General features: G+C 55.0%; 34 protein-coding genes, 1 tRNA gene and 3 rRNA genes (2 of these 38 cut by a window edge). 12 read left to right on the top strand and 26 right to left on the bottom strand.

Annotation, left to right across the window (positions count from 1 at the left end; translation table 11 throughout):
• Window positions 1-423, top strand: partial view of a hypothetical protein gene (locus AC1AY0_RS07835; protein ID WP_476524823.1) — the 3' end only. The gene continues 684 nt to the left of window position 1, outside the view; only the last 423 of its 1,107 coding nucleotides appear in the window; the start codon falls outside the window, past its left edge; the stop codon is at window positions 421-423.
• Window positions 424-1,449: 1,026 nt separating this feature from the next.
• Here the strand turns inward: AC1AY0_RS07835 and metG are convergent.
• Window positions 1,450-3,324, bottom strand: coding sequence for a methionine--tRNA ligase (metG, locus tag AC1AY0_RS07830; RefSeq protein ID WP_476524853.1), 1,875 nt, complete (start codon window positions 3,322-3,324; stop codon window positions 1,450-1,452).
• 189 nt (window positions 3,325-3,513) lie between these two features.
• Between metG and AC1AY0_RS07825 the strand changes: the two genes are divergently transcribed.
• Window positions 3,514-4,197, top strand: coding sequence for a hypothetical protein (locus tag AC1AY0_RS07825; RefSeq protein ID WP_476524854.1), 684 nt, complete (start codon window positions 3,514-3,516; stop codon window positions 4,195-4,197).
• On the top strand, window positions 4,194-4,544 hold the full coding sequence (locus tag AC1AY0_RS07820) for a variant leucine-rich repeat-containing protein (RefSeq protein ID WP_476524855.1): 351 nt from the start codon (window positions 4,194-4,196) through the stop codon (window positions 4,542-4,544). The genes AC1AY0_RS07825 and AC1AY0_RS07820 overlap by 4 nt, the downstream gene beginning before the upstream one ends.
• 13 nt (window positions 4,545-4,557) lie before the next feature.
• Here AC1AY0_RS07820 and rsmI read toward each other — a convergent pair whose 3' ends face one another.
• From rsmI to AC1AY0_RS07805, 3 genes are all read right to left on the bottom strand, one after another.
• On the bottom strand, window positions 4,558-5,607 hold the full coding sequence (gene rsmI, locus AC1AY0_RS07815) for a 16S rRNA (cytidine(1402)-2'-O)-methyltransferase (protein WP_476524856.1): 1,050 nt from the start codon (window positions 5,605-5,607) through the stop codon (window positions 4,558-4,560).
• A gap of 107 nt (window positions 5,608-5,714) precedes the next feature.
• A tRNA-Ala gene (locus AC1AY0_RS07810) sits at window positions 5,715-5,787 on the bottom strand.
• A gap of 99 nt (window positions 5,788-5,886) precedes the next feature.
• On the bottom strand, window positions 5,887-7,314 hold the full coding sequence (locus AC1AY0_RS07805) for an MFS transporter (RefSeq protein WP_476524857.1): 1,428 nt from the start codon (window positions 7,312-7,314) through the stop codon (window positions 5,887-5,889).
• A gap of 129 nt (window positions 7,315-7,443) precedes the next feature.
• Here AC1AY0_RS07805 and AC1AY0_RS07800 point away from each other — a divergent pair, with 129 nt between their 5' ends.
• Entirely contained in the window at window positions 7,444-8,502 is a 1,059-nt protein-coding gene (locus tag AC1AY0_RS07800; protein ID WP_476524858.1) for an FAD:protein FMN transferase, read from the top strand.
• A gap of 300 nt (window positions 8,503-8,802) precedes the next feature.
• On the opposite strand, the gene AC1AY0_RS07795 is transcribed toward AC1AY0_RS07800, so the two are convergent.
• The 8 genes from AC1AY0_RS07795 to AC1AY0_RS07760 all read right to left on the bottom strand — a co-directional run bounded on the left by AC1AY0_RS07795 (window position 8,803) and on the right by AC1AY0_RS07760 (window position 21,822).
• Window positions 8,803-10,647, bottom strand: a complete 1,845-nt coding sequence (locus AC1AY0_RS07795; RefSeq protein ID WP_476524859.1) for an ABC transporter ATP-binding protein — start codon at window positions 10,645-10,647, stop codon at window positions 8,803-8,805.
• Window positions 10,648-10,782: 135 nt separating this feature from the next.
• Window positions 10,783-12,654, bottom strand: a complete 1,872-nt coding sequence (locus AC1AY0_RS07790; protein ID WP_476524860.1) for an ABC transporter ATP-binding protein — start codon at window positions 12,652-12,654, stop codon at window positions 10,783-10,785.
• A 205-nt stretch (window positions 12,655-12,859) separates the two neighbouring features.
• Window positions 12,860-13,345 carry a MarR family winged helix-turn-helix transcriptional regulator gene (locus AC1AY0_RS07785; protein WP_476524861.1) on the bottom strand — a complete coding sequence of 162 codons (486 nt, stop codon included), beginning with the start codon at window positions 13,343-13,345 and terminating at the stop codon, window positions 12,860-12,862.
• A 306-nt stretch (window positions 13,346-13,651) separates the two neighbouring features.
• The gene (locus AC1AY0_RS07780; RefSeq protein ID WP_476524862.1) at window positions 13,652-16,291 is read right to left on the bottom strand and encodes a CBM35 domain-containing protein; all 2,640 of its coding nucleotides are present in this window, start codon (window positions 16,289-16,291) and stop codon (window positions 13,652-13,654) included.
• A 181-nt stretch (window positions 16,292-16,472) separates the two neighbouring features.
• Window positions 16,473-18,506 carry a glycoside hydrolase family 127 protein gene (locus tag AC1AY0_RS07775; protein WP_476524863.1) on the bottom strand — a complete coding sequence of 678 codons (2,034 nt, stop codon included), beginning with the start codon at window positions 18,504-18,506 and terminating at the stop codon, window positions 16,473-16,475.
• A gap of 35 nt (window positions 18,507-18,541) precedes the next feature.
• Entirely contained in the window at window positions 18,542-19,384 is an 843-nt protein-coding gene (locus tag AC1AY0_RS07770; protein WP_476524864.1) for a carbohydrate ABC transporter permease, read from the bottom strand.
• Between the two features lie 46 nt (window positions 19,385-19,430).
• Window positions 19,431-20,354 (bottom strand): carbohydrate ABC transporter permease, encoded by a 924-nt coding sequence (locus AC1AY0_RS07765; protein ID WP_476526158.1) that lies wholly within the window; start codon window positions 20,352-20,354, stop codon window positions 19,431-19,433.
• A gap of 205 nt (window positions 20,355-20,559) precedes the next feature.
• A complete protein-coding gene (locus tag AC1AY0_RS07760; protein ID WP_476526156.1) occupies window positions 20,560-21,822 on the bottom strand; it encodes an ABC transporter substrate-binding protein in 1,263 nt (420 codons plus the stop codon).
• 150 nt (window positions 21,823-21,972) lie between these two features.
• Here AC1AY0_RS07760 and AC1AY0_RS07755 point away from each other — a divergent pair, with 150 nt between their 5' ends.
• Window positions 21,973-22,986: a LacI family DNA-binding transcriptional regulator gene (locus AC1AY0_RS07755; RefSeq protein WP_476524868.1), complete on the top strand. Its 1,014-nt coding sequence runs from the start codon at window positions 21,973-21,975 to the stop codon at window positions 22,984-22,986.
• Here AC1AY0_RS07755 and AC1AY0_RS07750 read toward each other — a convergent pair.
• Together AC1AY0_RS07750 and AC1AY0_RS07745 are read right to left on the bottom strand one after the other, a co-directional pair.
• Entirely contained in the window at window positions 22,983-25,100 is a 2,118-nt protein-coding gene (locus tag AC1AY0_RS07750) for a glycoside hydrolase family 36 protein (RefSeq protein ID WP_476524869.1), read from the bottom strand. The genes AC1AY0_RS07755 and AC1AY0_RS07750 overlap by 4 nt on opposite strands.
• Before the next feature lie 338 nt (window positions 25,101-25,438).
• A complete protein-coding gene (locus AC1AY0_RS07745; RefSeq protein ID WP_476524870.1) occupies window positions 25,439-29,959 on the bottom strand; it encodes a discoidin domain-containing protein in 4,521 nt (1,506 codons plus the stop codon).
• 328 nt (window positions 29,960-30,287) lie between these two features.
• On the opposite strand from AC1AY0_RS07745, the gene AC1AY0_RS07740 reads away from it, so the two are divergent.
• Complete coding sequence (locus AC1AY0_RS07740; RefSeq protein ID WP_156099609.1) at window positions 30,288-30,434, top strand: hypothetical protein; 147 nt, start codon at window positions 30,288-30,290, stop codon at window positions 30,432-30,434.
• Between the two features lie 125 nt (window positions 30,435-30,559).
• Here the strand turns inward: AC1AY0_RS07740 and AC1AY0_RS07735 are convergent, their stop codons facing one another.
• The 3 genes from AC1AY0_RS07735 to AC1AY0_RS07725 all read right to left on the bottom strand — a co-directional run bounded on the left by AC1AY0_RS07735 (window position 30,560) and on the right by AC1AY0_RS07725 (window position 36,797).
• Window positions 30,560-32,104 (bottom strand): amino acid permease, encoded by a 1,545-nt coding sequence (locus AC1AY0_RS07735; RefSeq protein ID WP_476524871.1) that lies wholly within the window; start codon window positions 32,102-32,104, stop codon window positions 30,560-30,562.
• A 178-nt stretch (window positions 32,105-32,282) separates the two neighbouring features.
• Window positions 32,283-36,086 carry an FtsX-like permease family protein gene (locus AC1AY0_RS07730; protein ID WP_476526154.1) on the bottom strand — a complete coding sequence of 1,268 codons (3,804 nt, stop codon included), beginning with the start codon at window positions 36,084-36,086 and terminating at the stop codon, window positions 32,283-32,285.
• A 9-nt stretch (window positions 36,087-36,095) separates the two neighbouring features.
• Window positions 36,096-36,797 carry an ABC transporter ATP-binding protein gene (locus AC1AY0_RS07725; RefSeq protein WP_476526152.1) on the bottom strand — a complete coding sequence of 234 codons (702 nt, stop codon included), beginning with the start codon at window positions 36,795-36,797 and terminating at the stop codon, window positions 36,096-36,098.
• 261 nt (window positions 36,798-37,058) lie between these two features.
• Here AC1AY0_RS07725 and AC1AY0_RS07720 point away from each other — a divergent pair, with 261 nt between their 5' ends.
• Window positions 37,059-38,534, top strand: coding sequence for an amino acid permease (locus tag AC1AY0_RS07720; protein ID WP_476524873.1), 1,476 nt, complete (start codon window positions 37,059-37,061; stop codon window positions 38,532-38,534).
• Between the two features lie 311 nt (window positions 38,535-38,845).
• On the opposite strand, the gene AC1AY0_RS07715 is transcribed toward AC1AY0_RS07720, so the two are convergent.
• From AC1AY0_RS07715 to AC1AY0_RS07705, 3 genes are all read right to left on the bottom strand, one after another.
• Complete coding sequence (locus AC1AY0_RS07715; protein ID WP_476524874.1) at window positions 38,846-39,457, bottom strand: DUF624 domain-containing protein; 612 nt, start codon at window positions 39,455-39,457, stop codon at window positions 38,846-38,848.
• 114 nt (window positions 39,458-39,571) lie between these two features.
• Window positions 39,572-40,414, bottom strand: coding sequence for a carbohydrate ABC transporter permease (locus AC1AY0_RS07710; protein WP_476524875.1), 843 nt, complete (start codon window positions 40,412-40,414; stop codon window positions 39,572-39,574).
• The gene (locus AC1AY0_RS07705; RefSeq protein ID WP_476526150.1) at window positions 40,414-41,268 is read right to left on the bottom strand and encodes a carbohydrate ABC transporter permease; all 855 of its coding nucleotides are present in this window, start codon (window positions 41,266-41,268) and stop codon (window positions 40,414-40,416) included. Before AC1AY0_RS07705 ends, AC1AY0_RS07710 begins: the two co-directional genes overlap by 1 nt.
• A 363-nt stretch (window positions 41,269-41,631) precedes the next feature.
• Here AC1AY0_RS07705 and AC1AY0_RS07700 point away from each other — a divergent pair, with 363 nt between their 5' ends.
• Window positions 41,632-42,648, top strand: a complete 1,017-nt coding sequence (locus tag AC1AY0_RS07700) for a LacI family DNA-binding transcriptional regulator (protein ID WP_476526149.1) — start codon at window positions 41,632-41,634, stop codon at window positions 42,646-42,648.
• Window positions 42,649-43,098: 450 nt separating this feature from the next.
• Here AC1AY0_RS07700 and AC1AY0_RS07695 read toward each other — a convergent pair whose 3' ends face one another.
• Window positions 43,099-44,445, bottom strand: a complete 1,347-nt coding sequence (locus tag AC1AY0_RS07695; RefSeq protein WP_476524878.1) for an ABC transporter substrate-binding protein — start codon at window positions 44,443-44,445, stop codon at window positions 43,099-43,101.
• A 482-nt stretch (window positions 44,446-44,927) separates the two neighbouring features.
• A complete protein-coding gene (locus AC1AY0_RS07690; RefSeq protein ID WP_476524879.1) occupies window positions 44,928-45,641 on the bottom strand; it encodes a histidine phosphatase family protein in 714 nt (237 codons plus the stop codon).
• Window positions 45,642-45,735: 94 nt separating this feature from the next.
• Between AC1AY0_RS07690 and AC1AY0_RS07685 the strand changes: the two genes are divergently transcribed.
• The 4 genes from AC1AY0_RS07685 (at window position 45,736) to AC1AY0_RS07670 (ending at window position 52,197) form a co-directional block, all read left to right on the top strand.
• On the top strand, window positions 45,736-46,110 hold the full coding sequence (locus tag AC1AY0_RS07685; RefSeq protein WP_476526147.1) for a DUF4235 domain-containing protein: 375 nt from the start codon (window positions 45,736-45,738) through the stop codon (window positions 46,108-46,110).
• Window positions 46,111-46,205: 95 nt separating this feature from the next.
• A complete protein-coding gene (locus AC1AY0_RS07680; protein WP_476526145.1) occupies window positions 46,206-46,991 on the top strand; it encodes a nitroreductase family protein in 786 nt (261 codons plus the stop codon).
• Window positions 46,992-47,182: 191 nt separating this feature from the next.
• Window positions 47,183-49,876 carry a YhgE/Pip family protein gene (locus AC1AY0_RS07675; protein ID WP_476526144.1) on the top strand — a complete coding sequence of 898 codons (2,694 nt, stop codon included), beginning with the start codon at window positions 47,183-47,185 and terminating at the stop codon, window positions 49,874-49,876.
• Entirely contained in the window at window positions 49,873-52,197 is a 2,325-nt protein-coding gene (locus tag AC1AY0_RS07670; RefSeq protein WP_476526143.1) for a YhgE/Pip family protein, read from the top strand. Before AC1AY0_RS07675 ends, AC1AY0_RS07670 begins: the two co-directional genes overlap by 4 nt.
• Window positions 52,198-52,231: 34 nt before the next feature.
• On the opposite strand, the gene AC1AY0_RS07665 is transcribed toward AC1AY0_RS07670, so the two are convergent.
• The 4 genes from AC1AY0_RS07665 to AC1AY0_RS07650 form a co-directional block, all read right to left on the bottom strand.
• Complete coding sequence (locus AC1AY0_RS07665) at window positions 52,232-52,483, bottom strand: hypothetical protein (RefSeq protein WP_476526141.1); 252 nt, start codon at window positions 52,481-52,483, stop codon at window positions 52,232-52,234.
• 83 nt (window positions 52,484-52,566) lie between these two features.
• Window positions 52,567-52,683, bottom strand: a 5S ribosomal RNA gene (gene rrf, locus AC1AY0_RS07660).
• Between the two features lie 183 nt (window positions 52,684-52,866).
• Window positions 52,867-55,927 (bottom strand): 23S ribosomal RNA (locus tag AC1AY0_RS07655).
• A gap of 433 nt (window positions 55,928-56,360) precedes the next feature.
• Window positions 56,361-57,671 (bottom strand): 16S ribosomal RNA (locus AC1AY0_RS07650); it runs 219 nt beyond the window's last position.
• Together the 16S, 23S and 5S rRNA genes form the textbook arrangement of a ribosomal RNA operon.

Raw genomic sequence — 57,671 nt, 5'->3', positions numbered from 1 at the left:
ATGGCGGCACGGGTAGATTCCCCAAAAGAGTCAGAAGCGCGAATCACGATAACCAAGTATGGAATTCCGAAGCCGGTAACCAATTATGTAGTTCCTGGCCTAACGTTCAGCAACGGAGCCGCAATAACGTTGGATATGGCCTGGCCGGAATTCCGGGTGGCGATCGAATATGACGGGGATCACCATCGCACCGATAAGACGCAATGGCGGCGAGACCAGGAAAAACGAGAGAAACTGAGACATCACGATTGGACTGTGATAATCGCCACTGGCGCGGATTTAGCTGATGAACCCTCTCGTGCTGAATTTGCGTATCGCGTTGCACGGCAATTAGCATTACGCGGCGCCACTTTCCGCTTCACTGTAACCGAAACGCCTTTGGAACAACTGGCTCGGAGGAAGCCCCAGGCCGCCCGCGTATAAGCGGACCAATATTGGGATACGCCAGATGACGTGTTTATGCGCATATTTTTATACGTGTGACTCGTCATGCCCCCCCTGACGTGCGCCGCCATGCTCCAATACGTGCTGCTGCGTGTCAATGCCTCGGTATTCAAATGTCCCGGTATTCACGTCAATCGATTTCCGCGCGAACCGAGACATATTTTGATGTCTCGGTTCGAGATTTCGGCTCTTTTTTAAGAACCGGGACAATCTTAGGACTTCTACACGCCCCCACGAACATATGCACCTGAACATAAAACGTTGGAATTCCAAGGTTTTCCTCCGACGCGAAGGAATAAATACTGCGGTTATTCGGTGGAGCATTGTCCCGGTTCCCAGAAAATGGTTGAATCGGACTACCGGGACAATACAATCTGCCCCGGTCCGCACTTAAATCGATTGATTAAACAACCGGGACAAAATCAATCCGAAATAACAACCGATCAGGGCAAAAGACGAAGCAAAAGGCCAAGGTTATCGGCAAAAGGCCATGCTTCTCAGCCCTAATACGCCCTGAAGCAGCACTTGGAGCATAGCCTTGCGCAGCAAGGCAAAAAGAAACCCGGCGTGAGAAGCGCCGGGTGAGAGAGAAGAGAGAAGAAGGGTTCAGTTATGGGGTTCGGAAAACCTCGCCATCGGTATGAACTTCATCCGTTGACATGTTCTATATAACCGCCCGTTCCTTGGCGATACGATGTGCTTATCTGAGAGTTTTCTTGGCAAACTGTGTTGAGTTTGTGATGTCGCCCAACACAACAGGGACCATTGACCAATGCTGGGCTGCGCTCGTCACGAAGTCTGGCTCCCCGATTACTTCCACTCGGCAGCAATCAACATGGGAGAATGCCATTGAATGCGAGCGGCATAACATAACCTAAACCAAGCAATAAAAATGCCGCGGAGTACGTGCACCAGCACGCATCCACGGCATTACTATCAGCCACTGATTCCGGAAAATAACTCCAGAAAAAGGCTTCTGGAATCGGAATCTGGCTTATGGCTTACTTACTTAGCGCGTTCCGCAGCCAGCTTGGCCTTTTCAGCGGCCAAACGCTCAGCTTCGGCGGCACGACGAGCAGCCAGTGCTTCATCGAAGCGGGCCAGTTCCTCTTCCACAGCCTCGGTCGGGATCTTGGCGAAAATCGGCTTCGGCTTCGGCACCACGGCACCGACTTCGATTGGCTCGCTCTTCCACGGGTGCACATTCACGCCCAGCTTGTAATCGCCGGTGATAATCGGGTACTTGAAGCCAGGCTTGTCGAGATCCTCAACCTCACGCAGCTCAGGCAGCGGCGAGAAGACGCCAGTGCCGCCGAGAGCCTCCCACACCTTCTGTGCGGAATGAGGCAGGAAGGGGGCGAGCAGGTGGTTCGCGTCGGAGACGGCCTGGGCGGCAACGTGCAGCACAGTGCCAAGGCGAGCCGGGTCGTCCTTAATCTTCCACGGTTCGGTGGCGGAAATGTACTTGTTGATATCGCCAACCACACGCATGGCTTCAGCCAGTGCATGCTTCTGATGATGGGTCTCGATGGAGGAGCCCACCACGTCGAATGCGGCAGCGGTTTCCTCAAGCAGGCCGCGATCCTCATCAGTCATGGAATCCTCGTCAAGAGCCGGGATTTCGCCGAAGTTCTTGTTGATGAGGTTGGCCACGCGGTTCACCAGGTTGCCCCAAGAGGAAGCAAGTTCCTCATTGTTGTGACGCACGAACTCAGCCCAAGTGAAGTCGGAATCGGAGGATTCCGGGCCGGCCACGGAAATGTAGTAGCGCACGGCGTCCACGGGGTAGCGAGCGAGGATATCCTTCACGTAGATCACGATGCCGCGGGAGGAGCTGAACTTCTTGCCTTCCATGGTCATGAACTCGGAGGCCACCACCTGCTCAGGCATGTTCAGCGGACCCATCGGACCGGTTTCGCCGCCCTTGGAACCCTGGCCGTTGTATGCCAGCATTTCGGAAGGCCAAATCTGGGAGTGGAAGGTGATGTTGTCCTTGCCCATGAAGTAGTAGGCCGGGCAGCTCGGGTCATTCCACCATTCGCGCCACTTCTCCGGGTCGCCCTGGCGGCGGGCCCATTCGATGGAAGCGGACAGGTAGCCGATCACGGCGTCGAACCACACGTACAGCTTCTTGTTCGGGTTATCGATCCAGTCCTTAACCGGCACCGGAATACCCCAATCGATATCACGGGTGATAGCGCGCGGCTTGACTTCCTTGAACAGGCCGAGCGAGAAGTTGATAACGTTGGTGCGCCAGCCCTTGCGGGTTTCCAGCCATGCCTTGTTGGCTTCGGCGAGCGCCGGCAGGTCGAGGAAGAAGTGCTCGGTCTGCTCGAAGCGCGGGGTTTCGCCGTTGATCTTGGAAACCGGGTTGATGAGCTCATCCGGGTCGAGCTCGTTGCCGCAGGCATCGCACTGATCGCCGCGAGCGCCTTCAGCATGGCAGATCGGGCATTCGCCTTCGATGTAGCGGTCAGGCAGGGTACGGCCGGTGGACGGGCTGATGGCCACCTGCTGGGTGCCCTTGTAGATGTAACCGTTCTTCAGGCACTGCTTGAACATTTCCTGCACCACGTGCTCGTGGTTGCCGGTGGTAGTGCGGGTGAACAGGTCGTAGCTCAGACCCAGATCGCACAAATCCTTGGCAATCACGCGGTTGTAGCGGTTGGCCAGTTCCTGCGCGGAAAGGCCTTCCTTTTCGGCTTCCACGAGAATCGGGGTGCCGTGCTCATCGGTGCCGGAGACCATAAGCACGTCATTGCCTTTCATACGCTCGTAACGTGCGTAAACGTCGGACGGCACACCGAAGCCGGCGACGTGGCCAATATGACGGGGGCCGTTTGCATACGGCCAAGCAACATTCACCAAAACATGACTCATAAACCCCGATTATCCGGCGAACATGGGACACGCCAGCAAAGCGCAGCCGAAGCCCGTCCACAATTGCATGACCACCAGAGTTATCCACCGCTATCCACCAATAACGCGAACTGCCATAAGTTATCCACTTATCCACTGTTTTCTCGAAGCCGGTGGCGAAGGCGTGGGGATTGTGTCACGGTGGAGGGCATGAGCACCATATCTCGTTCAAAGGCGAACACGGCACGGGCGCGCACAGCCGCAGCAGTCACGGCATTCTCCCCTTCTGCTCACGTTCTTGTTGCACAGCCGACTATCCCGCCTTTGTTGCATACCGGAGATTTGCCTGGACCGCTGAGTATGCACTGGCTGTCTACATTCGGCACCGTGAGCAAGCTCGACGAATCTTCCGCTTATTGGTCAGAGCATGCCAGCACACTGTATGGTCGCGCTTCGATTGTGGCTGCGATTGCACCGTTCGGCACGGTGGCATGCACGCGTACTGCCGCTTGGGTTTGGCTAGGTGGAACCGATTTTCCGGATACTATCGACGTTATTTCCACTTCACATTTCCGATCATCTTCTGCAGGCCGCCGCATTCGCGTGTTTAAGCGGCTCACGCTGCCTGAGCAAATCATCAAACTTGGCACGTTGGCTATCACTACGCCAGCGCGCACCGCCTGCGATTTAGTGATGGCACCTGAAGATGATCCCGATCCATCAACCATCAATAATCTGGTATGCCAGCTTATGTCCGCATACGAGTTCCGGCCGAACGATTGCTTACAAATCGTTAAAGAGCATCGTCATCATAAATATGCTGGCCGAGCTAAAGATTTCTTCAATGCGATTCAGCGAGAAATTAACGAAGTGCAAATGGAGCAATACTCATGATTGCTTGGCTTCAACAACGACTGCTTTCTGCTCGACGATTGCGCAGACTGCAGCGTGCGCATCGGCTGCCTGAGCAGGAAAACAGCGAGAAAATCCCGACTATCTCCGATTTGACCACGCCTCCGGATCCGCCCATCATACTGACGCCGCAAATCGCTTGCTCTCCGGAGACTGAATCTGATGTTCTATGGCATATTGCACAGCATGTGCCGGAATTGCGCCGTTGGGTTGTGGCAAATCCAAAAGCTGACGCCGGCCTGCTCGAATTCATCTCGCAGACCGGCGGCCCCGGTGTTCGGCAAGCACTGGAGGTGCTGCTTGAGTCTTTGGAAAACGATGATGGATGAAGAGCGGCTGTGATTAGCTTTTCATTTCCAGCACAGTCGCATACACCTGCTTGCGATTGGCCAGCGAACCATCCGGCAACGGATGCTCCTGCACCACTTGTGCAATAGCATCCTTAATACGAAGCCCATCTTCCAGTGCACGGTCGATGGCTAGCACAGCCAAATCCTCAACGCTTAAGGAATTAGGTGCCGCCGCTTCGGCTTCTTCATCGGACGCGCCACCAATGACCAACACCATCTCGCCGCGAGGCGGATCATCAATCACGCTTTGGCGAATCTCACCGATGGGCCCGCGGCGAATCTGCTCGTAGTCTTTGGTGAGTTCTCGGCATAAGGCCATTGGGCGATTCGGGCCGAACGCATCCAACAAATCATCCATTGAATCCGCGATGCGGTGAGGTGTCTCGTAAAACACAATGGTTCGGCGCTCTGGCAGCAGAGCGCGCAACGCTTGTACGCGTTCCGAATGCTTGCGCGGCAGGAATCCCTCGTAGCAAAATCGATCGGTGGGCAGGCCGGAAAGGGCGAGCGCATCGAGCACTGCGGAGGGGCCGGGCGCGCAGGTTACCGGCAAGCCTCGCTCGATAGCACGGCGCACAATCGCCAGTCCGGGGTCGTTGATGGTAGGCATGCCGGCGTCCGAAACCACCAGCACGGTAGCGCCAGTTTCAACTTGGTCTAAGAGTCCGTCAGCTTTGCTGCGTTCATTGTGATCGTGGTAAGCCACCACGCGGCCGGTCACATACACGCCCAGTCGACGAGCTAAATCATAGAGTCGACGTGTATCTTCTGCGGCTACGATATCTGCGCGTTCGAGCAATGCCACTAAGCGGGCGGAAGCATCACCAGTATTACCAATTGGCGTGGCGGCAAGCACTACAGTTCCAGAGGGAATGCGCACAGCAGCCGCACGCTGATTCGTATCACTACCAGAAGTAGCTGGCTCTGCCTGCTGTATATTTGCGGCACCGGCCTCAACTTCGATGTCTGAAGCCGCCAAGCCTTCCGATTCAAGATCAGGAGTCTCAACAATGCCGTCTGTCATGTTCTCTGCGCTTGTCATGATTCCAGTATTGCCCATGCCGCGGAGTAAATCGTGCTTTTCTGCCATGTGCACAGAAGAAAAAGAAAAAGGGCCGCTCGCGGTGGAATGAATGCAAGCGACCCAAGTGGAGCTGACGGTAGTCGAAACCGCGACCTCTTCGATGCGAACGAAGCGCTCTACCAACTGAGCTACAGCCCCTTGGATTGTTGCTCTGCTCCGCAAAGCAACTCGCATAAATATAGTACGAGGTCGCGCCAAACGCAATTCAGCGCGGGACGAGTTACCGCTAGCTATGAGCTACCGTTCCAGCACGTCCAGCACTTTCTTTTCGTTGTAGAACGCGAACACAATGCCACCCAAGCCGCACAGCACAGCAGCACATACTGCGGCGATGCGGTAGCCGGCACCGGATGCCATGCCAATAGTGGAGACGCCGGTGAACAGCAGCATGGCCACCGACTGGCCCATTTTCATGGCGAAAGTGCGCGCCGCATAGAACATGCCCTGGCGATCCTGGCCGGTGGTTTTGGAGCTGGCATCGGCGATATTGGCAACAATGGCTTGCGGCAGAATACCGAATGCAGCCATGGGGATTGCGCCCACTACGGACAGAATCAAGCCCTGCGCCATTGCCGGCAGGAAGGCAACCGCGCCCGAGCCTAGAGCTCCGGCAAAAGCGAACGCACAAGTAAAGATTACGAATGCGACCAGCAAGAGCCGCTTCTTGCCGACGCGATTGGCCAGAATATTTACCGGCATGTAGAACAGCACAGAGACGCCGGTCATCAGCACAAAGTAGATGGTTGTAGTGGTTTCCGGCAATTTCAGCAGCGAGGTGACGAAGAACGGCAGGCCGGTCTGGAAGGTGGTGATAGCCACCCAGTAGACCACGTCGGAGCAGACGAACTTGCGGAATTCGCCGTCGCTGAAGGTTTGCTTCAGTGATTCAATGGTGGATTCGGAAGTCGGCTGAGAATTGACGTAATCCTTTTCGCGGATGGTCAGCGGCGGCACCAGCATGCAGATGAACGCCACAGCGGCCATGATGGTGAAGGTCACGCGGATGGCGGTGATGCGGCCAAAAGCAGGGACCAGTCCACCCCAAATCACCGGAGCAACATAGGCAATCGCGGTACCAGCAACCCAGGTGAAGGAAATTGCCGTGGAAATAGTGAGCTGTTGCTTGGAATCATGGCCAAGCTCAGCGATCAGCGCGTTGTATGGCGTGCAGTAGAACGTAAGCGCAATGTAATAGCCGATTACGGTGACGAACAGGAATGCGCCGTTAATCCAACTGGTGCCGTTGATTGGGCTCCAAAATACCAGCACAGTAATGATGGCGAGCGGCGCCGCGGCAAATTTCAGGAACGGCATGCGGCGGCCAGCTTTGGCATTGCACCGGTCAGAGAGGGAGGCTACGGCCGGGTCTACGAATGCGTCGAAGAAGCGCGCGAATGCGGTGATACCGCCCACTACGGTCACGATGCCGAGCACTACGAGCCCTTGCGGCACGAAAACAGTTTGGCCTTGGGAGATGGTTTCCTGATCAGGCTGGTAAAAATACACAAGCCAGTTTGAAATAATGCCGGAGAGCAACGCCCAGCCGAACTGGCCGACAGCAAAGGCCCATACTTTAACAATAGGCAGATCTTTGATTGATGCTGCAACTGCAGCTCCAGATGCGCCCACACTGCCGGTTGAGGAAATTCGATCAGAACCGCTCATAGCCAAACCTCCTTGTTGACACTATGTCAAGCAGTTTATCACCGATACCCTTTATACGCCCCGCTTTTGCACACTAATGCACCCCAATGCGAGTCAGCGCGCCTAAGCACACATACCTATGATGGCCATATGACCAATCTCAGCGAACAATTGCCGCACACCATGGCCTTCCCGCATGCCCTAGGAACAGGCCTCATCGTGCAATCAACGCTACCCGCGGACGCTCCGGCCACCGGCACCGCGCAGCATGGCATATCGCTGTATGACTCCATCGATATTCTTATCGACGGCTACGAGGCCGCGCTCTCCCGCTTTCGCAGTAATTCCACGGTTTCGCGCATGAGCAAGGCCGAGCATGGCGGCACATTTGATTTTCCGGACTGGGCCGAGCCGCTGTTTGATTTGTATGATCGATTGTTCGCCGCGACCGAGGGCGCAATTGACCCGTGCGTAGGCGAGGATTTGATTCGGCTTGGCTATGATGCCGCCTATTCGTTCACCGTTGCATCAGATGCATTTGGGATCGATGATTCTTCGGCTGGTGCCGAATGCGCAAGCATAGACGGCGAAACACCTGTGTCCCGCGCCGGTCAAGGAAAATTAGGCGCGATTCATGGCCGACCAACTTGGGTTGATGATGTGGAACGCCACGGCACAACACTGATTACTCGCCGCCCGGTTTCCCTTGATTTTGGCGCTTGCGGCAAGGGATATTTGGTTGATTTGATTGCGGCAATGCTAGGCGCTGCCGGTAACCAGCCCGTTTACTATGTCATTGACGCGGGTGGGGATCTGCTCATACACACAGCCCAGCCAATTACCATCGCGCTCGAAGATCCGAGCAATCCCGCCAATGCCGTAGGTGTCGCCGAGCTAAGTTGCGGTACATTTTGCGCCAGTGCTCCAAGTCGACGCCATTGGGGCGAGGCTGCCGGCCATCAGCTGCATCATTTGTTGAATGCTATCGACGGCTTGCCGGTCGATGATGTTGCTGCCACTTGGGTGTCCATTGCGCCGAACGCACAGACCACGTACCCAACCGCTGTGGCAGATGGCTTGGCCACGGCCCTATTCACCACGCCGGCCGCACAACTGCGCAAATATTTCAATTTCGATTGCGCCGTGCTCAATGCGGACCGGACCGCAGCCCAGTCCGCGGATTTCCCCGGCGGTTTCTTCCAGAAATAGATATGCCAGTGGGGTAAGACCTCGGCCCCACCGAGCATTTTCCCCACTGAAAACGGTTCAGTGAGGCAAAATCGTGGGTAGGCCGAGGTTTTACCCTGCTGAAGCCCCTCCGCGCAGGGCATCTCCTCGGCTTACCCGAGGATTCACCCCACTGAAGCCCTCCACGCGGGGCATCTCCTAGATCTACCCGAGGAATTGCCCCACTGACTTCACCCCAGCGGGGCAATTCCTCGAACTCCCCGAGATTTCGCCCCGCTGAGACCCCTCCCCGCGGGGCATTCCCTCGGCCTACCCGAGGATTCACCCCGCGAGCGAGAACTGGCTGTTGTACAAATCGGCATAGAATCCACCTGCGGCGAGCAGTTCGTCATGCGTACCGCGCTCGATGACGTCGCCGTGGTTCATGACGAGAATCATATCGGCGTCGCGAATGGTGGAAAGTCGGTGCGCGATCACAAACGAGGTGCGGCCCACGGTCAACGCGTCCATAGCTTTCTGAATCAGCTCTTCGGTACGGGTATCGACCGAAGAAGTCGCCTCATCGAGGATGAGAATCGGCGCATCCTGCACCATGGCGCGAGCAATGGTCAACAGCTGCTTCTGGCCAGCAGAAAGCGAGGATTTATCGTCCAAAACCGTGTCATATCCTTGCGGCAACGAGCGAATGAAGTGGTCTAGGCCAACTGCGCGGCATGCATCTTCAATCTGCTTATCAGTCACGCCAGGCTTGGAATACGCGATGTTTTCACGCACTGTTCCACGGAACACCCAAGTGTCCTGCAGCACCATGGAGAACTGGTCGTGCACATTCCATCGCGGCACGGACTTAGTATCCACACCATCGATTGAAATCGAGCCACCGGAAATCTCGTAGAAGCGCATCAACAGATTCACCATCGTGGTCTTGCCGGCACCGGTCGGACCCACAATAGCCACCTTCTGGCCGGCCGCCACAGAAGCCGAGAAGTCGTGGATAATCGGCTTATCCGGTTCGTAGCCGAACTGCACATGACTGAATTCCACGTCACCGTGCACGGCACGGCCGTTAGCACCGAGCAATGCAGCCTTGCCGGATTCGTCCGCCATTTCCGGCTCTTCCAAGAAGCCAAATACGCGTTCGGCGGCAGCCGCGCAACGCTGCAAATTCTGGAAGGCCTGCGCAAACTGGCTCAACGGCTGAGTGAACAGGCGAATGTACATCATGAACGCCACGATCACGCCGAATTCAATCTGTCCGTCCATGGCGAGCGCCGCACCCACCACGCACACCACCACGTAGCCGAAGTTGCCCACGAAGTTCATCAGCGGCATCATCAGGCCGGAGAGGAACTGCGACTTCCAGCCGGATTCGTAGAGGTCGGCGTTGTACTTTTCGAAGCGACGAATCGAATCCGCCTCACCGTTGTACGCCTTCACAATCAGATGGCCGGCATACATCTCTTCCACGTGACCGTTCACGTCACCCAATGCTGCCTGCTGCTTGGCGAAGTACTTCTGCGAAGCCTTCATAATCACCATCATGAGCACGAGGCCAATCAAGCTGGCGCCGATGGCACATAGGGTCATGATCACGTTGTTGTAGAACATCATGACCAGTGCGCCCACGAACAATGTCACTGAGGTAATCAGTGAGCCGAGGCTCTGCCCCAGTGTCTGGCCGATAGCATCCACATCGTTGGTGATGCGGGAAAGCACGTCGCCGTAGCTGACTTTGTCGAAGTACTTCAGCGGCAGTTTGTTGATTTTGACAGAGATCGATTCGCGCAGTCGCTGGGCTGTGCGCTGGGTGACGTTCGCCATCATCCAGCTTTGCGCATAACTCAGCACTGCGTACCCCACATACAGGGCAACGAGCAGCCAAGCAATACGCCCAACTTCGCCGAAATCGATGGAGTTCATCACCGGCTTGCCATTGACCGCTGCCGGCAAACCTTTGACGATGGCGTTGGTCATGTCCTTGAGCTTGTCCGGACCAATGATTTGGCAGATGGTTCCGGCCGCGCCCAGCACTAGGGCAACGATGATGACGGGAATGTAGTTGCGGCAATAGTGCACGAGTTTGCCCATGACTTTGCCGAAATCGTTGGGCTTTTCGACCGTGCGCCCAACCGCACCGGGGCCGTGCCCCATAGATCCTCTTGGCATTGGCTGTTCCTTACGTTTTCTGTGTGTTTGGCCCTCTGACGAGAGAGGTGTGTTTCTGTGAAGTCTTTTTGGGACTACCCCTCAGTCCGCTCCGCGGACAGCTCCCCTGACAAGGGGAGCCATTGTTGGCGCATCTCAGGCCATCAGTTCGGCTTTGCTGAGCTGGGATTCGGCGATTTGGCGGTACACGTCGCAGGTTTCCAACAGTTCCTTGTGCGTGCCCTGCCCAACCACGCGACCATCATCAAGCACGACGATGAGGTCGGCGTTCATGATGGTGCCGATGCGCTGGGCCACGATGAGCTTGGTGGAATCCTTAGCTTCGCGAGCGAGCGCCTCACGTACTTCGCGGTCGGTTTTGAAATCCAACGCGGAGAATGAATCATCGAAAATCAGGATTTCGGGGTGACGATATACCGCGCGCGCAATGGACAGGCGCTGCTTCTGACCACCGGACACATTGGAACCACCTTGGGCGATTGCCGCCTTGAATCCGCCATCCATGCGGTCCACGAATTCGCTGGCCTGCGCCACATCCGCAGCCGTTTTCACGCGAGTCATCTGCTCAGCGCTCATGCCTGCATCGTCTGCGGCTTGACCAGCGGCAAGCAGCTCGGCTTCACGTTTGCGACCGGCAACAGTGGAGGTATCAGCGAGCTCGACAGTGCTGGATTCGCCTGGCTTATCGCCATAGCTCACATTGGATGCCACAGTTCCCTTGAACAACACCGACTGCTGCGGCACATAGCCGATCTTGTCTCGCAGAGTCTTCAGGTCATAGTCGCGCACATCCACGCCGTCGACCAGAACCTGGCCTTGCGTGGCGTCGTAGAATCGCGGCACCAGATTGATCAGCGATGATTTGCCGGAACCAGTGGAGCCAATGAACGCTACGGTCTGGCCGGCCTGGGCACTAAAACTGATGCCCTCGAGCATGGCCTCGCGCGAATCCGGGTAGGTGAAGCCGACGTTCTTGAATTCCACCGTGCCATGCTGGCCGGTTTTTGCCACGTCTGCCGCGGTTTTGGTGCCGTTCTTCACCATCGGCTTGGTGTCGAGCACTTCCAGCACGCGCTGTGCGGACACGTCGGCGCGCGGCCAGAGCACGAACACCATGCTCATCAGGAGGAAGCTCATGATGACCTGTACAGAGTAGTTGGAGAAGACCACCATGTTGGAGAACAGGGTGAGCTTGTCGGTCAGGGTCGCCGCATCAATCAGGTAGGCGCCGATCCAGTAGACGGCGAGCATCAGGCCGTTCATGATGGTGTTCATCAGCGGCATCATGAACGCCATGGTACGGTTGGTGAACAGCTGGGTTTCAGTCAGGTCCTTGTTGGCTTTGGTGAACTTGGATTCCTGATAATCCTCGGCATTATAGGCGCGCACGACCTTGAGGCCGGTGAGGTTTTCGCGGGCCACGAGGTTGATGTTGTCGGTCAAGGTCTGCATGGCCTTGAACTTCGGCATGACCATGGCCATCATCACGATGACGGCAGCCAGCAGAATCACGACGGCGATGCCGGTGGCGAGGGTCCATTCGAAGCCTTCGCCGGCGATTTTGGCTACTGCCCAAACCGCCATGATTGGTGATTTGACGATGAGTTGCAGACCGATGGTGATGAACATCTGAATCTGCGTAATGTCGTTGGTGGAACGGGTGATGAGGCTGGCCGTGGAGAATCGGTTCATTTCAGCCGGCCCGAATGATTCTACCTGCCTGAATTCCAGCGAGCGCAAACGCTGCGTGAACGACGAGCCCACTCGTGCGGAAATATAGCCGGTGATGATGGCGCAGACCACGGAGCCGAGCGAGATGAGCAGCATCTTGCCACCGGCAATCCAAATGTCTGACATGTTACTGCCCGGTGTCTCAACCAGCGTGGTGATGTCTGCCATGTAATCAGGCAGCTTCAGGTCGAAGAAGACCTGCCCCACGATGGTTACCAGTGCGAGCAGCATCTGCCCTATCTCCGCTTTGGAGAGATATTTCATGATGCGAAGCATTGTTTCCCCTTGTTGTTGATTCCCCACCTTGTCTCTCTTCTGCGAAGGGAGCTGTCAGCGAAGCTGACTGAGGGGAGGTATTGCGTTACTCGATTTATTTTCTACTATTAAATTACTTACAGTGTAAGATATTATGCGCAATGCGAGGACATCTGTTGATTTCACTATGAGTGAAACACAACTGCGACAAGAAGCCTGCAGGAAATTAAGCGGCGGACTGCCTATCTTCGAACGCCTTGCGCACTTCTTCTGGAGTGGGCCTCGGCTCGCCCGGCTTGCAAATCGACATATACGTGGAGAATTCGCGCATCAGATCAACGAACTCACGAGTACGCCGCTCCCCCATCTGCGAGAAAATCCAGCAGAAGGCGCTACGAGCCTCCTCCATATCCTTGCGCCCGCGTTCTCGCCCAGCTTCAGTGAGTTCCACGCGCACCGCACGTCGATCATTGGGGTCAACAGACCGCACAATTTGGCCTTTTTTCTCCAGCGCAGATAACACCGCAGAAATACGACCAGTGGTGACATTCATGGCATCGGCCAACTGCGAAGGCGCCATAGTGCCTTTATGAGCCAACATGCGAATCACGAATACCTCACCGGCACCATGACTCAAATCGCGCTGCATCTGCGACCTGTGGCACCACACATCGCGCCACAGCGTCTCAACCGCCTCTTGCTCAAAACCCATGGCCTGTCTCCTTAATCAGTCATCGCAATGGAGCTTGTTGCACACGGCACTCAGCAAAAATATTCATACAGCACATGAGCTCCATCGCATTGCGCAGTAATAATATCTCACACTATAAACAATTTACTGCGCCAGTTTTAACTTTTCCCGTGAAGTCAAAAACTGATCATGGAAAAACGGGGCTTTGGTGCCAACCCACATAGGTTCAGCATCAAAGCCCCGTTCAATAGCCAATTCAGACCGTTATCGATTATGATTCACTGCCCTACTGCGGGAAAACGTAGGGCAGCAGATTCCAATTACAGGTCACGCATGACTGCGGCGATATGCAATCAAAGCTCCGACGACAGCAAGCACTATGGCGGCAAGCGCAATACCGCCAACCGCGGCACCGGTGTTGCCGATGGCATCCTTACTGGCGCCGTTGGCACCGTTATCAGAACCATCAGTATTGCCTTGGTTATCTGCACCAGGTTTGGTATTGTCGCCCGCACCATCGTTGCCGCCTTCAGCCTTCTTCAGGCCATCCAAAGCCTTCTGCAACGCGGCAGCGGCGGTATCCACCTCATCCTGCGAAGCATCCGCCTTGGCATCCACGGCCTCAGCAGGCTGCAACGCAGCAGACAGCACAGCATAGGACTCCTTGGTGTAATCCTTCTTGGCAACACCCTTTGCCTTAGCGATCAATGCCTCCAAAGCAGACTTATCCACAGAAGGCTCCGGCGAAGTCTGCACGGCAGTACGAGCCACAGTCATGGAGTCGAAGTTAGGAGCATAGCCGTTGGCATTGCCCAATAACACCGTGTTCTCGCCCTTCTTCAAGGTGACGCGAATCGAAGTAGTCCAGTAGTTCTTCCAACTCCGAGTGTTAGTGAACACAACATGTTGAGTGGATGCTGAATCTCCGTTCACAGTTACATCAGCCCAACGACTCTTTGTCTGGAAATTATTGTTGTCCGCTACTTCATTCTGCGCATAGGCAAAGGTCAGAGTGTAATCGCCATCCTCGGAAGCGTTTACCTTGTTGAACTGCAGCGTGTTGCCTTCACCGGCACCCACCCAAGATACGGCGTTGCCGTCCACTTTCGCAGTGCCAGATAGCGTGTTGTCCGAGGATTCGGCTTCATAGAAGTCCACTTTGGAGTCAGTAGCAACAGGCTGTACGTAATCAATTTTCACGCCGCTGGCCAAGGCCGCATTATCAGAGGGGACCAAATCAATTTGATTGACGCCAACAGGCAGATACACCCGCACCACAGCAGTGTTCCAAGTATTCGCATCAGCGGTTTGCGGCAAAGTCATCGTGACCGTCTTGCTCCGATTCAGCTTGAAATCAAGCTTTCGATTCACGGGCAGAGCACCATCAGCCGGAGCAGAATACCGAACATTGACGTCATAGTAACCGCCCTTATCGGCCGTGACAAAGAACGCGGTATCCGAATCATCAGACTCAAAACCCTGAACATACCCCGTTCCGGAGTAGCCGTTCACTGCACCATATGCCACTTGTGCAGAGCCTGCAAGACGAGCATATTCAGCCTCATAACGCCCGTTTTCCACCGGGGATTGAGCAGTCTGAGGCGTAAGAACCGCGTAATACGCCGACTGCTTTTTCAAGCCGGACAGTGCAAGACCGTTCTTCAGACCTGCAGCATCAAGGTCATACTCACCCACCACATAATCACCGGTCGAGGGCTCTCCCTTATCGATGCCATATACAGTCACGTGAGCACCATTGGGGAACTTGGTGCCATCGAACTTGAGATTCACGGCATAGTTAGCGGCATCGGAACCACCGAAGAGTACACGAGCCTGCTGCTTGGTCTCATCATAAGAAGCTACAGCCTGAGTGGTCTGGTTGGCATCAGCCAACTGCACATTCACGGTATTGCCGGTCATACGGCCATACCAGTTGTACAGCCACCATGAACCGGTGGCCTGATTGTTCTTCACAACCAATTGGTCAAGGTCACCTGCAGGCTGCCAATACGGGAGGTCAGCAGACACTTTGGTATTCTCAAAGCGAGCAACATATTGCACCATGGAGCCCGGAGTCTGAAGATATGCCGTATTGTTCGGCGCATATTCATTGATGCTGACAGGAATATCCGCGTCCGGCCCCAAAACATCATCAACGATTTTGTTCCAATCATTCAAATCGTCCGTGAATCGCTTGGGCGAATTCAGTTCATGCCATGTAACAATGTCCGGAATCACATTGTTTTCCTTGGCAAACTGCAAGAAATCGCGATAATGGTTCGAGTAGTAGCTGGAGAAATTGGGGCCAGCAATACGAGCCTCGGGATCAAGACTGCGAATGTACTGGAACATTTTCTTCCAATCATTCTTCATCTTCACCCAATTAGGATTATCCGAGTTGAAATTCTTATCAACGTTCGGGTTCTGGCTGATGCACACACCCTTGTTGTAGTTGGCGTCACCACAATCCGGCTCGTTGAGCGGAACATACACATAGGAATCCTTGTACGGGCTCTTCTGCACTGCTTCCACCTGCTTTTTCAGCAATGGGAAGTAATCATGCTCAATATCCGGCTTGTATTCAGAATACGGCCACGGAATCGGGTAAAAGTCCTTCAGATAAATCTGGATGTCGCCTCCACCATTGCGTTTCCACTGGTCGGCAGTTGTCATCACATCACCATTCGGATGCTGTTGACCATCAATCGGACGTCCTACAAGCGAATCAAGATGAGACAGGCCGTTCAACATGGTATCGGTGGGAGCACCATCATCAGCAATGCCGTACAGAAAGCCCGTAGCGCCATGTTTCACGGCGCCTGTGGACTGATCTAAGTCCACAGCAATATTCTGGGCATCAACAATAGGCGTAGTCTCATCGGCCATAGCAGGTGCCGAAGCCACCACAGCTCCTGCGCCCAACGTGGCCACGGCAAGTAGCGACGCCAATGATTTGCGTAATTGCATACTTCTCCTTCTGGTTGATGAATGCATACGTCATCACCTAGGGAGCGCAACCACAAGATCGGCTCCCTTGCCGATGCCCTATGCGTGTTGTTTCCCGTCTTCATTACCATCAGGAGACGGGACGCCTTCGCGGCATGCGAGCCTTCATTCAAGCCTGCCGCGAAGGAGGGTCCTTTTTGTATTAGTGGCTGGTTTCCCGCACCCACACCTGCATCTGGCCTTCGGTGCGGTTGCACCAGGCATAATACGGAATCATGGTGAGCGATGCAGTTACATCAGTAACTGGCGCAGACGCTGAAGTGTATAGCGCATCGGAATCCTGATCCGCACGAGTGCCTTGGAAGGTTAGTCGCTCTACACCGTCAAGCAAATCAGGCTCATATGCCTGTACCACTGGAGCATCAGCAGACATGCCATAAGTCCATAGATCGTATGGGTTATCGGCCTGTTCCATGCAGTACACCACCGGGCCTCGAGCCACTGCTATCTTGCCGATGTCCTCCTTAACCTTCAGCGAGGCGCGTATACGCCGTACGTCCATATTCAAGACAAGACGAATATCCGTATGCTCGCCGGAGATATCAATCACGATAAAGCCATCCCGAGATTCAATATCGGCCTGCGCCAACTCCTTCCCGTTAATCGCAAGCGACCAGCGTTCCGACCAGGAGGGAATACGTATCGCAAGCTTGCGTTCACAATGATTTGGATTGCTCACATGGAATGCAATGTTGCCATTCCACGGGTAGCCTTCACCTTCCTGACTTTGCTCGATAACCAATCCCTCACCAAAGTCAGCCTTATTGGCAATGAACTGGTGAGCGTAAATCGTATCCGCGCACACCGTGTATAGATATCGATCAAGGGAAGCAAGCAGTCGCACGATATTAGCCGGGCAACAGGCACAATCAAACCATCCGGCACGACGAGTCAACACATGAGCTTTAGTTGGGTTGCCTTTGGATGCAGCAGGGTCCGCCTCCAAAGGATTCACATAAAAGTAGCGAGTACCATCCAGCTGGATGCCGGCGAGCATACCGTTGAACAGCTCAAGCTCCATCACATCTGCCACAGAGCCGCGGGGCTTGATTTCCATTAGCGCTTTGCCGTAGAACAACATGGCCACGGAAGCACAAGTCTCACCATAAGCCAGACCGTTTGGCAGATCGTAGTCATAGCTGAATGCCTCACCAATCTGGCATGATCCCACGTTACCGGTTACGTACATGTTCCGATCCACGATGGCATTCCACAGGCGCTCGGCAGTATCTAACATGCGCCTGTCATTGAGCAGACGACCGACTTTTGCAATCGCAGTGGTCATGTATAGCAGCCGGACTGCATGACCTTCAGGCTTGGTAAGGTCTAATACCGGTTCTTCCATCAGGAAGTATTTGAGCGGCATATCAAGCCCTGGATAGAATTTCGGGCCTCCGGCGTGGTCCTGCTCCTCGAAGAATTCAGGGTCCATACCGCGTACGCGAATAAACCATGCGGCTAAATTGAGCCAACGATGCTCACCGGTAGCTTCATACAAACGCGCGAGCGCCAACTCGATTTCTGGATGACCATCCGGTCCATGGACCTTGCCTTCACCGTCTCCAAAGTTGGCATCAATGCAACCTGCAACGCGTTCTGCAATATCGAGTGCCTTACGGGAACCGGTAACCTCCCAGTTCGCAACAGCGGCCTCAATGAAGTGTCCCATCGTATACAGCTCGTGACTCCAACGCAGACTATGGAATCGCTCCTGCTTAGGAAGGTCGATTTCAAACTTGGTATCCAAGTAGCCGTCTTCGTCTTGCGCATCCGCAAATAGACTGATGACTTCGTCTACCTGCGCTTCGAGTTTGGCCAAATCGCCACCCTCGGTTTTGCCGGCAAAGCGCAATGCATAGCTCGCCGCCTCCAGCCATTTGGACACGTCCGTGTCCTGGAATGGCTGACCTGCAAACTGACCAGGCTCGCGGCCGGCCGCAATGCGCAGATTACGCATTGAATGGCTGAATTTATTGCCGTTCTCACCCCACGCCGCACCTTCCGGCACGTCCACGGGCACTTCGTCGTTCAATGCACGCCACTGGTAGGGCAGCGCGCTATTCACCGTCATTGAACGGTAGCGCCCCCAAAACTTGGATGTAATATCCACTTTCGGGTAGGCCGGCTCACGGACCCCCTCAGAGGGGATTGCAGTCTGTGATGTTTTGCCAGTCATGAATTTTCCTTCCTTTGTCCTTCGTATCGCGCAGATTAATCCTTCATGCCGCTGGTCTTGATGCCTTCGGTGATGTACTTCGAGCAGAAGAGGTACAGGATTGCCGGAGGAATAATCATCAGCATCGAGAAGGCCATCTGCAGCGGCCAGTTGGTCTGGTTGCCGCCACCAGCAAGCTGGAAGGAGGTCAGCGCACCCACGGTGAGCGGCTTCAAGTTGTCGGAATCGATGAAGATCAACGGGGTGAACAGCTCGTTCCACCAGAAGCTTGCGGACATAATGCCCACAGTGATGAAAATCGGTTTGCCGAGCGGCACAATCACACGCCAGAATGCCTGCCAGCGGTTGCAGCCGTCCAGCATGGCGGCTTCATCGATGGATTCAGGAATCGAGACAAAGAACTGACGGAATAGGAACACGTTGTACGGCTGGGCAAAGAATGCTGGCAGAATCAGCGGCCAGAACGAATCCAGCATGCCGAAAGCACGAAACAGCAAGTATTGCGGAATCACCAGAGTGGCAGTTGGCACCATCATCGTGGCGATGATGATAGCAAAAATCACGCCGCGGCCCTTGAAATGCATACGAGCCAGAGGGTAGGCCACGATGGAGCTGGAGAGCAGGGTACCAATCGTATTGCCGATGCACAGAATGAGTGTGTTACGCAGATACAGGAGCGTGGATGGGTTGCTCAAAACCGTAACGTAATTACTCCATTGCGGATCGCTGGGGAACAGTTGCGGCGGGAACGCGGAAATGCCAGTCAGGGTTTTGAGTGAGTTGCAGAAAATCCAGTAGATCGGGAAGAACATGAACAGTGCGACGATGATCATCACCACATACTGCAGTACGGTGAACCACTTGGGAGCTTTAAACATGATTATCTCTTTTCGTCTCTAAGCAACGGATACAGCGAGCGCCACGTCACTTGCGGTCCATGAGCTTGAATTGCAATGCGCCGATAATGGCCACAATGATGAACAGCACCACAGCAAGCGCAGAGGCCTGCCCCATGTTGAAGCTCTTGAAGGCCTTGTCGTAGATGAGCAGACCAAGCACCTTGGTAGCATCACCCGGACCGCCTCCGGTCAACGGATAGAGCAAGGTGAAGGCACCATTGAAGGAGTTGACGGTGCAGCTGACCACATTGAACAGCATCATCGGAGCAATACCAGGAATGGTCACATGGCAGAACTTCTGCCAGCCATTGGCTCCATCCAAGGATGCCGCCTCATACAGCTCGGCGGGCACATCTTTCAATGCTGCGGAAAAGACGAGCATCTGCTGTCCGGTAGCGAAGGTGAACACAGAAGCATACGCCACCACAACCCACACCAAGGTATTGCTACCAGTCCAGTTCGGTGGGTTAGTAACACCGATGAGCTTCAGCACGTAATTGACGATGCCGAGCTGGGGGTTGAACATCAGAGTCATGCAGCCAGCCATCACCACGGACGGCATGATGGTGGGCACGTAATAGAAGAACTGGAACAATCCCTTGAAGCGTACTTTGCTGTTGAGCAACATGGCCAGAATCAGGGAGAAGAGAATGGAAACACCTACGTTGATGATGGTGAAGACGAAGGTGACCAATAGTGTCTTGCCGAGTTCGGAGTCACCGGACATCAAATCCACGTAATTCTGCAAGCCTACGAATTGTGGTTTGCCCAACAGGTTCCACTTGGTCAGGCTGAGATAGAAGCTGAAGAGAATCGGGAAACCGCTAAACAGCAGGAATCCAATGATCCAGGGCTCAGGAAGCCCCAACCCGCGGCGGCATCCGAACGCCGCTTGGGCTTCTTCGCATCTTTGCGTGATGCGGACACAGCAGCGGTGGTCATGGTACATATTCCTTTCTTACATTCGAAAGATGATGCGTAGGAAATCGATATCGAAAAAATGGGTATTAAGCGCCGTAAAGCCTGTGCCGCCCGCCGACCATAATCGGCTGGCGGCACAGGCTTTACGGAGGAGGAAGGAAGAAGAAAAAGGAGAAGATGAAGAGGGGGCTGGAGACTTAGCAATTCAGACCAGCAAAGTCTCCAGCCAAATGTCACTGGGCAGACTCGATATCCTTGTTGGCCTTGTCCACAGCAGTCTTGAGCACATCGTTCTCAGAGGTTTGGCCAAGGATATAGGCGTTGATCTGGTTGTACAGGTCAAAGGTCGGGGTGGAAGGAACTGTGGTGTAGCCGAACTTGCCCTGCTCAGCAGCTTCGGTGAAGGCAGCCCAGTTGCTCGGACCATGCTTGCCCTGAATCTGGTAGTCGCCCTTGTCGCCGATGGACTTGAACGGGGAGATGTTGGCGTTGGCCTTTTCAAGAGCAATCTGACCCTTGCTGCTCATCATCCACTTGAGGAACTTGTAAGCAGCAGTCTTGTGCTTGGACGAAGAGGAGATGGCGAAGAAGGAAGTGTGCAGGGAGTCGTAGTCCTGTCCGTTAGGCGCTGCAGGCATTGGGGCGATATCCCAGTTGAAGTCGACGTCTTTATAGGTGTTGGCGATCAGCCAGCTGCCGCCGAGGGTCATAGCAGCCTGGCCTGCAGCGAACAGGTCGGAGACCTTGGAGCCGGAGGATGGAGCGGGCTGGACCTTCAATTCGTTAGTCATCTTGTTCTGGTATTCGAGCGCGGCCTTCAAGCCCTTGCCCAAGGACAGTTTCCCATCCTTGACCACAGCGTCACCGCCCTGACCGGCCAATGAATACCAAACGCCATTGAAGCTCGGAGCATCGGAACCCCACTGCGTGGTCTGGCCATTCTCAGTCTTGGTGAGCTTTTGAGCGGCTGCTGCGTAGTCATCCCAGGTCCAATCGGAGGTTGGGTAGGCGACGCCAGCGGCATCGAACATATCTTTGTTGTAGTACATGATTTCAGTGGCCATGCCCTGGGAAAGACCGTAGTAACCATCCACTTCATCAGCGATGCCCTTGATGGCAGGCAGGAAGTCATCGGTCTTGACACCCATGTCAGCCAGCTTGTCATCAAGCTTGTCAATCACACCGTTCTTGGCATAGCGCACGTAGTCGGCTTCCTGCAGCAGCATCACGTCAGGGGCGTTGTTGCCGAGAATCATCTGGTTAATCTTGGTGTTGTAGGAATCGCCAGGAACCTTGACTTCCTTCAACTGGATGTCCGGATTGTCCTTCTTGAACTCCGAAAGCACCGGGAAGGTGTCCCAGTAGGAGAAGGTCAGGGTGTTGTCGTCCGACTGAGCAGCCGTGCTGCTTCCACATGCCGCCATTGCACCAAGGGATGCAATTGCGGCCACCGCGGCCACAATCTTCTTGGCACCATTGCGCAAACGAACGTTCATGATGTTTCCTTTCTGTGTTCAGCCCGCTCTCTCGACCTTGAGTTTCACTCTGCGTTGAGGGTTTGGAAAGCAAGTAACTTCAGCATAAAAATAACGTTTTCACTTTCTTCTAGATTTGCGCGGTTAGGAAAGTTTTCCTAAAATAGCCCTGTGATTTCTCGTGTTACCTTGCAAGACGTAGCCGATGCAGCCCATGTCTCTTTAGCCACAGCTTCCAAATCATTAAATGGCACTGGTCACATCTCCGCGCACACTCGACGATTGGTGCAAACCACCGCTAAAGAATTGGGTTATCAGCCACGATCAACGGCGGAACAACGAACCACACACCAACAATCAGGACTTATCGGCCTGGTATCCGCCGACTTTGAAGGCCGCTTCTCCATGCCGGCCCTTTCCGGCGCAGAAGATACGCTTGGCGTCGCCAATCACGCAGTGCTACTTACGAATTCACGCGGAGACCCACAAATCGAACGCGACCATATCGATCAAATGGCCGCACGAGGCGTCGATGGTCTGCTTATTCTCGGCGGCGAAACCGATGCCCGCCCTCCAATCAAGCCCGGCACCGCATTAGGCATTCCCATCGTATACGCCTATGCACCTTCCACCGACCCCAACGACAGTTCCATCACCGTAGACAATGTGCACGCCGGAGAAATGGCAATCAATCACCTATTGGAACAAGGCCGCACCCATATCGCAATGCTGGCCGGCCCAGAGTACTATCGAGCCACCAAAGATCGCGTGGCTGGCGCAGAGCATGCTATGGCAGCCGCTGGATTACATTTTTCTGCGCCTACACGATACGGAAACTGGCATGAATCATGGGGCCGAGTGGCCACCAATCTACTCATCGAATCCGGGGAGCAGGTGGACGGCTTGTACTGCCTCAACGACATGCTCGCGCGCGGCGCCATTGAATCATTCTTAGATCACGGCATTCGAGTGCCAGAGGATGTGGCCGTACTTGGCCACGACAACTGGTCAGTCACGGCTACAGAGTGCCGCATACCAATCACTACATTTGATAACAACTTGCATGAACTTGGGCGGAAGGCAGCACGCATGCTGCTTTCCGCCATTAAAGGTCACCCGGTCACGGGCATCACCACAATGGATTGCTCCCTGATTATTCGAGAATCCACTATTGCCAAGCACTAGCGCGCGGTCACGGCAAAAGTACGCGAGGCATACTCGCCTACCGGCACGTCAATACGCAACGTACCATCTGCCGCATTCCAAGCGGTGGCCCAAGGATTACAACCATCTTCCTGAGTCGGGAATACCGGAGTCACGGAAACCTCACGGCCCTTGAACTGAGGCAAGCGTAATGTGCTCTGCGCACAGAATGGATCGCGAGCCCATACAGTAACGAGCGCCTCGCCCGGAGCAGTGTTCAATCCCAACGCCACCACGACATCATCCCATTGGGGCAATCCTAATGGCCAGAATGGCGTGGAATTTCCAATCACCGGCTGCACATGATGCTTGTATGCCTGAATACCGGATTCCACCAGCGCGTGCTGCGCCGCACCCATGCGGTTCAAGTATCCAGATAGGAAGAATCGGCCTAGGAATGTGGTGTTGATGTTGAACGCCGTGGTCTCCGTGTCCATATCGGACTGAGGATACGCCCAGCTCGCTGCCTGTTCCGGCAGCATCATCATAGGAGCTGCCGCGGCAATAGCCGGATACAGTTTCCAATCCTGCTGGTCAGAAGTGGATTGCACTTGGAAGCGAGAAAGCTGCGCAAAGTCCTCGCGCATACCGCCAGAGGAGCAATTTTCAATAATAAGATTCGGATATCGCTGGTATAAGGAATCAATCCATGCGCTGTACGCGCGATTATGGCCAAGTAGACCATCGCCGTCACTGTCAGCCTGATAATCGGTACCGGAACCCGGCGAAACGTTGTAGTCAAATTTGAAGTAACCGATGCCATACTCGTTCACCAATCGATCAATCACTGAATCAAGGTGAGCACGAGCCGCATCGTCACGCAAATCCAGCAGATACCGATCCTGTTCCACCACACGCTGCCCATGACGTTGGAAGAATGCAGAATCCGGCAGCTTCGACGCCATCGGACTTTTCACGCCAATGACTTCCGGTTCAATCCAAATACCCGGAATCATGCCCTCAGCTCGAATAGCGTCAATCACCTCAGTGATGCCGTTCGGGAAACGTTTCTTCGATGGCAGCCACTCCCCTACCGATGGCCACCAGTTACCGGTGTCGTCATACCATCCGCAATCAATTACAAAGATTTGGATACCGACTTCAGCAGCGGCCTTGATGAGCGGGAGTTCCTTTTCCGTGGTCGGATCGCCGTAGATGGTGTTCATATAGTCGTTAAACACCACACTGGGTTGCGCGTTGTCCCGATGCGGCGTGCGGAACACTCGGCGGTACTTTGTCACTGCAGCAATAGCATCATCTACCGTATTTGCCAGAGCAAAAGACGCCGGTACCGAGGTAAACGATTCACCAGCATGTAGCACTTTCTCCCATGCATGGTTTTCACTGGTCGGACCGGAAAGCGCGATATTGCCATCAATGGTGTCATCGTTGATTTCCCAACGCCATGCGCCGTTATGCTCGATCTGGAAAAGCCACGTCAGGCCAAATCGTTGAGATTCCAGCATGGCCAGCGGTGCTGCAGTGCCCGTAGACCATGTGCCGGTAGAACACACCATATGCTCTTGGCGTGGGTCTACTTTGGTGAGTTCCTGACCAATTTTCGGAAGCAAATCACGTACTTCGCGCTTCTGCCAACGTCCTTCGGCAAGCCAATCAAACTGAGCTTCGTGCAGTGTCCATGCTCTTACGTCTGGCTGTTGACCGTTCGGTGCACCAAATGCACTGGTCCAACTGGTTACTGTATCCAATACCACCGGCACAGCCGCATCAGTATTGGTCACCGTGACTTCCGTGCGCACCATTGGCACAGTCTCGTTAGCCGCATAACGCACAACGGCTTCAATACCACGCGTACGGTCCGCAAGCACAATCTCTAGTTCGTGATGCTGCCCATGAACTGTTTCTACGTGCCGCTCATACCGCAATGAAGTACCGATTACCGTATGGGTCAGCTTGTTGCAAGCTAAGCGATGACCAGTACCAGTAGTCATAATCTCCACGATAGGTGTGCGATGGACGAATACGGCTTTGGCTTTCCCCATGCAGATAGAGCGCACTGCTACATAATCATCATCCGCATAGTCGAACGCCATCGACACACTGCCCGCGTTCCAAGTAAAAGTATGAGACATCATCGTGCTCCTGTTTGCTCATATATTGTTATGGCACCATGCACATCCGCGCGGAACAGCACACATCACATGCACCATGCCTAATACGCACAGGCTATCCACCTAGCCTCATATGAAATCGTTATTATCCTCGGTAGGAAAACTTTCCCGACCTTCGGGGCAACCAATACAACTGCCCCTGCAATGAACATCGCAGCATTTCCTGCGTTTCTTTTGCGCAAACAATGTGGGGGCTTTTCATCATGCTCATTATGCGCATGATGAAAAGCCCCCCACAATTCTCTATGTTCAGTTATGTATTCAGGTACTGCCAAGCCTTACTTGGCAATCGGCAACACCAATCACGCGCGGCGCTTGCGAATGCTGAGCAGCACGACTGCAGCTGCAGCCAGCAGAGCTGCAACACCGGCAATACCGCCGATGGCAACGCCAGTGTTCTCCAGCTTGCCACCAGCCTTATCGCTGGACGCACCGGGCTTATTGGTGTTCTGGCCGGAGCCCGGAGTCGCCTCGTTGGCCTTAACCGTGACCTCGAATGTTGCGCTCACACCGCGGTAGGAGACGGTAATGGCCTTCTTACCGGCAGTGGTGGAGTCGAACGTTCCGAGGGCAAGTTGCGGGTCATCGAGAGCGATCGGGACCTCTTCGGTGGTGGCGGATTCGCCTTCACCGCGCTGATACACAGCAACAACCGTCAAGCCAGTGGTGTCCAGCTTGTCGCCGATGGCGTATTCGGTCTTCTTCGGGCCAGTAATCTTCAGCGAAGCAAGCTTGGCTGCATTGAAGGTCACCGTATAGGTCTTCGTGGAGGACTTGTCGGCCGGAGTCACCGTAATGGTGGCCTTACCGCCGAGTTGGCCATCCTCAGTGCCTTCCACCGTAACGGTGGCGGCACTGTCAGCAGCGAAGGCCTGCAGCACGGGGTTTGTTTCCGTATCGATCGGCAAATCAACCGTGTAATCGGTCTTGCCCGCATCGAAGCCCTTGATGGTTTCACCGTCAAGACGCAGATCGCCAAGCGCGGCGTCAGCGGCCGGCTGCGGGGCCAGTACCGTGCTGTCCTTGGCGAATACCTGGATTTCCGCCACATTGATGTACACCTTGGTGTCTTGCAATGTGTTGGTCAGGCGAATGGCCTTGGCAACAACCGGAGTGCTGAGCACGAAGTCAGCAATTGGGGTGTCGGCAGCGGTTGAATCATCGTTATCGGACTGCTGCTGTTGCACATACCAACCGGTCTTGGTATCGACTGTCTTCCAATCACCGTTTGCGTCCTGGTATTCGAGGGTTTGGCTCTTCGGCCAGGATGCACGGCCATCGCGGTAGAAGTAAGTCTTCACTTCGGTGATGGTTTGCAGTTCGTCGAAGGTGAAGGTGGCGACTGGATCAACCGTTGAAGCAGTGGACGCCCAAGTGGACCAACCCTTGGCTGCAGTGTCACCATCGATGGCCTTCGCGCCGGAAGAACCTTCCTGGAAGTTCACATCGAAGCTTGTGCCGGAGGCTGCAGCGATGTTCTTAATACCGCCAACAATCGGAACCACGAATGCTTCGAGCTCAGTGGCGTTCATATAGTCATTGTTCACAGTGTTCACAATGCGCACTTGAGTGGCCTGAACTGTGCCCTGATCAGGCTTGAACGTTACTGTTTGCCCAGCGGATGGTTGAACTTCGCTACCGAACTGCGTCCAGGTAGTGCCATCGGTGGTGTACTCGGCCTTGGCGGAAGCCGGAGCCTTGTCGCCGTAAGTGATGGTCAGGCTGCTGACTTCACGCTCGGTACCGAAGTCCACTGTGGCAGTCGGGCTGGCGGAATAGTCGCCGGCTTTGTTCCACGTCACCCAAGCTTCGGCAGATGTGTCACCATCCGTGAGCTTCTTCCACTGATCGCCCTTGCTGTATTCCGTCTGCTGGTTAGTAACCGTCACATTGGATGCAGTATCGGCGATATTCTCCGGCTGAGCAGCCGTGATGTACAGTGTGGCCTTTACGGGCAGGCCGTCGACCGTACCGTCGATGGCAATCGCATCGCCAACCTTGGCGGCCGCGAGCTTGGCTTCGAGTCCGTCAAAGTTCCACTGGACCTGAGCGGCATCAATCTCGAATGAGGGCGATGCCTTGACATGGGCGTATACCTTAGCGGATTCGATAGCAGCCTTGGCAGATGTGAGATCAGCGCCAGTGAGCACTGTGGCTGATACAGGATCGACTACTGTAAAGGCTCCAACATATACGGATGCGGTAACAGGGAACTCGTTGCCGAATACATCCGTTGCAGTTGCAGTCGCCTCGTAGGTACCTTCCTTTGCGGAATCCACCTTGGACGTATCCCAATCGGATACAGCAGCCTTGCTCTCGCCCCAAGTGTAGTAGAGCGTTACTTCGGTGGGCATAGTTGGCACAGCGCCAACTGCGGTTTGCACACTGACAGCTTTGGCACCGGTAGGCGTACCGGCACGCAGAGTCCATGTCTGGTTAGCTGCCGGGGTCTCTCCGGTGGGAGAGTAGTCAAGCCCGACCTTGGTGCCAGTCTTAGTGCTGGATCCGCTCACGTCAAGGTTCTTCTTGGCATCAGCATTGAGTAGCTGATACGTGGAGCCATCGGACGTGTTGAGAATCCATTTAGCGGCCGGGTCACTCTTCGCCTGCTCGATGGTCTCATCGGAGAGCGCATTGGTGCCATCCTTGGAAACAAGCACTTTGCCTTCACCGTTGGTCACAACATAAGCCTTGAGATCAGGGCGATCAGTGCCGGACTGGTCAATCTGGGTGAACGTCCAAGCCTGCTTCTTGGCGTCAGCCAAAGTGTCAGCGGCGTCCGCAATGGAAAGAGCAGAGTCACCGGAGGCCGTAGCAGACAGGTTCTTGCCGGACTGAGTGCCGACGAGCTGGTACGTGTGTCCAGACTGTACTCCGGCATCTTCGGCCACACCAGTGACGCCCTTGAGCTGAATGGAGGCGATGGAGCGGGCGGGCACGGTAACCGTAGCGGTCTTGGCAGCCTTGTCGATCACCACAGAACCGGCAGCCTGCTTGACGTTGCTGGTCTTGGCGAATACTTCCGGAGTTGCTGAGTCAACGCCGGCATCCTTGTCTGCCTGTGAGGTTTCAGTAGTGAGGTAGAGATCGCCAGAAGCATTGTCAGCGATGGTTCCGTACTTGGAGAGGTCGATGACGAAGGTCTGATCGGTCTTGCCGGAGTTGCGGTGCACAATCGTCTGAGTTGCATCAGCTCCTTCGCCGGAAGTGGCGGTCATCGTGTTGTATTCATCATTGTTGGCAACGATTTTGTCACCGGCATGGATGAACTGGGTGACAGCCTTGACGCCGTTGTACTTCGCATTGGCAATAACCGTGCAGGGTGCGAGACCATCAGTCGTGCCACCGTTGTTGTTTACTCGGCGCTCGGAGTAGAGCTTGCCGTCGGCACCTGCCACAGTGCAGTCAAAGTCCATGAGCACGGTGCCCCAGTTGGTGTTTTCACCCTTCGGGTTAACATCGGAGCCCATCTGCATGTTGTAGAGATCCTCAACAACCTGCCAGAAGGTGAAGTCCTTGGACTGCAGTCGGGTTACGTTGGCGGAAATGTAGCTCATCATGCCAAGCGCATTATCGAAGCCATATGGGTTGTACGAGCCGGACTGCCAGGAGCCATCCACCTCGCTCATCGAAAGCTTCTTGTTATCGGCCTGCGCAATATCTCGGGCCACCAGCTGACGCCCGGTGGAGTAGGCATGAACGTTGTACTGGCTGATGAGGTCTCGTACTTCTTGTGGATACTGGTTGTACGAGCCAACGAAGTCAGAGGCGTTCGTGGCATCGGTGGCGGCAATAACAGTGTCTTCGTTACCGTTGAGCGCTGCAGCCAAAGCCTTGAGAGTGGCCTGCTGTTCGGCATTGTTGACGTGCATGCCTTCCTGCGGCTTCTTCAGCGCGTCAGTGTACGGAGTGACGGTCTTGTCTTTGTCGGAGTAATACTTATCCCAGTAGTTGTTAATGAGTTGGGTGTTGGCATCGCTTTCATCGGTGTACTTCGACGCCATGTCTCCAGACGTGCCCCAATAGCTGGTTTCGGACTCGTTGAACGGCTCGACAGTATCGACATTGGTGCCGAGGCTTTCGATATGGTCGACATTTTTGGCGAGATACTGGGCGAACTTCTCTGGGTTGGCAAGATTGTTGCTCTTGGAGTTATACCCACCGGTGGCGTATCCGCTGTTGGTCAAGAACCATGGCGCAGAGTTGGCGAAGACTTCAACATCAGTGATGTCGGGATTATCGCCAGTGGCGCCGCGTTCAATCCACCAGTCTTGTGCCGCGGACTTTGAGAAGTCGTATTCGTTGTCATCGGTAGGGTCGAAAGCAGCAGCAAGCTTGTCTTTGTCTGCTTGATTGGTGGTTACGCCTTCGCCATAGGTGCCAGAACCGGTTGGATCGTCCTTCCATGTGCCTGGAACGGCTGCGCCTTGGCGCATGAATGGGTAACCGTAGGCTACGTCGGAGGCGTTGCCGCCGCCTACGTTGTAACGGGCCATATTAAGGTCAAGTCCATCTTCGCCGAAGATGGACTGGTAGAACTGTTCGCGTAATTGCTTGCCGTATTCGAGAGCTTTGGCCTTGGATGCATCATCACCGAGGTTAGTGGTGATGGAGCCTTCTTCGCCGAGGTTACCGGTGGCATTGGCGAACCACGCCAGCGAGGTGCCCCATCCATCAAAACTGTTGGCATACCACGGATTAGGCGTTACGACGATGGCATCGCTATCATCTGCATACGCAGTGCCAGCAACCGCAAACGCCCCTCCTCCCATCAACGTCGCTGCTGCAACCATTGCAGCGAGCGATTTGCCCAGTACCTTCATTGGTCTCCTTAGATTTCCTGCTATTTTGCCGCATTTATGCATCAGAGAGAATCAGCCTTCGCATCATTGCGCGTCGGCTTCTTTGCCCGACATACGGCTCGCGCCGGCTCCTTCTTCCGGCACTATCAGAATGTTTACGATAACATTCCGATGCGAGCTAATCCTAGCACAACTCGGCATTTCATGACTACCCCTCATTCATCTTTCGTCGAGCGCACGTATCACACAAATCGGCTAGAAACGCCTTATTTTCTAGCGTTTGTAACACATCAGGTCTATGCTTAAAAATTACATGATGGCATTGTAGCCATACCAATGAAGGGGGACCATGATGAATCGTACTCACAAGGTGCTGCTCTGCAGCATAGCCGGATGCACACATGAAGCAGAGGAAGCGGGCATGTGCAATATGCACTTCACGTCTGCTCTGGTACATGGTGCATTGCAGTATTCCGCCCGCCCAGTGCACAGCTGACCCAGTGCATAACTGATTCAGAGCTCAGCCGCCCGGTGCACAGCTGAGCGTTTTGATTATTGTCCGCAGATACAAAAATCGGCCCACAAGGAACCGATTTTTTTAATGCCCTAACGCCGCTACGCCTAGCGCTTCAGCGCTTCCTTCAAATCACGGTTCTGGAAGCGGTCGTGCAGCAGGCAGTATCCGCCGAAAATCACCAGCCAAATCAAACCGGCGATAGCGGAACCGCGCGTATCATCCGCAAGGAATAGCGTGCAGTAAACGAACACGAAGAACACGATGGCCACAGTGTTCAGCACCTTCCAAGCCGGCATCACAAAACCATCGGCAATAAAGTCAGCCGAACGGCGGTACTTGCGGTGTGCCACCATCGTGAGCACATAAATGAACACGATCACCGCGCTGGAAGCGGATGCGAACAGCACGAATGCGCTGGAAATACCAGGAATCGAGTTAATCACCGGAGACAGCAGAATCAGCGCAGCAGACACCAAAATGGCGCGCGCCGGCACCTGGCGCTTGGAGACCACACCAATCTTCTGGAAGGTCGGCGATTCGGAATCAGCAGCCAGCTGGTACAGGTGGCGGCCAGCGGAGTACAGCAGCGAGTTCAACGCGGAAGATGCTGCGGTAATCACCACGAAGAACACCAGTGCAGCCGCCCACTTCAGGCCCGCATACTGGAACACCATGATGAACGGAGACGCGAAGGAGCCGTCCTTGTTCGGCTTGAACGTGGTCCACGGCACGATAGCCATGATGGCCAGCAGCGCACCCACGTAGAAGATCAGCACACGGATGATGATTTCGTTCACAGCCTTCGGCAGCACCTTGCGCGGATTCTGCGTTTCGGAGACGGTCACACCAACGAACTCAATCATTTCGTAGGCGTAGAACACCATCTGGAAGCTCATCAGGAAGCTCAGCCAACCGTTCGGCGCAATCGAGAAATTATTGGTGATGTTGTCGAGTCCGGCATGGCCCGCGGGCGAGACGCCATCTTGCCCAGTGATTTGCACGGCATCGTAATGGTAACCAATCACCACCATCACCACAGCGGTGGCAATCATCGCGCAAATCAGCGTGATCTTAATCATCGAGAACCAGAATTCAGCCTCGCCGAATGCTTTAACGGCAATCAGATTAATGGTCACCAGCGCTGCGAGGAAGCACAGTTCAATCAGCCATTTCCAATGGCTCAGATCCATGCCGAATGTATCGAAGAAGGTGATGAAGTATGTGGAAACGGCTGTGATTTCGCTCATGCCGATGAGCACGAGCACAATCCAGTACGACCAGCCAGCGAATTTACCCCAACCGTTGCCGAGGTAGCGGGTAATGAAGTTGATGAATGTGTGCTGGCTTGGATCGCGGTACATGAGCTCGCCGATGGCGCGCATCAGCAGGAACATGATGATGCCCACACCGATGTATACGAAGACGATGCTCGGGCCGGTCAGTGCGATTGACTTGCCGGAACCCAGAAACAGGCCAGTGCCGATGGTGCCGCCGATGGCGATGAACTGCACGTGCCGGTTATTGAGGCCACGCGCCATTTCGTTGTCTTGATCCAGGCTTTCCACAGATTTCAGCTCACCGGAGCCGTTACCCTGAACAGTTGCCGCGCTCGTAGTACTGCCGCTGGCAGTTGTTTTCGATTCAACCATGCCGTTCATTCTCTTCCTGGCGTCCGGTGAACCGGCCGCTCCAATCGTTCAATTCAAGTTCAGACTGTAGCATTGTGTGGTGCACCATGGCCACGGCGGTTCAATATAGCGGCGTAACAATGTTGTAAATTCCCCTGCAAAAAGTTCAATTTCCACGGCGCAAAATTGAACTTTAGGATTATTCCACAGATTTCAGCGAACTTACCGGGTCAATCCGGTCGAGTACCGGGTTGGTGAACAGCTGCACGAGCAACGCGAACGCAAATGTTGCCACAACGGCTATCAGGTAGCTATACCAGTGCACATCCACCTCAAAATACAGCGATGGCATGTTCAATGCGGCCGTCAGCAATCCGCCAATCCACCGGCCGAGCGGAAGACCGACCACCACACCCATGCCGGTCAATATCATCATTTCGCGATTCACATAGTTGTGCACTTCGCGGTTGTAGAAGCCCAACACCTTCAACGTCGCCATTTCGCGCACGCGCTCGGAGACATTCGTATTGGCCAGCGTGAATAGCACCACCAACGCCAGCCCACCAGCAAGTCCCACAATCAGCGCCACCACGGCACCCATCAAATCGAACTTGAATGTATTAGCCAAATGTGCGCAACTTACAGCCTTCAGCACCGACGCCTTCTCACCCAGCTGCTCTGCGTACGCGGCCTGCTCATCATCAGTACCCTTGAGCTTGGCGAGCTCAGCGTTCCAAGTCAGCGTTGAAGCGGCACTATCCGCCGAAGCCGATGACACAGCACCGTCCGTAGCGAATTTCTGATCGTACAACCGCTCGCTGATATACACATCAGAGCCGATCAGATTGCGCGTCACCGCCGCTACCTTGACCTTGGCACGACCACTGCCGCCATTGCCCAGAGTAACGGTATCGCCAGCGTGAATACCCAGCGAATTGGCCGCAGATTGCGCGACGATCACACCACTGTCGTCCAGCGTCACTGTGCCGCCGCCCGACGAGCCGAAAACACCGAAAATATTAGGCAGCCCGAACCAGCCTTCATCGCCGACTTGCTCCAGCGTCACCATATCGTTCAGTTTGTTCAGTGAATCATTGGGAACTGCCATCAACTGCACGGTTTCGCTTTCCTGTGCAGCATTGCTCATCTGGCCGTTTTCCACGCGCAAGTTCAGCGTTTCAGTAGTTTGCGCATCGTTCTTAACCTGTTTGCGCATTGCGGCGGCATCGTCATCGCTGGCGACGACCATCAGGTCATACTGGTAGATCTGCTCGTATTGCTTGACTCCGATGGTATCCACCGTGTCATTAATCGCGAATCCGCAGATAATCAGCGCGGTGCAGCCGGCCACACCGCCTACGGTCATAATCAGACGCGATTTGAACCGGAAGATATTGCGCGCGGTGACTTTGCCGAGGAAGTTCAATCTATTCCAGACCGGCTTGATACGCTCCAACAGAATGCGAGCGCCCGCTTTCGGCGCTTTCGGACGCATCAGCGCGGCCGGCGTGTGCCGGATTTCGCTGCGGCAAGCGAGCGCGGTGGCCACGCCGACGCCGATTACGAACAGCAGGATGCCCGCCGAACCGTACAACCAGTCGTATTCGAGCTGCACACCGGGCAATATATACAGTCCTTGAATCACTATCAGCAGGAATGCTGGTATGCCGAGGAATCCAACGAGCAGGCCCATACCGCCGCCAATCAGGCATGCAAGCAGCGCGAACAGCAGGTAGCGCATGGAGACAGCCACGCCACCATAGCCGAGGCCCAAGTATGTGCCGATAAGTCCGCGATCTTCCTCAACCATGCGAGTCATGGTGGTCAAGCTCATCAGCACGGCGACCACGAGGAACACGACCGGGAACGCACGGCCGATGGATTCGATGGAGCTGATGTCTGATTTGAGTGAGCTGAATCCGCCGATTGAGGCGCGCGTCTGCACGTACCAGCGCGCGTTGGCTACGTCATCGATTCGGCGCTGCTGCTTGGCGAATTCGCTTTCCGCCTCGCTGCGCTGCTCATCCAGCTGCTTCTGGGCATCTTCGAGCTGTTGCTTGCCTTCCTCGAGCTGCTGCTCGCCGGTTTCCAGTTGTTGTTCGCCCTCTTCAAGCTGCTGTTTTCCGCTGGCCAATTGTGCTGCCTGAGCTTCCAGCTGCGCCGACTGTGTTTCGAGTGTGGTAGCGTTCGCTTCGAGCTCGGCCGATTGGGCGTTGAGCTGCGTTTCGCCGGCCGCTGTTTCCTGCTCTTTGGCGGTTAATTGCGCGTTCTGCTGGTCCAAGGTGGCCTGTGCGGGGATGATGGTGGTGTTCAAGGTCTGCTGCAGATCGGTTTTCTGCTGAATCAGACTGCTGCGCTGGGCTTGCAGTTCAGTTTGCTTGTCTGCGAGCTGTTGCCTGAGCGTGCTGATTGATGGAGTGCTCGGTACGGTGATGCCAAGGCGCGCGAGTAGCTGCTTGATGGCTTGCCATGTGGGTGAATCGAAGTCGATATTGGGATCGATTTGGGCTAGCAAGGCATCGGCTTGTTGGATTAGCTGCAGCATCTGATCAAGTTGTGCCACACCTTGATCGATTTGTGCAATGCCTTGTTCGATTGTGGCGCGATTTGAGGTCAGCTCGGCTTGCGCGGCGTTGAGCTGCTGCCTGGCGCTGGCGAGCTGCGCTTTGCCGGATTCAAGCTGCACGCGAGCGTCAGCTATCTGTTGGCGGCCTTGCGCGATTTGCTGGCGAGCGGAGGCGATTTGCGCGCGGCCTTCGGCAATTTGCCGTTCACCATCGCTTATCGTTTTCTTGTTCTGTTCCAGTTGCGCGCGACTATCCTTGAGTTTCGCTTCGTTGGCTTCAAGTTCTTTACGATTGCTGTCGATCTGCTGCTGTGCATCATCGAGCTGTTTGAAGGCATCGGTTTTGGCATTATCCAGCGATTGCTGTGCACTAGCGACGATTTGCTGGCGGCGAGCTTTCTGCTGCTTGGTCTGTACCTGCTGTTCGATGCGATCGGCCACCGTTTTCACAGCAGCATCGTAATCATCGGCAAAAGTGCTGTACTGGCTTGCCCCGGTGACAGTGATGGAGATTGCGGTGTATATGTTGCCGGTTACACCATCGCTTGGTGCAAAGAAAGTGTAGTCATCCGACGAGGTGGACCGGAAGGCATTCATACCGGAATAGCCGTCCGGATTGTTGAGATCGCGCGGGTCAAGCACAACGCCGGTAATGGTGAGTTTGGTGGGAAATTGCGGGGATTGTTCAGTGGATGTGGATGAAGACGTGGACGCAGACGCAGCATCGGCTGCGGCACCTATGGTTGCGCTGTCATTCGTGTTGCCTACCGCACTGTTTGCGCTGCCGCTGCTGCCGCTATCGCTCGCATCCGATGCGGAAAGCACAGTACTCAGCGACGATGTTTCCTGCGGCGTTACTGTGATGGCATCGCCAATATTCAGCCCACTATCGTTGAGGAACTGCTGAGTGACTGCCACTTCGCCCGCTTTGCGCGGCATATCACCTTGCTGCAGATACGGCTGATCCAAGCCTTCGGTACCGATTTCCTGCAATGTGACGGTTTTCTTCGTATCGTGGACCATTGTGGTAACCGACTGCGAGCGCTCCGGTTGCACGATTTGCACGCCTTCGATGCGGCGTAGTGCTGCTACATCATCGTCGGTCAGGCCATACGTGGATAGCACCTGGATATCATGCAAACCTTGCTGATTGTAGAAGCGGTTTGCAGCGAGAAAAGCGTCACGGCATCCGGCATAGATGCCGGTGAGCACGGCCACTCCGAGGAGAGTAATAACAGCGATGGAGACGAATCGCTTCCAGCTGCGCAGCCAGCAACGCAACGTATCTTTGGCAAAAGCCACGGAAATGCCCTTGCCTCGACTATTACGCCCGGATTGTTTCACGGTATGTTCCACAGGCCGGCTTGACTGTTTCACGAAACGTTTCACAGCCCAACCGCCTGAGGAATCACTAGTGGAATGCTTCGCCGCCGCCATGGCCATCGCCTACCATTCGATGTCAGCGATGGGCTGCGGCGTGGGATTGATTTCCTCACTGGTCACCTTGCCGGAGCGGAAATGAATCACCTTATGCGCCATCGGAGCGAGCGCGGAATTATGCGTAATAATCATCACAGTCATGCCTTGTGACTGGCAAATATCCTGCAACAGTTGCAGTACTTCCTTGCCGGTTTCGTAATCGAGCGCGCCGGTCGGCTCATCGCACAGAAGAAGCTTTGGTTTCTTGGCAATAGCTCGGGCGATGGATACGCGCTGCTGTTCGCCGCCTGACAGCTGGGCCGGAAAGTTCCCCATTCGCTCCCCCAATCCGACTTTGCGCAGTGTTTCTTCCGGATCAAAATGGTCAGGGCAGATTTGCGAGGCAAGTTCCACGTTTTCGAGCGCGGTCAGATTTGGCACCAGATTGTAGAACTGGAACACAAAGCCAATATCGTTGCGACGGTACGCCACCAAATCTTTGGTCTTGAGGCCTGTAATATCGCGGCCGCCGACTACCACGCGTCCGGATGTGACGGTATCCATGCCTCCCAGAATGTTCAATGCCGTGGTTTTACCGGCACCAGACTGTCCAAGAATCACCGTCAGCTCACCTTGGTCAGCGGTGAAGCTGGCTTCATCAAGCGCACGAATCGCAGCACTGCCCGCAGCATACTCTTTGACTACCTTGTCAAATTCGATATACGCCATCGCACACCTCTGTTCCCGTCAATTGCCGTTCCCAGCCGCGATTGCATCCACCCTCGAAATCAACGGCAGGCAACTCTCCTTCTATTAAACCTCATTATCCTGAGTACCATCCGGCTGACTCGCGCCACCGTTTCGCCGCGGAATCCGCGCCCCATGCCCATATTGCGCGAACCGCAACCATATGGACACGAACTGAGGCTTACCATGGTGGACATTGTGCGCGACGATTCCAGCCGCGCCTCGAAAGAATCGAGAGAAGACATGAGCAGTACTGAAGCGCCTAAGAAGCCGCGCGAAACCGACGACGTGCCGGTTCCCGCGACCTTGCGCAAATCCTTGAAAAACCGCCATATTCAGCTGATTGCGCTCGGCGGCGCCATCGGCACCGGCCTGTTCTATGGCTCCAGCGAATCCATCGCGTTGGCCGGCCCGTCCATTCTGCTGGCCTACCTGATTGGCGGCCTCGCGATCTTCATGATTGTGCGCGCACTTTCGGAAATGTCGGTGGAAGACCCGAAGGCCGGCGCCTTCAGCTACTACGCCACGCGCTACTGGTCCAAGCGCGCAGGCTTCATCTCCGGCTGGAACTACTGGTTCAACTACATTCTGGTTTCCATGGTGGAACTTGCCGTGGTGGGCTCGTTTGTGAACTACTGGTTCCCGGCCATTCCTACCTGGGTGTCCGCAGCCGTGTTCCTGGTGCTGATTACCGCCGCCAACCTGCTGGGTGTCTCCAAGTTCGGCGAGTTTGAGTTCTGGTTCGCCATTATCAAGATTGTGGCTGTGATCGCCATGATTATCGGCGGTCTGGCAGTGATTGTGTTCGCCCTGCCGACCGCTTCCGGCATTAAGGCGAGCTTCGCCAACTGGTTCACTGTGGGCGGCGGCTTCTTCCCGAACGGACTTATGGGCCGCGCTTCTGACGGCTCCTGGACCGGCCTCTTAATGGCTCTGGTCGTAGTGATGTTCAGCTTCGGCGGCACTGAGCTGATTGGCATTACCGCAGGCGAAACCGAAGATCCAAAGACCACGATTCCTCGCGCCACCAACGACATCATCTGGCGTATTCTCGTGTTCTACATTGGCGCTCTGGGCGTGATTATGGCCGTTGTGCCGTGGAATACCATCGACGGCCAGTCCAGCCCGTTCGTGCAGATTTTCGATTCCGTGGGCATTCACGCTGCCGCCGGCATCCTCAACTTTGTGTGCTTGACCGCTGTGATGAGCGTCTACAATTCCGGCCTGTACGCCAACTCCCGCATGCTGTACTCGCTAGCTAAGCAGGGCAATGCGCCCGCCTACCTGGGCCGTCTGAATTCCAAGGGCGTGCCGGTCGCTGGCGTGCTGACTTCCGCTGTGATTACTGCGATTGCTGTGGTTGTGGTGTTTGTGTGGCCTGAATTCGCATTCAACTACCTGATGTCCATTGCTACGATTGCCGGCATCATTAACTGGACGATGATTATGTTCACCGAAATGAAGTTCCGCAAGGTGGTTGCCGCCGGTGGAGCTCCGGAAGACACTGAACTGGCCGGTTTGAGCGGCCAGAAAGCGCTGGATGCGATTCACTTCAAGCTGCCGTTCGCCAAGGTGACCCCGTGGGTGGTGCTGGCGTTCCTGGCACTGGTTGTGGTGCTCATGTGCTTCTCCGCCAGCTACCGCGTGGCTGTCATCGCCGGCGTGATCTGGCTGGCCATCCTGTTTGCGGCATACCAGCTGACTCAGGCCAAGAAGTAATCGGCTATTCCTCTTGTCCCGGTAGTCCAAAATATCCAGAATTGGACTACCGGGACATATTTCGCTGTCCCGGTAGTTCGATTGTGCATCTTTTCGGCTACCGGGACATTTTTCTTGGTACCGGACGGCGATCATCTTCGCTCCAGCCTTGGAATTCCGCCATTCTTCATTTGCGAGATTTCCTCAAACGCGCGATGCCTTGTCCCGGTACTTAAAAATAAGTCGAAATACGGTACCGAGACAAGAAAAAATGTCCCGGTACCGTTTTTTGGCCTTTTTCGTCTACCGGGACAATCAAGAGCAGCCGAATACTACAACGATGCAGTCGTATACGGCTTGAAGACGTGCTCGGTGATCGGAACATGAATCATCAGCATCGAACCATAGCCCAGAACCACCAGCAGGAACAGGCCGCCTGGCATATAGAACCAGCTGGCGGCCAGGAGCGCGACGAATACCGCGTCGATTGCCACCAAAATCAGCGTGGCGACAATATGGGAGACCCCGAAGATAAAGGCATTTTTCAGTGTGCCGCCTACGGTGTTTTCAAAACGTGCCTGAAGCGCGAATACCCATTCGAAACCGATGAGCCACAGAATGCTCACCGCAAATTTAGGAATGAGCAACGGCGTTATTTGCAGCACGATCCATGCATAGATCAGCCCAATCAGCACCACAAGGAAGGGCAACCACAACAGCGTGGCCTTAGCGAAGTTCGCTTTGAACGCTTTGAAATAGTTGGCAGCAACACCTTTACCCTCGCCCTCCAAGGCCTTGCGGCTGGCATCCTGCCCACCGGTGAGCGCTGCGCCAATGGTGATGATTGGAATAGAGGTGATCAGCATCAGGAGATTGATGAGCACGCCGTCGACCAAATTGCCCCATGCACGCATGAATTTGGAATCAGGCGATAGCCAGTTCACTTCACTGCTCCCCTCTCCTCGCACGCCTAACCTCACAAAACGTACACTGAGCGGACGTCAGTGTACGTTTCGTGAGGCTAGGGACATGGGCTTAACCTTGGATGATGCCAGCCGTTAACCCTTTACGGCTCCAGCCATAACACCACTCACAATATACTTCTGGCAGACTAGGTAGAAGATGATGATGGGGATGATAGCCAGGACCAGGCAGGCCATCATGGCACCCATATCCACGGAACCGTAGCCGCCCTTCAAGTACTGTACGGCGACCGAAATGGTCTTGTACTTGCCAAGGTCGAGCGTCAGGTATGGCAGCAGGTAGTCGTTCCAGATCCACATGGCTTCGAGAATGGCCACCGAAACAATCGACGGCTTCATAATCGGCACCACAATCTGGAAGAAGATGCGCGGCACAGAAGCACCATCAATCATGGCGGACTCTTCAAGCTCCTGCGGAATACCCTTAATCACACCGGTGAAGATGAACACAGCCAGACCGGCACCGAAGCCAAGGTACACAATGCACAGGCCCCACGGGGTGTTGAGCTTCAACATATCGGCGATCTTGGAGAGGGTGAACATCACCATCTGGAACGGCACAATCATGTTGAACAGGAACAGGGTGTAGAGGAGTTTCGCGGCCCAGTTGTTCACGCGGACAATCCACCATGCGCACATTGAAGTGCACACCAGAATCAGCACCACGGAGCCTACGGTGATCAACAGCGTCCAGCCGAAGGATGCGAAGAACTGTGTGGTTTCAACGCCACGAGTGTAGTTCTCGAATCCCACGAACGCCTTGCCGGTCGGCAGGGAGAACGCGTTCTTGGAGATGTACGCCTTCTGCTTGAAGGAGTTGATCAACACCAGAACAATCGGGAAAATCCAGAAGAGGGAAACGACGGTAAACAGGGCGGTCCACACCGGACCATGCTTCACAGGCTTGTCCTCGTTCATCAGGCTGCCACCTCCTTGCTCGTAGTGAGCTTGTTCTGAATAAGTGCAATGATCGCCACCAGGATGAAGAACAGCACGGCCTTCGCCTGGCCGACGCCTTCCCAACCCATGCGGCCGTAGAAGGTGCGGGTGATGTTCAGAGCCAAGCCTTCAGACATGTTGCTCGGAGCGCCATTGGTCAATGCAAGGTTCTGATCGTAGAGCTTGAAACCGTTGGTCACAGTCAGGAAGGAGCACACGGTGATGGATGGCATCATTAGCGGGATGATGATACGGAACATGGTTTGCGTGCCGTTCGCACCATCCACTGCAGCAGCTTCCAACACGTCGGTGGGTAGTGCCTGCAGGCCGGCGATGTAGATGATCATCATGTAGCCGATTTGCTGCCAGCACACCAGAATGACCAAGCCCCAGAAACCGTAGGTTGCCTTGTAGGTCAGGGCGCGACCCCAATGAGCCAGCACGCCGTTCAGGAGCAGCAGCCAGATATAGCCCAGGATGATGCCGCCGATAAGGTTCGGCATGAAGAACACCGAACGGAAAACGGTGGATCCCTTGATGGCTTTGGTCAGCATGTAGGCAATCGCGAATGCCACCACGTTAATCACAATGGTGGTGACGATGGTGAATGCCGTAGAGAAACCAAGCGCGTGCAGGAATTCCGGATCCTTCAGCGCCTTGGAGTAATTCTTCAAGCCAACAAATTCGCCATCGGTAACAGTGGTGAACTCGCAGAAGCTCAGGTACACGCCCATGATGAACGGCACCAAGAACCCGATAATGAATGCGGCAAATGTAGGTAGTGCAAACAGCGCCCACCACCTGCGTATTGCCTTACCAGCCATGCTGATCATGACTTCCTCCTCCTTGAGTCCGCTGCACTACATCGTGCGTCGAAGCGGAACTATCTCAGTATCAGCCCGCCGAACGGGAACTGAATCTTCAGCCTCGTTCTCGTTCAAGCCTATGCCCATCGTAAATGCTGCACATCAATATGTCAAACGTTGTCATTTATAGCGTTTCCAAACAATAGCAATCATCTATAGAGCACATCTTTTCAGTCTATAAAATGGCCAATTTAAGCCGTTTTCTACTCTCTTCACCTTGTATTACAAACGTTTGCAATACAATCGTTGTCATCTTCGCAATACACAGAAATCACATGTACACTTAAAGAGCTGATTTCCAAACTTGCTTCATCACGCAAAGGGGCATGAATGTCTACGAGCATCCAAGACGTCGCGCAGAAAGCCGGAGTGTCCATCTCCACCGTCTCCCGCTCGTTCACCAGACCGGACCTAGTCTCCGCTAAAACCCGCGAGCGCGTACTGGCCATTGCGGATGAATCGAACTTTTCCCTCTCCCGCTCGGCAGCAGCCTTGAAATCAGGCCGTTCGCTGCGCATTGCGGTGTTGATGAGCGGCCATATTCGACTCTGGTTTACCGCCTCGGTGATCGAAGGACTGAACGAAGTGCTTCACGCCGGCGGATACGACATTTCCATTTTCCAGATTTCCAGCATCGAAGAGCGCAAGGAATTCTTTGAGATGCTGCCGGTACGCCGCAATGCCGACGCCGTGATTGTGGTGTCTTTCGACATCGATAGCAATGAAATTGCGCAACTGGCTTCTGCGGATGTGCCGATTGTGGGCATCAATACTGCAGATTCAGAGCAGCATGGCTTTGCCGCAGCGGTAAATATCGACGACCGTCAAGGTTCAACGCTTGCCGCACGACATTTGATGAATCTTGGACATCGCAATATCGCATACATCAGCACGGATCGCGCGATTTCGTTGAGCTTCTCTGTGCGCGGTCGATTTGATGTGTTTATGAATACTTGCCGTGCTGCAGGCGTTGAACCGCAGGTGATTGTCTGCAAAGTCGATTCGGACGGCCATTATCAGATTAGCGATGTGGCTACGCAGCTCATGAGTTTGGAAGAGATGCCGACCGCTATCGCATGCCAGGAGGATGGCATCGCGCTCCCACTGCTGTTCCAACTCGAGCGCAACGGCTTCTCTGTGCCTGGTGACGTGTCTCTTATTGGTTATGACGACAGCTTCTACACCGACGATATCGGACTGACCACTATTCGCCAGGATCCGGTGGAGATGGCGCATATCGCTGCCCGCATGACGCTTGATCTGATTGAAGAGAAGCCGCTGGCTGAGCCATTCGTTACGGTTCCCGCGCAACTGATGGTGCGGTCCTCCACCGCTCGCATTAAGTAATGCGATAGGCGCACACAGCACGCAGATAAGAACTCCCGTCTCCATAACTGACGGTTTTTCAACACTGACTGTCGGGTTTCTGACACAGACTGTAGGAAATCGAACACTGACTGTAGGAATTCGGACAAAATACGTCGGAAACCCTACAGTCAGTGTCCAAAACCCTACAGTCAGAGACGGAAAACCGACAGTCAATGTTGGAAATCCTACAGTCTCCCTCCTCACAACTACAGTCTCCTCCTCACAACACGTTGAGGCCCGTCGCTTCGAACATATCGGAAGCGGCGGGCCTCAACGTTTAAGGAGAAGGAGACACATGAAGTGGAGTAAGAGAACAGCGCGGCACCCTGCGTAAAGGAGGGGAAGCGCAAAGTGCCGCGTCTTTTCAGTTTTTCAGTTATTAGCGGTCATTGATTCACGGATCAGCGACCCGAGGAATCAATTCAGCTCTCAGTGGGAAGCGGCGTACTCAGAAGCCCAGCCATCAACGAAGGCGGTCTTCACAGCATCCCAGTTGCCGGTGCCCTGAGCGTACTCGAGCAGAGCCTGGCCGACCTTGTTCTTCCACTCTTCAGACGGCATCATGGTGAAGTTCCAGGAGACCTGGGTCTTGCCGGACTTCTGATCCGCAACAGCGGCCTCGGTCAGCGGGTTATCGAACTTGACGTCGTCGAAGGTCTTGAACGGAGTGGTGAAGCCCATGTCCTGAGAGAGAGCCTTCTTGCCGGTATCAGAGGTGATGACCCAAGCCAGGAAGTCCTCGGTGGCCTTCTTGTCGGCATCGGAAGCCTTGTCGTTGATGCACCAGTAGTTCTCAGAACCAGTGGCCAGGCCTTGCTTCTCTTCGCCCTTGACGCCAATGTAGATCGGCATCATGCCCACAGAGTCAGCGGACATGCCGGCCTTCTGCAGGTCGGTCCAAGCCCAAGTACCGTTCTGGTAGAAGGCGGCCTCACCGAGTGCAAACTCGGAGTTGGCATCGTCACCGGTCTTGGCGCTCAGCTGCGTGCGATCGGTGGTGGAGTCAGTGATGTACAGGTCGAAGATCTTCTTGTAGTTCGGCAGGTAGGTGCCCTTGATGGTAGCCGGTTGCTCGGTGACGTTGTCAGCCTTGAACTCGTAGTAGAGCGGCAGGTTCGCCAAGTGGGTCTTGAAGCGCCAGTCAGAGCTGGAATCGAAGCCTGCGGAGGTGAAAGCGCCCTGGATGCCGAGCTCATCCTTACGAGCCTGCATGTCGTCGGCCACGGCCTTCAGCGTATCAAAGTTGTCGATTTCGTCGATGGACTTGGCCTTGGCACCATCCAGAGCGAAGTACTTGTTGAGGATGTCCTTGTTGTAGATGATGCCGTAGGTTTCCATCACATACGGCACGCCGACAACCTTGTCGCCATCCTTCAGAGCTACATCCTGGTTGGTGAGCTCCTTGTAAATGTCGGTGTTCGAGAGATCTGCAGTGTAACGCTTCCAGTTCTGGTAGCCAACCGGGCCATTGACCTGGAACAGGGTCGGGGCTTCGGTCTTGGCAATTTCGGACTTCAGGGTCTGCTCGTACGTGCCGGATGCAGCGGTCTGAACCTTGACCTCAACGCCCTTTTCCTTGGTGTATTCCTTGGCCAGAGCCGTCCACTGATCAGCGGCTTCCGGCTTGAAGTTCAGGTAGTAGACCTTGCCCTTGGCGTCGTCTCCGGAAGTAGAGCTTCCGCAAGCGGCCAAAGTACCCAGAGACATTGCAGCAATAGCCGCTACTGCAACCGCAGACTTGATAGTGCGATTCATCTTCGAACCTTTCTCTTTCATTGTGACTTCCAATCGGATTCCGATTGAAAGCAATGCCGTTAGCAGCACCTTCACAACTATCGACATGCACTATTGTGCAACGGTTCGCATTGTTTTGCAAACGATGGCATTATTCGGCGCGCCTAAATCGCACACAGCGCCAATAGTACGCACCTAATTATCAAGAAAACATTATTTTTCAAGGGTTCACCCTGCATCACAATAATGCAAGCGTTCGCAATCTATGAGAGCGCAAACATAGACAAAAGGATTAAAAATGACTACGTTCTCACTCCGCGCCGGCACCTACCGCTATCGTTTGCAAAACGCAATATGCCTATGTCTCAATATGTTCAATATGTCAGCAACAGCACTCCCAAACGACCATCATAGAAAAAAGCCCGCCTATACAAGACGGGCTTTTCACACATCACATCACAACATCACAGCAACGCACAAGCTCGCAGCCGCACAGCCGCAAAACACACCGCACCGCACACCAATCAGGCATTCCACCGCTCAATCACATGGTCGCCCTTGTACACGCTCAGTACAGAGTAATGTGCCGTATCCAATCGCAGTAACCGCGCGAAATGCGGGTCCACACCCAGCCATTGCGAGGTCAGGATACGCAGGATATGCGCATGTGCCACCAGCAGTACGTTGTGTCCGCTTTCCAGCAACGGCATCACTTCGTCAATGGCACCTTTGGCACGAGCCGCAGCATCTTCCAAGGTTTCGCCCTCACCGTTGTGCACATGCACCTGCTCGCCAGACGGCAAGGTCTCCACCCAATCGCCTTCCAAATCAGGGTTCAGTGAGCGCGGACCGTCACGCCAGATATCCCAGGAGAATCCGCTGGCTTCACTCACCTGCTGGCGCGTGCGGCCTTCAGCACGCCCGTAATCCCATTCGGCAATGCCATCGAGGATGCCACAGTTTTCAAATCCAGCCAATATTGCAGTCTGATGCGCACGCTTCAGCGGACTGGAGAATACGCAGTCCGGCGCAAATCCTTCCGGAAATGCCTCGCGCAATCGCTCGCCCGCAGCAACCGCCTGCTGACGGCCAACCTCGGTCAACGGAATATCGGTACGACCGGTATGCTGCCCGGATTCGCTCCACACGGTCTGCCCGTGGCGCAGCAATACCAGAAAACCTGCCCCACCACGAGATGATTCAACGGCGACGGTGCCATTCACATTCTGTTCGCTCATGCCTCCACTGTAGTCTGCTCAGGCTCGAGACTCTACCCACGCCACACGCCTTTTATGATTCAGTATGATTCCACAGTGTTTTAGACTGGTGATTATGAGTGATGAACCGAACTCCGCATTCTCCACTGAGGCTGATCAAGTGGTCCAAAGCCTGCATCGCGTTGACGACGCCGTCAATGCTGCACGCGAACACCGGCTGAACGATCCTGATTCGCTGGGAGATAAGCTCATCAAATCGGCAGTGCCCACTGTAGTCGGGCTCGTTGCCGGTAAAGCACTGCAAACAGTATGGGATAAAGGCATCGCACGTCGCAATATTCGTAAGGGACTTGCTGCCGATGCACCGCAGAGCTTCTTGACTAGCTTGGCTTTTGCCGCGATTTCTGCAGCATTCGGCGCGGTAGTTTCGCAGCTTTCCGACCGCGGTTCTCAGGCATTCGTCAATCGTATGCATCGCAAGGCAAAGTAACGATACGGTACTCACAGACGCTTCCAGCAGCGTTTCGATTCCGCTCTCAGAGCATCAGTGCCATACAGCGCAATCGCGCATGCGAGAATACAGGTATGGTTACTAACTCCACTATTGAAACGTTGCTGAATCGTCGCTCCATTCGCAAGTTCAAGGACGAGGCTATCGATGCCGATACCGTCGCTACTCTTGAAACTGTCGCCCAGCATGCTGCTTCCAGCCAATTCCTGAATGATTGGTCCGCCATTCGCGTCATCGATCCCGCGCTCAAGGCCAAAATGGCTGAATTCGGCCATCAGCCATACATCGCCACTGCGCCGCTGCTGTATGTGTTCATTATTGATGAGCATCGCAACGCGCGCATTGCCGAACGTAAGGGCATCAATCCGGATTCCGATGAATTCCGTCTGAAGTACAGCTATCGCTTCACTCAGGCCCAGAATGATGCCGTGCTTGCCTTGCATGCCATGGAAACCGCAGCATATTCACTGGGTCTCGGCTGCGTGATTCTTGGTTCGATTTTGAACGATATTCCCGGTGTGATTGATGCACTACATCTGCCGAAGTACACCTACCCAGTGCTGGGTTTGGCTATCGGTAAGCCTGATCAGGAACCTGCTTTAAAGCCGCGTATGCCACGCGCTATGCAGTTCTTCGACAACGCCTACCCGGCTGATGCGGCCTCGGCAGAAGACACCAGTGATGTACTGGCCTCGCTGGACGCCTTCGACGCCGAAGTCCACCAGTACTACGACTTGCGCAACACGGACCGCCCGGTCGATGCATTCAGTGATCAGATCGCTACCGTCAGCGGTCAAGATGTCAGCCGCCAGACTCTACTGCCTAAGGCTGCAGCGCAAGGATTCGAACTGGATAAGTAGACCAACTAGACAATGTATAGTCTCACACAGTGGGACCATATTATGAACACACCCTAATCACGTTCTGGCTATTTCCGCAGTCTATTCCACCTCTTCATCAGCGGGCGGAATAGACTGCTTATGGCTTATTCGGAAAAAAGAACGGGCCGGCCAGCGGTGCCAAAGCGACCGGCTGTGGAGCGTGAGGCCACATGGGGACGATTTGGCATATATACCAACGCGACATATTGCGCATTGTGCGCAATCCTGTAGCTGTAGTGGTTACGTTAGGCGTAGCTATTATCCCCTCGCTCTACGCATGGTTCAACATTCTTGCCAATTGGGACCCTTACTCGGCCACAGGTAATCTTCAAGTCGCAGTAGCCAACGAGGATCGCGGCACATCCAGCGAACTGGTTGGCACATTGAATGCTGGCAAACAGGTAGTGGCACAGCTGCGCAAGAACCATCAGCTGGGCTGGCAATTCGTCGACAGCGAAGACGATGCCATTCAAGGTGTGGAAACCGGCCAATATTATGCGGCCATCGTCCTGCCTAAAAACTTCAGCGAAAGCCTAGTGGATTCCGTCACCGGCACGTCGCAACATCCTCAGCTGCGGTATTACGTCAACGAAAAGAAAAACGCGATTGCGCCAAAAATCACCGATACCGGTGCCACCACGATCGATGAGCAAATCAACTCCACGTTCGTAACCACCGTAGGCAATACCGTGGCGGCAGCCATCTCCAAAGCAGGCGGCGATCTTGCCAAAACCACCAACAATACGCAGCAAGACGCTATCACCGACCTGAACACTGTGCTGAGCACCATCGACAGCGTCAACGCTGCCCTCACCGATCTTGATTCCACCCTAAATCAAGCGGACAGCACCATCACTAACGCCAAACACACCACAGCAGCGCTGAAACGTGCAACGGCGAGCGCGCGTAAGGCCTCGCAGCAGTCAGGTTCGTTGCTCGCCGATGCACAGAATGGCTCCCAAGCCTTCTCCACCACGCTCGTTGGCGCGTTGGATTCCAATTCAGCCACGCTGTCCGGTTTTGCAGTCAATGTGAATACTGCAGCCGGAACCGTTATCGGATCATTCAATGACGCACAGAATTCTGTGGATTCCATTACCAATGCGCTGAATGCGCCGCTTGACCGTACACAGACCACGCTCGATACCGTCAAGGAGGCATTGCGTCAGGCAGGCCTTGATGAGCACACTACCAATCCTCTTGGGCAGCGTATTTGGAAGCAAATCACTACGTTGGATGGTGTTATCAGCCGCCAGCAATCGCAGATCAATGACTTTCATACCAATGCTTCGCAATTCATCGGTTCCGGTAAGGACGCTGCAGGCAAACTGTCTGGAACCATGGGTACCGCTGCCACAGGCGGTCTTGCCGCGCTAAGTCAGGCGCGGCAATCGCTTACCGGCACAGTGATGCCGGGGCTGAATGCCTCACTCAATAGTTTCGCCGCATTGAATGGCACTCTCGATGGCACCTTGGTATCGCTGAACGGCACGTTGAATCAGGCGGATGGTTTGTTCGATCAGCTCTCCAGCACCATCGACCAAACCAAAACCACTATTGATGGCACTCAGCAATCGATAGCACAGCTTGCCGATGATGTGCGCACAGTACGTACCGATATTGGTGCGCTGGATAGTTCCGCCGTCTACCGCAAGATTACGGACACACTGCATCTCGATGATAAGGAATTCGGCAAGTTCATGGGGCAGCCCGTGAACTTGGTAACCAAGGTGGTGTATCCCACCGACAATTATGGTTCCGCAGTAACCCCGTTCTACACCAATCTGGCACTGTGGGTGGGCGGATTTGTGCTTATCGCCATCTATAAGCTGGAAGTCGACCGCGAACAGGTCAACCATCTGAGTACTACACAAGCATATTTGGGTCGCTGGCTGCTGCTGCTCACCGTCGGTTTCCTACAAGCTATTATCGCCACTATCGGCGATCTGGTATTAGGCATCCAATGTGAGCATCCGCTGCTGTTTATTCTCGCCGGAGTGTTCTGCTCATTCGTATATATCAATATCATCTATGCCTTGGCAGTGGCCTTCCGCCATATCGGCAAAGCAGTCGCCGTGATTCTGGTTATTGTGCAGATTCCTGGCGCCTCCGGCCTCTATCCCATCGAAATGATGCCGGAATTCTTCCGCGACCTGCATCCCTGGCTGCCGTTCACCTATGGCATTAATGCCATGCGCGGGCCGATTGCCGGCACCTACGCAAACCATTACTGGCTGGATATGATGCACCTGTCGTGGTATGTGCCAGTAGCGTTGTTCATCGGTCTCGCAGTACGCCGCTATGCCATTAATCTCAACGCGTTGTTCGACCGGCGTTTGGGCGATACGGATCTGATGATCACCGAGCACAACAGTATGGTCAACGAACACGTGAGCCTCAACTCCGTATTCCGTACGGCATCCAGCAGTAAGGAATTACGCGCACTGATTACTCGCCGCGCACATCAGTTCTTCGCTCGCTATCCGCTGATGATTGTTTCCGGCCTCGCGCTGCTTACTGTATTGCCGTTTGTGTTCCTGATTCTATTGTTCGTCACTCAGGCAAAAATCGCGATGCTTACCGCATGGATTCTGTCGATTATTCTTATTGACGCCTACCTGATTGTGGTGGAATACACGCGCGAAAGCTACGCGATGCAACTAGGAGTGAGCGCCATGAGCGCGGATGAATTCCGCGATGTGATGCTTAACGGTTATGTATGGCGTCGTTTCCACGAACGCGGCAAGCACAGTGAGCACACAGCCGATTCAGATCCGGATATTGAGGAAACCACGCAACAACTCATCCCGATTCATTCCGAAAGCTCCGCACATCGCACCGGCGAGGGAAAAGACGCACGATGAAGCTCATCTGGAAACTATTCGCCCGCGACGTACGCCAAGCCACCCGCAATGTGATTGCGGTTGTAGTCACAGTTGGTCTGGTGATTGTTCCTGCACTGTATGCCTGGTACAACATTGCGGCAAGCTGGAATCCGTACGGCAACACCAAAGCACTGAAAGTGGCCGTGGCAAACACAGATAAGGGATACAAGTCCGATTTGATTCCAGTGCCAATCAACGTTGGCGAAACCGTGACTAATGCGTTGAGGGCCAACCATGACCTCGACTGGCAGTTCGTGGACCGTAGCAAGGCCATCGATGGCGTGCATTCAGGCGAATACTATGCCGCGCTGGTGATTCCCAAGAGCTTCAGCGCCGATATGATGACACTGTTCTCGCCGAAGATCAAGCATGCCCAGCTGGAATACTATCTCAACGAGAAAATCAACCCTATCGCCCCGCATATCACGGACGAAGGCGCCAGTACTGTTGCCACCACCATTGATCAATCATTCGTGAAGACACTGTCCAGTGTGGCGTTGAATCTTGCCTCGAATGTGTCCAAATATGCGCAAAGTCCGGAAATGGCGCAGTATGTCAGCAATGCCACGGACCATTTGACTGCCATGTCGTCCCAGCTCAATAGCACAGCCTCGCAAATTGACGCCTACTCCGGTTTGCTGGGCGCTGCAGACGGCATTATCACGTCGACCGATGCACTATTAGGCTCCACCGGTTCAGCTGCTGCAGCTGCAAAGAAAGCGATGAAACAGGCGAAATCCGGAACGACCAGTCTCAGTGGCGCATTGTCTGGTGCGGCAACCGGCGTAAGCATTGCATTGAAGCAGGCGGACGCAGCATATGGTTCCATCAGTACGCAAATCGATTCAGCATTCCAGGATATCGATGCGCAATCCTCCCAAGTGGCAGGAACTTTGACCACCATGCAATCGCAAGTGCAGAGTCAGTCTGATGCATTCGGCAACTATGCAGACGCATTGCAATCATTGGCTGATTCCAGCACACTGCCAGCAGTGAAGAACGCATTATCGAAAGCCGCAGATCAAGCTCGGCACACGCAGCAGCAATTGCAATCTGCAGCAGATGGACTCGGTAATGCAGCAAAGAACATCACCAATGGCACGGCATCGGTAACGGATACTAAAACCAAGCTGGATAATGCGATTACTCAAGCTCGTCAATCCATTGCTCAAGCGTCCGATACTTATGAGCACACGCTGCAACCGCAGCTCAATGCGCTGATTTCATCCATTGATGATGTGGCCGCTCAGGCAAACACGGTTATCGACGGACTATCCACTACAGTGCGCAGCGTTTCCAAACTATCCGGAGGCATCTCCAGCAGTATTACGGATATTCGCGCCTCATTAGGCACTGCTTCTGCCGCGCTCAAGCGTTCCGCTAAGAAATTGGATACCCTGACCGGCAAGCTGTCTGAACTATCCAAAGACGGCAATACTGATCTATCCAGCGTTATTTCCGCAGACCCAGACGCCATTGCTTCGGTATTATCCGCGCCGGTATCAGTTAATCGTATTCCACTGTATCCGATGGCCAACTACGGATCCGCAATGGCTCCGTTCTATACGATTCTGTCCATTTGGGTGGGTGCCATCATTCTGGTAGCCATGCTGAAAGTTTCGATTTCCGACCATGAGAAGGCCAAGATTCTTGGGCTTGGTAATGATTTGCCGTTAGGGTCTGCAGTCGGTATTCGTGAAGCGGTGATTGCTGGGCGAGAAGCTGGGCCAGGTGCCGCTCTGGATGTGTTGAAGAAGCCACGTGCGGAGTCTCCCGGCAACGCACGGCAATTCGGTCTGCATCTGCATCATGAGTACTTTGGTCGATACATGATCTTCTGCTTCCTCGCTTTGCTGCAGGGTACGCTGGTATGCCTGGGGGACATGTTCTACTTGGGTGTGCAGTGCGAGCATCCGCTGCAGTTCCTGATGGTCGGGTGGCTGGCTGCGCTGGTGTTTTCCAATATCGTGTATACGTTGACCGTGTCGTTTGGCGATATAGGTAAAGCTATTGCCGTGATTTTGCTGGTGATGCAGGTTGCCGGTTCAGGTGGCACGTTCCCCATTGAAACGTTGCCGAAGTTCTTCCAGTTGGTATCTCGCTGGCTTCTGTTCCCGTATGGTGTAGACGCTATGCATTCGGCCATGGCTGGTTCATATGGCTGGGAATATTGGATTGCGATGAGTAAGCTTGCGCTGTTCTTGATTCCGTCGCTGCTGCTTGGGCTAATGCTGCGCAAGCCAGTCATACGCTTCAATGATTGGGTTATTCGCAATCTCGAAAGCACTAAAGTAATGTGAACAGCTCACGGAAATATTTTGTGTCTATCGATGTCTATCGACGACGTGGCTTGTATCCGCGTTTACGGCTGTGTGGTTTCAGTTCTTGGCTAAGAGGAACGTGTTTGTAGCTGAGTTGTGGATCGCGATGTGTCAGATGCCAGCAATTGCAGTATTCACACCGATATACCCAGAGTTCTGCACCGCGTTCGATGAAACTTTGGTCTGCGGCACGCTGAGCCTGTACCTTGTCGTGGTACATAATTTTGTTTGATGTAGCGCAGCGTTTGGGTGTGAAGTAGTGCATAGCAGTTTCTCAGTGTAGGGAACGCTTTGACATATGAGTTGAGGCCCGGGAGCTGTTGCTCTACCGGGCCTCTGTAAGTGTGAATGCGGCGGTGTGCTACTCTCCCACACCCTGTCGGGTGCAGTACCATCGCCGTGCCAGGCCTTAGCTTCCGGGTTCGGAATGGGACCGGGCGTCTCCCCTGGGCCATGACCGCCGCAAATCTTCAATTCTATCGGCCGGACGTATCGTCCGCCGGCATTATGTGGCGGTTCGGGGACCGGATGGTGGACGCTGATGTGTGTTTCGTCGTGTTCCGACCGCGGTGTCCGACCGAGTGTCTCTCTGTCGTCCGCGTATGTCTTCGCGCAATACGGTCACCAATCTTCGAATGGAATTGGTGTTGAGTGTCGCCGTCCCCCGTTAGTACCGGTCGGCTCCACCCCTCGCGGGGCTTCCACGTCCGGCCTATCGACCACGTGTTCTTCATGGGGGGTTCAGGAATCCGGGGATTCCATGGAATGCTTATCTTGGAGCAGGCTTCCCGCTTAGATGCTTTCAGCGGTTATCCCTTCCGAACGTGGCCAACCGGCCGTGCCGCTGGCGCGACAACCGGCATACCAGAGGTTCGTCCACCCAGGTCCTCTCGTACTATGGGCAGGCCTCCTCAACATTCCAACGAGCGCAGAGGATAGAGACCAAACTGTCTCACGACGTTCTGAACCCAGCTCGCGTGCCGCTTTAATCGGCGAACAGCCGAACCCTTGGGACCTGCTCCAGCCCCAGGATGCGACGAGCCGACATCGAGGTGCCAAACCATCCCGTCGATATGGACTCTTGGGAATGATCAGCCTGTTATCCCCGGGGTACCTTTTATCCGTTGAGCGATGCCGCGTCCGTACACCGGCACCGGATCACTAGTTCCGACTTTCGTCCCTGCTCGACCCGTCAGTCTCGCAGTCAAGCTCCCTTGTGCACTTACACTCGCCACCCGATTGCCAACCGGGCTGAGGGAACCTTTGAGCGCCTCCGTTACTCTTTGGGAGGCAACCGCCCCAGTTAAACTACCCGCCAGGCACTGTCCCAGAGCAGGATCACTGCTCGTGGTGAGACATCCAATGCGAACAGAGCGGTATTTCACCTTCCGACTCCACACGGGCTGGCGCCCATGCCTCACAGTCTCCCGCCTATGCTACACAATCCACACCGAATGCCAATACCAAGGTATAGTAAAGGTCCCGGGGTCTTTTCGTCCTTCTGCGCTTAACGAGCATCTTTACTCGTACTGCAATTTCGCCGAGCTCCTGGTCGAGACAGTGGGGAAGTCGTTACGCCATTCGTGCAGGTCGGAACTTACCCGACAAGGAATTTCGCTACCTTAGGATGGTTATAGTTACCACCGCCGTTTACCGGGGCTTGAATTCACCGCTTCCACCGAGGTGTGACGGATCCTCTTAACCTTCCGGCACCGGGCAGGCGTCAGTGCATATACAGCGGCTTGCGCCTTCGCATGCACCTGTGTTTTTGGTAAACAGTCGCTACCCCCTGGTCTGTGCCACCCCCAAAAGCTCCCCAAGCAAGTTGGTTCACCATCGGGGGTCTCCCTTAAACCGAAGGAACGGGAGTGATTTGCCGAGTTCCTTGACCAGGATTCGCTCGATCGCCTTGGTATTCTCTACCTGACCACCAGTGTCGGTTTGGGGTACGGGCGCCAGACGCCCTCACGCCGAAGCTTTTCTCGACGGCCGGGATCACCGGATCCACGCATACGCGCGTCCCGTCGCACCTCACCCACAACGCCCCCCGGATTTGCCTAAGGGGCGGGCTGCGTGCTTGGCCCGGGAAAACCACCTCCCGGGCCGGCTGCCCTTCCGTGTCACTCCTGCGCTCACCTACTACCGCTACGGTCCCAGACGAACCACCATCACCACCCCGAAGGGAAGGTCAGGAGGAACGCAAGGTTAGTACTCACGGCCTCGGTCTGATCGGTCGCCTGCCGGTACGGGAATATCGACCCGTTCATCCATTCGACTACGCCTGTCGGCCTCGCCTTAGGACCCGACTCACCCAGGGACGATGAACGTGGCCCTGGAACCCTTGGTCATCCGGCGGACGGGATCTTCACCCGTCTCTCGCTACTCATGTCTGCATTCTCACTCCCATGCAGTCCACGGCCGGCTTCCGCCGCCGCTTCGACCCGCATGGGACGCTCTCCTACCCAGTAGAAAACTACTGCCGCGTCTTCGGTGGTGTGCTTGAGCCCCGCTACATTGTCGGCGCGGAACCACTAGACCAGTGAGCTGTTACGCACTCTTTCAAGGATGGCTGCTTCTGAGCCAACCTCCTGGCTGTCTATGCGACTCCACATCCTTTCCCACTTAGCACACGCTCCGGGACCTTAGACGACGGTCTGGGCTGTCTCCCTCTCGACGACGGAGCTTATCCCCCGCCGACTCACTGCCGGGATACGCATCACGGGTATTCGGAGTTTGGTTGCTGTCGGTACCCAGTACGGGCCCTCAAGCATCCAGTAGCTCTACCCCCCGGATGTACTCACCCGACGCTGCACCCAAATGCATTTCGGAGAGAACCAGCTATCACGGAATTTGATTGGCCTTTCACCCCTAGCCCCAGGTCATCCCCCCGGTTTTCAACCCAGGTGGGTGCGGTCCTCCACGCGGTCTTACCCGCGCTTCAACCTGCCCAGGGCTAGATCATCCCGCTTCGGGTCCAGGACGAGCGACTCGACACGCCTTTTAAGACTCGCTTTCGCTACGCGTACACCACACGGCTTACGCTTGCCACCCGCCACTGACTCGCAGACTCATTTTTCGATAGGCACGCCGTCACCCCGTAAGGCTCCGACGGTTTGTAGGCGCACGGTTTCAGGAACTCTTTCACTCCCCTCCCGGGGTGCTTTTCACCTTTCCCTCACGGTACTAGTACGCTATCGGTCAGACAGGAATACTTAGGCTTACCCGACGGTCCGGGCTGATTCACACGGGGTTCCACGGGACCCGTGCTACTTGGGACAAACATTATCGACGGTCCATGCGCCTTCGGGTACGGGGCCATCACCCTCTACGGCCCGGTATCCAACCCGGTTCCCCTCGCACATGGATTTATCACCGCCGGCCGGCACGTCGGCGCCGGCGCAACGCTCCCGCAACACCCATGCCGCAACCCCCGACGGGTAATCACACGGCACGGGTTTGGCCTGATCCGCTTTCGCTCGCCACTACTCACGGAGTATCCTCTCCTGCAGGTACTGAGATGTTTCACTTCCCTGCGTACCCCCCACACACGAAGTGTGGTACCGGCCCATCAAGGCCGGTGGGTTCCCCCATTCGGAAATCCTCGGATCAACGCCCTGTTGACGGCTCCCCGAGGCCTATCGCGGTCTCATACGTCCTTCATCGGTCCTGCCTGCCAAGGCATCCACCATACGCCCTTGCGGGCGACACACCCGCAAAGCACAAAGCAACTGCCAGACGACAAATCAATCGACACTACAATCAGATCACAAAACGATCGGAACGAACACCAAACAACAGTTTGGAGTCCGAACGAAATCAACAGCAAAAAACAACGATGAACATTGTTTCTTGCTCGCGTCCACTATCCAGTTCTCAAACCACCACGCACCCACCAGCCGGGCACGCCACCGGAACCAACCGGGGCAAGCCAGCCCATGGGGCAGCGGACCGCACCGAGACCAACGTCTCGGGGTGGCGATCCGGGAGCCCAAAAGCGCATCCGCACCACTCCACGGCCATCCCACGACGGACAAACCGAAAGCCCATGATCTCTTCCACACCAGCAACCGGAAACCAACCGGGAATCTCCCGGCCGTCCGGCCCACACCGGCTTCCAACCGGAAGCCTGAATTACTCCGTAGAAAGGAGGTGATCCAGCCGCACCTTCCGGTACGGCTACCTTGTTACGACTTAGTCCCAATCACGAGCCTCACCTTAGACGGCTCCCCCCAGAAAACTGGTTAGGCCACCGGCTTCGGGTGCTGCCCACTTTCATGACTTGACGGGCGGTGTGTACAAGGCCCGGGAACGCATTCACCGCGACGTTGCTGATTCGCGATTACTAGCGACTCCGCCTTCACGCAGTCGAGTTGCAGACTGCGATCCGAACTGAGACCGGTTTTCAGGGATCCGCTCCACCTCGCGGNGTCGCATCCCGTTGTACCGGCCATTGTAGCATGCGTGAAGCCCTGGACGTAAGGGGCATGATGATCTGACGTCATCCCCACCTTCCTCCGAGTTAACCCCGGCGGTCCCCCGTGAGTTCCCGGCATAATCCGCTGGCAACACGGGGCGAGGGTTGCGCTCGTTGCGGGACTTAACCCAACATCTCACGACACGAGCTGACGACGACCATGCACCACCTGTGAACCCGCCCCGAAGGGAGACCACATCTCTGCGGCTGTCGGGAACATGTCAAGCCCAGGTAAGGTTCTTCGCGTTGCATCGAATTAATCCGCATGCTCCGCCGCTTGTGCGGGCCCCCGTCAATTTCTTTGAGTTTTAGCCTTGCGGCCGTACTCCCCAGGCGGGATGCTTAACGCGTTGGCTCCGACACGGAACACGTGGAACGTGCCCCACATCCAGCATCCACCGTTTACGGCGTGGACTACCAGGGTATCTAATCCTGTTCGCTCCCCACGCTTTCGCTCCTCAGCGTCAGTAACGGCCCAGAGACCTGCCTTCGCCATTGGTGTTCTTCCCGATATCTACACATTCCACCGTTACACCGGGAATTCCAGTCTCCCCTACCGCACTCAAGCCCGCCCGTACCCGGCGCGGATCCACCGTTAAGCGATGGACTTTCACACCGGACGCGACGAACCGCCTACGAGCCCTTTACGCCCAATAATTCCGGATAACGCTTGCGCCCTACGTATTACCGCGGCTGCTGGCACGTAGTTAGCCGGCGCTTATTCACCGGGTACACTCACTCTCGCTTGCTCCCCGATAAAAGAGGTTTACAACCCGAAGGCCTCCATCCCTCACGCGGCGTCGCTGCATCAGGCTTGCGCCCATTGTGCAATATTCCCCACTGCTGCCTCCCGTAGGAGTCTGGGCCGTATCTCAGTCCCAATGTGGCCGGTCGCCCTCTCAGGCCGGCTACCCGTCGAAGCCACGGTGGGCCGTTACCCCGCCGTCAAGCTGATAGGACGCGACCCCATCCCACGCCG

The organism is Bifidobacterium sp. LH_416, from assembly GCF_056357055.1.
The sequence above is the reverse complement of the archived record's forward strand: the minus strand, read 5'-3'. Positions and strand labels throughout refer to the sequence as shown.

Excerpts from the sequence above, each read along its gene's own strand:
- metG (WP_476524853.1), bottom strand. The coding sequence starts at position 3,324 with ATGAGTCATGTTTTGGTGAATGTTGCTTGGCCGTATGCAAACGGCCCC.
- AC1AY0_RS07825 (WP_476524854.1), top strand. The coding sequence starts at position 3,514 with ATGAGCACCATATCTCGTTCAAAGGCGAACACGGCACGGGCGCGCACA.
- AC1AY0_RS07820 (WP_476524855.1), top strand. The coding sequence starts at position 4,194 with ATGATTGCTTGGCTTCAACAACGACTGCTTTCTGCTCGACGATTGCGC.
- rsmI (WP_476524856.1), bottom strand. The coding sequence starts at position 5,607 with ATGACAAGCGCAGAGAACATGACAGACGGCATTGTTGAGACTCCTGAT.
- AC1AY0_RS07805 (WP_476524857.1), bottom strand. The coding sequence starts at position 7,314 with ATGAGCGGTTCTGATCGAATTTCCTCAACCGGCAGTGTGGGCGCATCT.
- AC1AY0_RS07800 (WP_476524858.1), top strand. The coding sequence starts at position 7,444 with ATGACCAATCTCAGCGAACAATTGCCGCACACCATGGCCTTCCCGCAT.
- AC1AY0_RS07795 (WP_476524859.1), bottom strand. The coding sequence starts at position 10,647 with ATGCCAAGAGGATCTATGGGGCACGGCCCCGGTGCGGTTGGGCGCACG.
- AC1AY0_RS07790 (WP_476524860.1), bottom strand. The coding sequence starts at position 12,654 with ATGCTTCGCATCATGAAATATCTCTCCAAAGCGGAGATAGGGCAGATG.
- AC1AY0_RS07785 (WP_476524861.1), bottom strand. The coding sequence starts at position 13,345 with ATGGGTTTTGAGCAAGAGGCGGTTGAGACGCTGTGGCGCGATGTGTGG.
- AC1AY0_RS07780 (WP_476524862.1), bottom strand. The coding sequence starts at position 16,291 with ATGCAATTACGCAAATCATTGGCGTCGCTACTTGCCGTGGCCACGTTG.
- AC1AY0_RS07775 (WP_476524863.1), bottom strand. The coding sequence starts at position 18,506 with ATGACTGGCAAAACATCACAGACTGCAATCCCCTCTGAGGGGGTCCGT.
- AC1AY0_RS07770 (WP_476524864.1), bottom strand. The coding sequence starts at position 19,384 with ATGTTTAAAGCTCCCAAGTGGTTCACCGTACTGCAGTATGTGGTGATG.
- AC1AY0_RS07765 (WP_476526158.1), bottom strand. The coding sequence starts at position 20,354 with ATGTACCATGACCACCGCTGCTGTGTCCGCATCACGCAAAGATGCGAA.
- AC1AY0_RS07760 (WP_476526156.1), bottom strand. The coding sequence starts at position 21,822 with ATGAACGTTCGTTTGCGCAATGGTGCCAAGAAGATTGTGGCCGCGGTG.
- AC1AY0_RS07750 (WP_476524869.1), bottom strand. The coding sequence starts at position 25,100 with ATGATGTCTCATACTTTTACTTGGAACGCGGGCAGTGTGTCGATGGCG.
- AC1AY0_RS07745 (WP_476524870.1), bottom strand. The coding sequence starts at position 29,959 with ATGAAGGTACTGGGCAAATCGCTCGCTGCAATGGTTGCAGCAGCGACG.
- AC1AY0_RS07740 (WP_156099609.1), top strand. The coding sequence starts at position 30,288 with ATGATGAATCGTACTCACAAGGTGCTGCTCTGCAGCATAGCCGGATGC.
- AC1AY0_RS07735 (WP_476524871.1), bottom strand. The coding sequence starts at position 32,104 with ATGGTTGAATCGAAAACAACTGCCAGCGGCAGTACTACGAGCGCGGCA.
- AC1AY0_RS07730 (WP_476526154.1), bottom strand. The coding sequence starts at position 36,086 with ATGGCGGCGGCGAAGCATTCCACTAGTGATTCCTCAGGCGGTTGGGCT.
- AC1AY0_RS07725 (WP_476526152.1), bottom strand. The coding sequence starts at position 36,797 with ATGGCGTATATCGAATTTGACAAGGTAGTCAAAGAGTATGCTGCGGGC.
- AC1AY0_RS07720 (WP_476524873.1), top strand. The coding sequence starts at position 37,059 with ATGAGCAGTACTGAAGCGCCTAAGAAGCCGCGCGAAACCGACGACGTG.
- AC1AY0_RS07710 (WP_476524875.1), bottom strand. The coding sequence starts at position 40,414 with ATGAACGAGGACAAGCCTGTGAAGCATGGTCCGGTGTGGACCGCCCTG.
- AC1AY0_RS07705 (WP_476526150.1), bottom strand. The coding sequence starts at position 41,268 with ATGATCAGCATGGCTGGTAAGGCAATACGCAGGTGGTGGGCGCTGTTT.
- AC1AY0_RS07700 (WP_476526149.1), top strand. The coding sequence starts at position 41,632 with ATGTCTACGAGCATCCAAGACGTCGCGCAGAAAGCCGGAGTGTCCATC.
- AC1AY0_RS07695 (WP_476524878.1), bottom strand. The coding sequence starts at position 44,445 with ATGAAAGAGAAAGGTTCGAAGATGAATCGCACTATCAAGTCTGCGGTT.
- AC1AY0_RS07690 (WP_476524879.1), bottom strand. The coding sequence starts at position 45,641 with ATGAGCGAACAGAATGTGAATGGCACCGTCGCCGTTGAATCATCTCGT.
- AC1AY0_RS07685 (WP_476526147.1), top strand. The coding sequence starts at position 45,736 with ATGAGTGATGAACCGAACTCCGCATTCTCCACTGAGGCTGATCAAGTG.
- AC1AY0_RS07680 (WP_476526145.1), top strand. The coding sequence starts at position 46,206 with ATGGTTACTAACTCCACTATTGAAACGTTGCTGAATCGTCGCTCCATT.
- AC1AY0_RS07675 (WP_476526144.1), top strand. The coding sequence starts at position 47,183 with ATGGGGACGATTTGGCATATATACCAACGCGACATATTGCGCATTGTG.
- AC1AY0_RS07670 (WP_476526143.1), top strand. The coding sequence starts at position 49,873 with ATGAAGCTCATCTGGAAACTATTCGCCCGCGACGTACGCCAAGCCACC.
- AC1AY0_RS07665 (WP_476526141.1), bottom strand. The coding sequence starts at position 52,483 with ATGCACTACTTCACACCCAAACGCTGCGCTACATCAAACAAAATTATG.